At 44.5% G+C, this 57,671-nt stretch carries 45 protein-coding genes, 5 tRNA genes, 1 other RNA gene, 1 pseudogene and 1 riboswitch (1 of these 53 running past the window's edge); of the genes and pseudogenes, 21 read left to right on the top strand and 31 right to left on the bottom strand.

What is annotated here, in order from left to right:
• Together AB4238_RS01435 and AB4238_RS01430 are read left to right on the top strand one after the other, a co-directional pair.
• A protein-coding gene (locus tag AB4238_RS01435; RefSeq protein WP_372030729.1) for a histone deacetylase crosses the window boundary here: on the top strand, positions 1–127 show its 3' portion. Its footprint begins 788 nt before the window's first position; 127 of the gene's 915 nt are visible here — the last part of the coding sequence; the start codon falls outside the window, past its left edge; its stop codon occupies positions 125–127.
• 48 nt (positions 128–175) lie between these two features.
• Entirely contained in the window at positions 176–442 is a 267-nt protein-coding gene (locus tag AB4238_RS01430) for a late competence development ComFB family protein (protein WP_372030728.1), read from the top strand.
• A gap of 168 nt (positions 443–610) precedes the next feature.
• On the opposite strand, the gene ffs is transcribed toward AB4238_RS01430, so the two are convergent.
• Both ffs and AB4238_RS01420 read right to left on the bottom strand, forming a co-directional pair.
• Positions 611–707: signal recognition particle sRNA small type (ffs, locus tag AB4238_RS01425), an RNA gene on the bottom strand.
• A 183-nt stretch (positions 708–890) separates the two neighbouring features.
• Positions 891–1,202 (bottom strand): ComEA family DNA-binding protein, encoded by a 312-nt coding sequence (locus AB4238_RS01420; protein ID WP_372030727.1) that lies wholly within the window; start codon positions 1,200–1,202, stop codon positions 891–893.
• A 386-nt stretch (positions 1,203–1,588) separates the two neighbouring features.
• On the opposite strand from AB4238_RS01420, the gene AB4238_RS01415 reads away from it, so the two are divergent.
• On the top strand, positions 1,589–2,983 hold the full coding sequence (locus AB4238_RS01415) for a DASS family sodium-coupled anion symporter (RefSeq protein WP_372030726.1): 1,395 nt from the start codon (positions 1,589–1,591) through the stop codon (positions 2,981–2,983).
• A gap of 106 nt (positions 2,984–3,089) precedes the next feature.
• On the opposite strand, the gene AB4238_RS01410 is transcribed toward AB4238_RS01415, so the two are convergent.
• From AB4238_RS01410 to pspA, 6 genes are all read right to left on the bottom strand, one after another.
• Entirely contained in the window at positions 3,090–4,268 is a 1,179-nt protein-coding gene (locus AB4238_RS01410; RefSeq protein WP_372030725.1) for a PLP-dependent aspartate aminotransferase family protein, read from the bottom strand.
• Between the two features lie 314 nt (positions 4,269–4,582).
• A complete protein-coding gene (locus AB4238_RS01405) occupies positions 4,583–5,683 on the bottom strand; it encodes a TIGR01620 family protein (protein ID WP_372030724.1) in 1,101 nt (366 codons plus the stop codon).
• Positions 5,680–7,125 carry a YcjX family protein gene (locus tag AB4238_RS01400; RefSeq protein ID WP_372030723.1) on the bottom strand — a complete coding sequence of 482 codons (1,446 nt, stop codon included), beginning with the start codon at positions 7,123–7,125 and terminating at the stop codon, positions 5,680–5,682. The genes AB4238_RS01405 and AB4238_RS01400 overlap by 4 nt, the downstream gene beginning before the upstream one ends.
• Positions 7,126–7,192: 67 nt before the next feature.
• The gene (gene pspC, locus AB4238_RS01395; RefSeq protein WP_371990628.1) at positions 7,193–7,588 is read right to left on the bottom strand and encodes an envelope stress response membrane protein PspC; all 396 of its coding nucleotides are present in this window, start codon (positions 7,586–7,588) and stop codon (positions 7,193–7,195) included.
• A 66-nt stretch (positions 7,589–7,654) separates the two neighbouring features.
• Positions 7,655–7,888, bottom strand: coding sequence for an envelope stress response membrane protein PspB (gene pspB / locus AB4238_RS01390; RefSeq protein WP_372030722.1), 234 nt, complete (start codon positions 7,886–7,888; stop codon positions 7,655–7,657).
• Between the two features lie 17 nt (positions 7,889–7,905).
• The gene (gene pspA, locus AB4238_RS01385) at positions 7,906–8,589 is read right to left on the bottom strand and encodes a phage shock protein PspA (RefSeq protein ID WP_372030721.1); all 684 of its coding nucleotides are present in this window, start codon (positions 8,587–8,589) and stop codon (positions 7,906–7,908) included.
• Positions 8,590–8,766: 177 nt separating this feature from the next.
• Between pspA and pspF the strand changes: the two genes are divergently transcribed.
• The 7 genes from pspF (at position 8,767) to fabV (ending at position 16,664) form a co-directional block, all read left to right on the top strand.
• Positions 8,767–9,831 carry a phage shock protein operon transcriptional activator gene (pspF, locus tag AB4238_RS01380; protein ID WP_372030720.1) on the top strand — a complete coding sequence of 355 codons (1,065 nt, stop codon included), beginning with the start codon at positions 8,767–8,769 and terminating at the stop codon, positions 9,829–9,831.
• 66 nt (positions 9,832–9,897) lie between these two features.
• Complete coding sequence (locus AB4238_RS01375; protein WP_372030719.1) at positions 9,898–11,526, top strand: ABC transporter substrate-binding protein; 1,629 nt, start codon at positions 9,898–9,900, stop codon at positions 11,524–11,526.
• Positions 11,526–12,557 carry an ABC transporter permease gene (locus AB4238_RS01370; protein ID WP_372030718.1) on the top strand — a complete coding sequence of 344 codons (1,032 nt, stop codon included), beginning with the start codon at positions 11,526–11,528 and terminating at the stop codon, positions 12,555–12,557. Before AB4238_RS01375 ends, AB4238_RS01370 begins: the two co-directional genes overlap by 1 nt.
• A complete protein-coding gene (locus AB4238_RS01365; protein WP_020913308.1) occupies positions 12,544–13,434 on the top strand; it encodes an ABC transporter permease subunit in 891 nt (296 codons plus the stop codon). Before AB4238_RS01370 ends, AB4238_RS01365 begins: the two co-directional genes overlap by 14 nt.
• Positions 13,435–13,438: 4 nt before the next feature.
• The gene (locus AB4238_RS01360; RefSeq protein WP_372030717.1) at positions 13,439–14,446 is read left to right on the top strand and encodes an oligopeptide/dipeptide ABC transporter ATP-binding protein; all 1,008 of its coding nucleotides are present in this window, start codon (positions 13,439–13,441) and stop codon (positions 14,444–14,446) included.
• Positions 14,427–15,212 (top strand): ATP-binding cassette domain-containing protein, encoded by a 786-nt coding sequence (locus tag AB4238_RS01355; RefSeq protein ID WP_372030716.1) that lies wholly within the window; start codon positions 14,427–14,429, stop codon positions 15,210–15,212. The genes AB4238_RS01360 and AB4238_RS01355 overlap by 20 nt, the downstream gene beginning before the upstream one ends.
• A gap of 249 nt (positions 15,213–15,461) precedes the next feature.
• A complete protein-coding gene (gene fabV / locus AB4238_RS01350) occupies positions 15,462–16,664 on the top strand; it encodes an enoyl-ACP reductase FabV (protein ID WP_372030715.1) in 1,203 nt (400 codons plus the stop codon).
• A gap of 592 nt (positions 16,665–17,256) precedes the next feature.
• Here the strand turns inward: fabV and AB4238_RS01345 are convergent.
• From AB4238_RS01345 to AB4238_RS01295, 11 genes are all read right to left on the bottom strand, one after another.
• On the bottom strand, positions 17,257–19,116 hold the full coding sequence (locus AB4238_RS01345; RefSeq protein ID WP_372030714.1) for a SurA N-terminal domain-containing protein: 1,860 nt from the start codon (positions 19,114–19,116) through the stop codon (positions 17,257–17,259).
• A gap of 212 nt (positions 19,117–19,328) precedes the next feature.
• Positions 19,329–19,616, bottom strand: a complete 288-nt coding sequence (gene hupB / locus AB4238_RS01340) for a nucleoid-associated protein HU-beta (protein WP_220736800.1) — start codon at positions 19,614–19,616, stop codon at positions 19,329–19,331.
• 241 nt (positions 19,617–19,857) lie between these two features.
• Positions 19,858–22,215 carry an endopeptidase La gene (lon, locus tag AB4238_RS01335; RefSeq protein WP_372030713.1) on the bottom strand — a complete coding sequence of 786 codons (2,358 nt, stop codon included), beginning with the start codon at positions 22,213–22,215 and terminating at the stop codon, positions 19,858–19,860.
• A gap of 148 nt (positions 22,216–22,363) precedes the next feature.
• Positions 22,364–23,635, bottom strand: a complete 1,272-nt coding sequence (gene clpX / locus AB4238_RS01330) for an ATP-dependent protease ATP-binding subunit ClpX (RefSeq protein ID WP_020913314.1) — start codon at positions 23,633–23,635, stop codon at positions 22,364–22,366.
• Positions 23,636–23,719: 84 nt separating this feature from the next.
• On the bottom strand, positions 23,720–24,331 hold the full coding sequence (gene clpP / locus AB4238_RS01325; protein WP_220736740.1) for an ATP-dependent Clp endopeptidase proteolytic subunit ClpP: 612 nt from the start codon (positions 24,329–24,331) through the stop codon (positions 23,720–23,722).
• A gap of 89 nt (positions 24,332–24,420) precedes the next feature.
• A complete protein-coding gene (tig, locus tag AB4238_RS01320; RefSeq protein ID WP_371990610.1) occupies positions 24,421–25,725 on the bottom strand; it encodes a trigger factor in 1,305 nt (434 codons plus the stop codon).
• Between the two features lie 255 nt (positions 25,726–25,980).
• Positions 25,981–26,056, bottom strand: a tRNA-His gene (locus AB4238_RS01315).
• 8 nt (positions 26,057–26,064) lie between these two features.
• Positions 26,065–26,141: transfer RNA gene (locus AB4238_RS01310), tRNA-Arg, on the bottom strand.
• Between the two features lie 64 nt (positions 26,142–26,205).
• A tRNA-Pro gene (locus tag AB4238_RS01305) sits at positions 26,206–26,282 on the bottom strand.
• A gap of 117 nt (positions 26,283–26,399) precedes the next feature.
• Positions 26,400–26,475: transfer RNA gene (locus tag AB4238_RS01300), tRNA-His, on the bottom strand.
• A gap of 40 nt (positions 26,476–26,515) precedes the next feature.
• Positions 26,516–26,592 (bottom strand) — tRNA-Arg (locus AB4238_RS01295).
• A gap of 217 nt (positions 26,593–26,809) precedes the next feature.
• On the opposite strand from AB4238_RS01295, the gene AB4238_RS01290 reads away from it, so the two are divergent.
• On the top strand, positions 26,810–29,431 hold the full coding sequence (locus AB4238_RS01290; protein WP_372030712.1) for a diguanylate cyclase domain-containing protein: 2,622 nt from the start codon (positions 26,810–26,812) through the stop codon (positions 29,429–29,431).
• Positions 29,432–29,465: 34 nt separating this feature from the next.
• Here AB4238_RS01290 and rep read toward each other — a convergent pair whose 3' ends face one another.
• A complete protein-coding gene (rep, locus tag AB4238_RS01285; RefSeq protein ID WP_372030711.1) occupies positions 29,466–31,478 on the bottom strand; it encodes a DNA helicase Rep in 2,013 nt (670 codons plus the stop codon).
• A gap of 306 nt (positions 31,479–31,784) precedes the next feature.
• Here rep and AB4238_RS01280 point away from each other — a divergent pair, with 306 nt between their 5' ends.
• The 4 genes from AB4238_RS01280 (at position 31,785) to ubiK (ending at position 36,947) form a co-directional block, all read left to right on the top strand.
• Positions 31,785–32,288: a TetR/AcrR family transcriptional regulator gene (locus tag AB4238_RS01280; protein ID WP_372030710.1), complete on the top strand. Its 504-nt coding sequence runs from the start codon at positions 31,785–31,787 to the stop codon at positions 32,286–32,288.
• 15 nt (positions 32,289–32,303) lie between these two features.
• Entirely contained in the window at positions 32,304–33,422 is a 1,119-nt protein-coding gene (locus AB4238_RS01275) for an efflux RND transporter periplasmic adaptor subunit (RefSeq protein ID WP_372030709.1), read from the top strand.
• A 14-nt stretch (positions 33,423–33,436) separates the two neighbouring features.
• Positions 33,437–36,517, top strand: a complete 3,081-nt coding sequence (locus tag AB4238_RS01270; RefSeq protein WP_372030708.1) for a multidrug efflux RND transporter permease subunit — start codon at positions 33,437–33,439, stop codon at positions 36,515–36,517.
• 175 nt (positions 36,518–36,692) lie between these two features.
• Positions 36,693–36,947 carry a ubiquinone biosynthesis accessory factor UbiK gene (ubiK, locus tag AB4238_RS01265; RefSeq protein WP_372030707.1) on the top strand — a complete coding sequence of 85 codons (255 nt, stop codon included), beginning with the start codon at positions 36,693–36,695 and terminating at the stop codon, positions 36,945–36,947.
• A 58-nt stretch (positions 36,948–37,005) separates the two neighbouring features.
• Here the strand turns inward: ubiK and AB4238_RS01260 are convergent, their stop codons facing one another.
• Positions 37,006–37,968 (bottom strand): DUF417 family protein, encoded by a 963-nt coding sequence (locus AB4238_RS01260; protein WP_372030706.1) that lies wholly within the window; start codon positions 37,966–37,968, stop codon positions 37,006–37,008.
• 96 nt (positions 37,969–38,064) lie between these two features.
• On the opposite strand from AB4238_RS01260, the gene AB4238_RS01255 reads away from it, so the two are divergent.
• The 4 genes from AB4238_RS01255 (at position 38,065) to lepB (ending at position 42,647) form a co-directional block, all read left to right on the top strand.
• Positions 38,065–38,850: a phosphatase PAP2 family protein gene (locus AB4238_RS01255; protein ID WP_372030705.1), complete on the top strand. Its 786-nt coding sequence runs from the start codon at positions 38,065–38,067 to the stop codon at positions 38,848–38,850.
• A gap of 78 nt (positions 38,851–38,928) precedes the next feature.
• Entirely contained in the window at positions 38,929–39,414 is a 486-nt protein-coding gene (locus tag AB4238_RS01250) for an Lrp/AsnC family transcriptional regulator (protein ID WP_371994718.1), read from the top strand.
• 285 nt (positions 39,415–39,699) lie between these two features.
• Positions 39,700–41,058, top strand: coding sequence for a sodium-dependent transporter (locus tag AB4238_RS01245; protein WP_372030704.1), 1,359 nt, complete (start codon positions 39,700–39,702; stop codon positions 41,056–41,058).
• Between the two features lie 764 nt (positions 41,059–41,822).
• Entirely contained in the window at positions 41,823–42,647 is an 825-nt protein-coding gene (gene lepB / locus AB4238_RS01240; protein WP_372030703.1) for a signal peptidase I, read from the top strand.
• 100 nt (positions 42,648–42,747) lie between these two features.
• On the opposite strand, the gene AB4238_RS01235 is transcribed toward lepB, so the two are convergent.
• The 7 genes from AB4238_RS01235 to ilvC form a co-directional block, all read right to left on the bottom strand.
• Entirely contained in the window at positions 42,748–43,890 is a 1,143-nt protein-coding gene (locus tag AB4238_RS01235) for an alanine--glyoxylate aminotransferase family protein (RefSeq protein ID WP_372030702.1), read from the bottom strand.
• 333 nt (positions 43,891–44,223) lie between these two features.
• Positions 44,224–45,774, bottom strand: a complete 1,551-nt coding sequence (gene ilvA / locus AB4238_RS01230; protein ID WP_372030701.1) for a threonine ammonia-lyase, biosynthetic — start codon at positions 45,772–45,774, stop codon at positions 44,224–44,226.
• Between the two features lie 14 nt (positions 45,775–45,788).
• The gene (ilvD, locus tag AB4238_RS01225; protein ID WP_372030700.1) at positions 45,789–47,636 is read right to left on the bottom strand and encodes a dihydroxy-acid dehydratase; all 1,848 of its coding nucleotides are present in this window, start codon (positions 47,634–47,636) and stop codon (positions 45,789–45,791) included.
• A 225-nt stretch (positions 47,637–47,861) separates the two neighbouring features.
• Complete coding sequence (locus AB4238_RS01220; protein ID WP_372030699.1) at positions 47,862–48,791, bottom strand: branched-chain amino acid transaminase; 930 nt, start codon at positions 48,789–48,791, stop codon at positions 47,862–47,864.
• A 4-nt stretch (positions 48,792–48,795) separates the two neighbouring features.
• Complete coding sequence (gene ilvM / locus AB4238_RS01215; RefSeq protein WP_220738556.1) at positions 48,796–49,062, bottom strand: acetolactate synthase 2 small subunit; 267 nt, start codon at positions 49,060–49,062, stop codon at positions 48,796–48,798.
• Positions 49,059–50,732, bottom strand: coding sequence for an acetolactate synthase 2 catalytic subunit (gene ilvG, locus AB4238_RS01210; protein ID WP_372030698.1), 1,674 nt, complete (start codon positions 50,730–50,732; stop codon positions 49,059–49,061). The genes ilvM and ilvG overlap by 4 nt, the downstream gene beginning before the upstream one ends.
• A 546-nt stretch (positions 50,733–51,278) precedes the next feature.
• On the bottom strand, positions 51,279–52,760 hold the full coding sequence (gene ilvC, locus AB4238_RS01205; protein WP_372030697.1) for a ketol-acid reductoisomerase: 1,482 nt from the start codon (positions 52,758–52,760) through the stop codon (positions 51,279–51,281).
• Between the two features lie 202 nt (positions 52,761–52,962).
• On the opposite strand from ilvC, the gene ilvY reads away from it, so the two are divergent.
• Positions 52,963–53,835 (top strand): HTH-type transcriptional activator IlvY, encoded by an 873-nt coding sequence (gene ilvY, locus AB4238_RS01200; RefSeq protein WP_372030696.1) that lies wholly within the window; start codon positions 52,963–52,965, stop codon positions 53,833–53,835.
• Here the strand turns inward: ilvY and AB4238_RS01195 are convergent.
• The 3 genes from AB4238_RS01195 to AB4238_RS01185 form a co-directional block, all read right to left on the bottom strand.
• Positions 53,828–54,784, bottom strand: a complete 957-nt coding sequence (locus AB4238_RS01195; protein WP_372030695.1) for a LysR family transcriptional regulator — start codon at positions 54,782–54,784, stop codon at positions 53,828–53,830. The two genes, ilvY and AB4238_RS01195, sit on opposite strands and share 8 nt — an antisense overlap.
• A gap of 90 nt (positions 54,785–54,874) precedes the next feature.
• Positions 54,875–55,669, bottom strand: a complete 795-nt coding sequence (locus AB4238_RS01190) for a DUF4824 family protein (protein WP_372030694.1) — start codon at positions 55,667–55,669, stop codon at positions 54,875–54,877.
• The gene (locus AB4238_RS01185; protein ID WP_372030693.1) at positions 55,666–56,745 is read right to left on the bottom strand and encodes a DUF2157 domain-containing protein; all 1,080 of its coding nucleotides are present in this window, start codon (positions 56,743–56,745) and stop codon (positions 55,666–55,668) included. Before AB4238_RS01185 ends, AB4238_RS01190 begins: the two co-directional genes overlap by 4 nt.
• Before the next feature lie 182 nt (positions 56,746–56,927).
• Positions 56,928–56,992, top strand: a riboswitch (Fluoride riboswitch).
• Positions 56,993–57,108: 116 nt separating this feature from the next.
• Here AB4238_RS01185 and AB4238_RS01180 point away from each other — a divergent pair.
• Positions 57,109–57,627: pseudogene (locus tag AB4238_RS01180) on the top strand (iron-sulfur cluster assembly scaffold protein); the annotation flags it as partial.
• Positions 57,628–57,671 lie beyond the last annotated feature (44 nt).

The following is a 57,671-nucleotide window of genomic DNA, read 5'->3' as shown; positions in this document are numbered from 1 at the left end:
ATATTCAGCCAAAATACCCATTGCTTGTGTGATTGGAGGGGGATACAGTAATGAACAAGACCTACTGAATATTCGACACAGCCAACTATTTTTAGCCGCTAATTCAGTTTTAGCCAATAACATCTAAAAATAGCGCTATAGATTGGAGGATCAGAGATAACTCCGGGAGAAGTATATGCAATTAGACATAAGAAATTACTACGAAGTTCTGTTACTTGAGATGCTTTCAGACGAAGGATTGTTAGATGAATTACCTGCGGATTATCTTGCGGATCTATGCTGCATTACACTGAATAAATTACCAACTCGATATATTCGACACTTGGTTGATACCTACTTTTTTGAAGATTATGCAGAGTTAACAAAAATGAAGTCAGAAATTCATAAAGCGTTAGAAGAATCTAGAGCATTTTTAAAGGCAAACCAGAAAAAAGAGGCGTAGATAACAAAGGGAAGCTTCAATCGTGTAGAGGTTTCCCTAGTCCCTAGCGTCAGGCAATAGAGCTCAAAGTAACATGAAACACTGCTATTACGGCATTGAACGCCAATCATCTAATTTTTGAGAATACACTAAGATTTTTAACAAGAGACGAGTAGAGTTTTGGAGGTTTCCCTAGAGCCACACCCCGGCACATGAGTCACTTGCTGCGGTTGCTCCCTTCCAGGCCTGGCCGAGTTCACAAGTTATCATTGCGGGGGGACCCTAGGGTCACCACTGATTTCGTTGAAAGCAGTTGCTCTCAAGAACGGCAGCATTATCTACCATGAATCGAATCCAAGCAAGTCCTTATCGAGTTTCAGCAGCTAATTTTGGTTCAATCGCTGCTTCTATAGACAAAAGCCCTCAATAGAAGGCTTATTTACACTTATATAGTCGGAAAATAATATCGCTACAGACTCAAAATGGCCTTATTTTGCTCTATCAGCTTATTGCCTATACCTTTTACGTTGGATAGATCATTGATAGAGCCAAACTTACCGTGTGTCTTTCGGTAGTCGACGATAGCTTTCGCTTTTGAATCACCAACACCTTTCAGCGTCGATAACTGGGCAGCACTAGCTGAGTTGATACTAATAACCTGAGCACTCTTTTGGATAGATGTTTTACTACTATCAGCGGCGACCTTTTCAACGGCTGCTTGTGCTGATGAAAACGACATAAGGCAGGTAAATAATATAGCGGGTATTAATTTCTTATTCATTGACTGTATCCTTGTATGTTCCATTAGTGAGTAACCTCAATCCGTCTCCTTGGCTACGTTGCAAAATGTAGATCACCGCCACGAAATACGCCATTAACCGACCAACATCTCACGCAAAAGTTTTACGCATCGGTCAAGATCACAAAACAGCCTTACAGATAAACTTTCAATAACTCTAAATAAGTATTCAAATCTATTCGGTTTGACGGGAAAATCTGTAAGTTGCAAACACGTGATACAGCCTTAGCTCAAACTTAACCACTAAACGTGCTTCGCATCACCTCAACGGAGCTTCAGTTTTGTCAGATAATAACAACATGAGCCATTTTGAAGTTAATCACGACTGCACTAGAGTGTTTCAACCGACAATAATAATGGACTGACAAATGTCTTTAGACTCTACCGAAGCACCTAATCAGATCAGTAACAGCATTACAGCTCAGCAGAAAAAGTTAATAATACTGGCCGCAGATATCGCATTGCTTTTCTTGATGTATAATTTTCTCCCCTTTGAACAGGGAGTTAATACTGGACTCGCTTTGCTGACTTTTGCCGCCATATTGTGGCTAACAGAAGCAATACACATCAGTATTACCGCTATTATGATCCCTATACTCGCGGTGCTCTTTGGTGTGTTTGAAACCCAAGCTGCCATGAGTCACTTTGCCAACCCCATCATCTATCTGTTCTTTGGCGGGTTTGTATTGGCAGCAGCCTTGAATCATCAAGGAATAGACCGTCTAATTGCGCAAAAGGTACTAACGGCGTCTAAAGGCCGGTTATCGGTAGCTTGTGTCATGCTATTTGGGATCACAGCACTACTGTCGATGTGGATAAGTAATACTGCTACCACTGCGATGATGTTGCCACTTGCACTTGGGATCTTGCATCAGATAGACATAACCAAGCATAAGAGTACCTATCTGTTCTTACTTCTCGGTATTGCTTATTCTGCAAATATTGGTGGTATTGGTACATTAGTGGGTAGCCCACCTAATGCGATTGCTGCCGCTCAAGTCGGTTTATCTTTTAGCGATTGGCTAGAGTTCGGCTTAATCACTGTCGCGATCATGCTGCCACTGATGTTAGTGGGTCTTTACTTATATTTAAAACCCGACCTGTCAATGGTTTGTGAAGTAAAAGCCGAAAAGCAATCACTGACTTTCCAGGGAAAATTAACACTACTTATTTTTATCACCACAGTCTGTTGTTGGATATTTAGTAAGCCGCTCTCACAGGCATTAGGCGGTATCTCTAAATTTGATACGGTTGTAGCGCTTAGTGCTGTTGTGACTCTTGCGGGACTTGGGTTGGTACAATGGAAAAAAATTGAGTCAACGACCGATTGGGGCGTGTTAATTCTATTTGGTGGCGGCCTCACTTTAAGTGCTGTACTTAAAGCAACTGGAACGAGTGTATTTTTAGCCCATTGGGTTACCGATATATTTGGCAATGCTCACATGGCACTATTCATTTTTGCTGTAATCGCATTTGTTGTCATGCTGACCGAGTTTGCCAGCAATACCGCCAGTGCTGCACTTTTAGTTCCAGTGTTTGCCGCCATTGCAGAAGCACTTGGGTTATCACCTGTGATGTTGTCAGTTCTCATCGGTATTGCTGCTTCTTGTGCATTTATGCTGCCCGTTGCCACACCGCCAAACGCCATCGTTTATGGTTCAGGCTACATTAAACAATCCGAGATGATGCGTGCCGGCGTTATAATTAACTTCATTAGTATGTTTGCGCTTTATATTATTGCGCACACTTTCTGGAATATTTAAGACGACTTCACTCAAACAAAGGATGGAGTATAGTCAATCCATAACATAAATTAAGCCACTGTAAGTAAACACTTACAGTGGCTTAGTCGCTTTAAGTGATAGCAAATTACAATGCAGCTAACCCCTTATCTAGCGCGGTGATGATATCTTCGACGGCTTCCAACCCGATTGAAATTCGCAATAGATTGTCAGTTATTCCTGCTTTCTCTCGCTCTTCGGGGCTATATGGTGAGTGTGTCATCGACGCAGGATGTTGGATCAGTGACTCAGCATCTCCTAAACTCACGGCGATAGAAAACAGATCCAACTGATTGATAAATCTGATTGATGCTTGCAGATCTGCCTTCAACTCAAAGGCTATTACCCCACCAGCTCGTTTCATTTGATGGCCAATGAGTACATTACCACTGTGACTTTTTAGCCCTGGGTAGTAAACCTTGGAAACTTGGCTATGCCCCTCTAAAAACTCTGCCACACGTTCAGCGCTATCACAGTGGCGCTGTAATCTGACATCGAGAGTTTTAAGGCCACGTAGGATGAGCCAAGCATCGTGAGGAGAAATAACCCCACCAATGTCTTTAAGCACCTCATACTTAATCACGTCCATCTGCTCACGGCTTGCACACACTACTCCCGCAATCACATCGCCATGTCCATTGAGGTACTTAGTAGCACTATGGATCACAATATCAATACCGTGTTTTATTGGTTGTTGCAGCAACGGGGTCATAAACGTGTTATCAACCACACTAACCAGCTTATGTGCTTTTGCTATACGGGCAATGGCATCAAGATTGAACACCTTTAGATGGGGATTAACTGGGGTTTCACAAAATATGACTTTAGTATTGGGTTTAATCGCCGCTTCTATTTCATCTAGTCGACTAAAATCAACCAAAGTTACCTCAATGCCAAACTTAGCAAGTTGAGAGTTCATTAATGCAAATGTACAGCCATAGACCGCATTTGATGCGATCAGGTGATCGCCTTTCTGTAAATTTGCTAATAAGGCAGCTGAAACTGCCGCCATTCCCGATGCGGTCGCCGCAGCACAATCACTGCCCTCGAGTGCTGCGATTCTACGTTCTAGCTCAGCGGTAGTCGGATTACCTAAGCGAGTATAAATAAAGCCAGGTTCCTCCCCGGCAAATCTAGCCCCACCCTGCTCTGCACTGTCAAACACAAAAGTTGCACTTTGGCATAACGGTGTCACTAGGGCACCATGTTCATTAGGTATATGCCCAGCATGAATAACTTGTGTTGCTTGCTGCCACTTGTCTTGCATTTCAATCTCCCACTCAATGCTTGTTGAGCAGATGCGATAAATTAATAGTTGTTGTTTGCATCTGTCTGGATGCCAACCAAATCAATAGATATCAAATAGAACGGCATAGTTGGCTACGAAGTCGCTCATTCCTTCAAGCCATTAATAACAGCTGAAATGAGCTAAAATTACACGCGTTTTGAATAATTACCTTGGACTAGTCCAAGGTAATTAAAAACTATTGAGTGAAGATTAATATCTTATGGCTTGTAAAATATATGTTACGTGAGGATGTCAGGTGCCTATTGATAAGCGCTACTGTCCGTTAAAGTTCGCTATCGTTGTTTAACTTCTTGCTTCTCTTTCTTTGCCGTTTTACTCAGCACCACAGAGGTCAACTCTTTTAAATCTAATAACAGCTCTTTATGGATCCCTTTTAACTTAGGTTTTGTCTGTTCATTAAATTCAAGTGGTCGGCATAACGCCATAGCTTGATAGCCTAAACGCGCCGTCAACAATCCACCACCCAGTCCCTGTCCTATACGTGCAGACAACTTGCCAGACATTTCAACGGACAAGAGTTGAGTGCCTAAATCGGTGGCTATTTCACTGGTCCCCGCATAGATAATATTACCAATAATGCCACGAATGAGCTTTATACGACTCCAATAACCCAGTTCAATGCCGTAACAGTTAGCAAGCTGATTAATCATGCTTTGGTTACGCCAAAGGATAATAGCCATATCGAGCACGGATAAAGGGCTAGCCGCCAGCAATAATGCAGACTCCTGCGCAAAACGTCGTACTATTTTTTTAGCCTGTAGATCTCTGTCAACCAACACGCATGCTTCAAATAACACCAGCTTCTCTGCATCGTTGTGCTCTACACTCACTTGCTGCAGATAACGTTCGCTGTGACCGTTACTGGGAAGTTGAGCCAATAACTTGTCAATAAATAGATCGGCTTCTCCCATCTGCATACTATTAAGCAGTCGCATGCCTGTAGCCTGAGTCTCTTCAACCTTTTTAAGCCTTTTTAGTTTGCGCCATTCAGTAACGCTGACTTTTGTCGCCCAAGCTACCACCAGTGCAGCCACTACAGCATACAAAGTAAACAACCATGAGCTTTGAATAAATGCAGCATATAAACCAAGGCCAGTTTCAACAATAGCGATAGTTAAAACGCCAAGGAGGCAGGCTCTGCCTAACCAGCCACGCTTGCTTTTTTTACTTGAAGCAAGGCCATCATTAAGCTGCTCAACACTATCAAAGTGCTCATCTACTTTAGTTTCTAGCGCCTGTTCAGACAGCGTGTCCATTTCGACAAATTCTTCATTGGCCGAAAAGCTAGATGCTGGCGCAATGTCCAATACCGTCTCTTCCTCTACGGATTCAAATCGCTGTTGTTTTTTGATTGAAATATTATCTGTATTCACTTTAATTTATCACCAACTAAATACTGCAATACATGATCGAGCCGTATATGCTCAAAGTCGGCCTTACTCCCCTGTTTTTCGGTAACTTTTCGCGGCGCAAAACTGACAAAGTCAAAGCCTTGTTGCTGCCAAAATTCGGCAGCTGGCAGCGATTTAGGCACTTCGCCAGGAAACAGCGTAACGACTTCACGATTATCAAGGTCGAGCCCTTTTACAACCTCTAGGTCACGGCCATTTTGCTTAACCATACCGTGGGTAGTCGACTTAATTGCGCTAATTGCCATTGTTTCGACTTCACAGCCCTCAAACTTGGCATGTTGCTGACTTTGTTGCACCAACTGACTGAGCAAAGATAAAACATTACCTTGTTGATCACGGGTAACATGATCAATTTTGCTGGCTGCGAACAATAATTTATCGATTTTGGGAGAAAACAGACGCTTTAATAAGCTAGATTGGCCAAATTGAAAGCTTTCCATCACAGCTTGCAGCGCATTGGCCATATCATCAAACTGTTGCTTGCCACGATTTAGAGGGGTAAAACAGTCAACTAATACTAACTGCCTATCAAATTTTGCAAAATAGTCATGGTAAAAAGGCTTCACAACCCGGGAGACGTATTCGCCATATCGTTGTTTTAACGTATGGTAAAAGCTGTTTGACTCCGTTTTTTCAAGTATAGAGAACTGCTCCGCGCTGATATTTATTAATGGGAAAAGCGCTAGCACAGGAGTGCCATCTAGTTCTCCAGGCAGCAGCAACCGCCCTGGTTGAGCATAATAAAAACCGTGTTGTTCAACGCAATCGAGCAATAACTTTTGGTAACTATCAGTAATTTTCTGAAGCTTTGCTTCGTCAGCAACGGCCGATAGTTCGATACTGTTGAGGGCTTCAACAAAGTCGCCAAAATAGCTTGAACACTCAAATATTGATACCCGCTCAAGCTGCGACTCAGACCACTGTTGAAAGCTCTGCTTTAACATTGGCAAATCAAGCAACCACTCACCAGGATAATCAACAATATCCAGATACAGTGTGGCTGTATCTGTTAGCTTTGACAGTAACCCTTTCGCAGGGCGATATCGGATTGCGAGTCTAAGTTCGCTGATATTACGAGTTGACTGAGGCCATGACGATGGCTCATTGGTAATCGCGCTAACCGCGGCTTCATAGTTAAAACTCGCAATGGTAAGATCAGGTTGTAGCTCACGTTTAACACCATATAGGCGACTATCGCGCGCGACCCGCCATAAAGGTAACTGACTATTCCCCTCTGCGATACCACTGTGCATTAGTTGATTAACCAGCCCAGTGATAAAAGCCGTCTTACCTGCGCCAGCAAGACCCGTTACCGCTAAGCGTAAATGTTTGTCGGTTGTTCGCAAGGCTACCGCTTGGGTATTTTTACCGAGTTTTTTGAGAGAGCGTTTGATACTTGCCATAGGCAGATAGAGAACCTGTTGAGGGTAGTTCTAGGGCAGTATACGGTATATGCTGCCCTGCTTCGAACTATAGGTTGTTGATTTCGTTTTTAAGATCGTAATTATCAGATGTTACGTGGCGCTCTAGTCCCTGTAATCTAAGCTCCAGCGCTCTAAATTGACTGTTCACATCTCTTAACGCCATTTTAGCTGGCTCACCTGATTGCCAAACTTTCTTTTTAACTTCTATCTCTTTATGGCTTGAGCTGTTCTTATCTGTGCCGGGCTTAATATCTAAAATCATCCAAAGCAGCACATAGATAATCAAAACAATGCCAGAACCACCAAGTAAAAAGATAGACGCTGCGAGCACTCTGACTAACCATGTTTCAAAATTGAAGTAATCTGCAATCCCTGCACACACTCCGGCGATTTTACCTGATTGAGGAATTCGATATAAAGTTCTGCTTGTGCCTTCACTCATGTCTAACTCCCCCTTTATTTAATACTGACTGTTAACTTAGATCCCTCAGTGGAAAGATATAATGATTTACTCATCGCGTCCCCTCCACTGTGGTGCCTCGGTGTCTAAAATTGCCTCAAGCGTTTCAATTCGTTGTGACATCTTGTCGGCTTTGGCAATTAACTCATTTAACTGCGCAAACTCTTCATCAGTAAGCCCCTGACTCACTTGTCTTTTACTGCGATAGTGCAGTATTAACCAAATCGGAGCCACTACAATCATAAAAATAATAATTGGGGCGATCAAAATATCCATGTCCATAACTCACCTCTGCTCCGTTATTTAGCTTTTGTTTTGCTCTTGTTAGCCTTCATTTTAGCTTTCATAGCCTCAAGCTCATCGTTGACAAAATCTTCTGCTTCCAATGCTGCAAACTCATCGCTGAGGGTTTTCTTGTTACCTAGATCATAAGCATCAACCTGTGACTCTAACCCTTCGACGCGACGCTCATACTGTTCAAACTTACTCATCGCGTTGTCTATCTTACTTGAATCTAACTGCTTTTTAACTTCAAGACGTGAAGATGCAGTTTGCTTACGCATGATGATAGTCTTTTGACGTGCTTTAGCATCGACAAGCTTCTCTTGTAATAAGCCAACTTCATCTTTCAAGCGAAGAATGTGCTCTTCAACAACAACCAATTCAGCAGCTAAAGTTTCAGCAAGCTCGTTGGCTTTTTGCTTTTCAATTAAGGCTGCTTTAGCAAGGTCTTCGCGATCTTTCGACAATGCCAGTTCAGCTTTACTTTCCCAATCTTGTACTTGTTGTTGTACTTTAGCGATTCGACGGATGATCTCTTTCTTTTCAGCCAGAACTTTCGCTGATGTTGAACGTACTTCAACTAGAGTATCTTCCATCTCTTGGATGATCAGACGAACCATTTTTTCAGGATCTTCAGCTTTATCGAGTAATGCGCTGATGTTTGAATTTATGATGTCTGCAAAGCGTGAAAAAATTCCCATAATATTTTCCTTAAATTAACGTTGGTTTCGATAATTACTATTCAGCATTCGTGCCAACTTTTCATTTTCATTATAATACAACAAGTTAACCAAAATATTAACTTTTCCTTTCATTTACAAACAGAGCATCATATTATTATTTTCACCAATTATTAGCGTGAAAGACTAAAACTTACTGTGAGTAATCAATTTCAGCAAGATAATCTTATTGGACAATCTAATGCATTGTTAGAAGTCCTGGAACATATTTCTCAAGTTGCTCCTCTGTCTAAGCCAGTGCTAATCATTGGTGAGCGAGGCACAGGCAAAGAACTTATCGCAGAGCGTTTACATTATCTATCAAAGCGCTGGGACGAAAGCTTCATCAAATTGAACTGTTCATCATTGAGTGAGAATTTACTCGAAAGCGAGCTATTTGGCCATGACGCAGGTGCTTTTACTGGCGCAAATAAGAAGCATGAAGGACGATTTGAGCGTGCAAACGGTGGCACACTTTTCTTAGATGAACTGGCCAATACCTCTGGGCTAATCCAAGAAAAGCTTTTGAGAGTGATAGAGTATGGCGAGTTTGAGCGTGTTGGCGGTAATAAAACGGTCAAAACTGATGTTAGATTAATTTGTGCAGCCAATGAAGATCTGCCCTCTTTAGCTGAAGCCGGCGAGTTTAGACCCGATCTGTTAGATAGACTAGCCTTCGACGTAATCACTTTGCCACCACTACGCCACCGTACTGAAGATATTATGGCACTCGCTGAGTACTTTGCTGTTGGTATGGCAAGACAACTTAAATTAGAACTGTTTGAAGGGTTTAGCCCACCAGCAGTGCAGCAATTAATGGAGTATCGCTGGCCGGGTAATATCCGAGAGTTAAAAAACGTTGTTGAGCGCAGCGTATACCGCAATGCAGATACTGGCAAAGCCATTAATGAGATTATTTTGGATCCGTTTGCCTCTCCTTATAGACCAACAACTAGGGTCAAAACCAAAGAGAGACAACAGATTGCTGATACACCAGCGGTTAGTACAACCCCTGAGCCGAGCACGAGTAGCAGTAGCAACATTGGTGAGCAGCTGCACTTCCCTATCGACTTTAAAACCTATTGTGAAGATAATGAAGTAAGTATACTCAAGCAAGCATTAGAAGCGGGTCAGTTTAACCAGAAAAAAACTGCAGAATTACTGGGTTTGAGCTATCACCAGCTTCGGGGGATCTTAAAGAAATACAACTTACTGGATAAATAATTGCTGTCACGCTGTAGGCACTGTTAAAATGTCTGTTAACGTTCAGTTTAAAATAATGATTGCTTAATGAAACAGCAGCTCAAGCGAATAGGTCTAGTAACCTGTTTATCTGCGATAAACATGCTACTTGTTGCCTGTGGTCCGCAAAAGATCCCCACAGGCCTTGTCTATTGCTCCGAAGGCAATCCAGAAAGCTTTAATCCGCAAACGGTGACATCGGGAACCACTATCGATGCCACCTCGCAACAGCTATATGACACACTCGTCGATTACGACCCAGTGACCAGTTCTATTGTTCCAGCGCTTGCCACTTCATGGTATAGCAGTGATGATGGCTTAAGCTATCGATTTAAACTGCGAAGCGGCGTTCAATTCCATCAAACTGATTACTTTACACCGACCCGTCATTTAAACGCCGATGATATTCTATTTTCATTTAATCGCATTATTGATAGTGAAAACCCTTATCACGAGGTTGCCTCCAACGGTTACCCATTTTTTCAGAGCATCGGGCTAAGCCAAACAATCAGTAACATAGAAAAAGTCGCCGATGACGAAATCATTTTTCATTTACGCCATAGTGACGCCTCTTTTTTATCAAACCTGGCAACGGGGTTTTCGATAATCCTATCGAAAGAGTACGCTGATAATTTACTCGCGAATGATAAAGCTGAAAACCTCGATAGATACCCAATCGGTACCGGTCCATTTAAGCTAACTTCATACGTAAAAAACGAATATATTCGCTACCATAGAAATGATCAATTTTGGCGAAAGCTCCCTGAATTTGAACACTTAGTTTTTGATATAACACCAAGAAGCACCGCGCGATTAACCAAACTCATCACCGGCGATTGTAATGTATCTGCGCTGCCTAAAGCCGGTGAGCTACCCGTTATCAAACAACATCCAAATTTAGAGTTAGATACCCAGCTTGGATTTAACGTCGCATTTTGGGCATTTAACACTCAGAAAGCCCCTTTTAATGATGTTAGAGTTAGGCAAGCACTTGCATACGCCGTAGATACTCAGAATATTTTAAGAGCTGTATATCAAGAAACGGCTATAGAGGCGACAGGTATGCTGCCCCCTCAATCATGGGCTTACCGCTACAATAAAAGTAGCTATGACTATGACCCACAAAAAGCTAAAGCATTGCTAAAGCAAGCAGGCATAAACAGATTAAATATCGATGTGTGGGCGATGCCGGTTGCCAGGATCTATAATCCAAATGCATTAAAAACAGCGGAACTAATCCAAGCCGATCTGGCAAACATAGGCGTAACAGTCAACATTGTCACCTATGACTGGAGTGTTTTTAACCAAAAACTCAGCCGCAGAGACTATGATTCAGTGCTCATCGGCTGGAATGCTGATAATAGCGACCCAGACAACTTTTTCTCTCCTATGCTCAGTTGTGATGCACAGCGCTCTTCCAGCAATAGGGCTCAATGGTGTAACGCAAAGATGGATGATATTTTAGCTAAAGCCAAGGCCACGACAAATATAGGCGAGCGAAAAGCGCTTTATCAACAAGCAGAAAAGCTCTTTCGTGAACAACTGCCTATGCTGCCTTTTGCTCACGCGACCCAACTGACATTTAAGCAAAAAAATATCAAACAAACCCAGCTCACTCCATTTGGTGGGATCTCATTCGAAAACACCATGAAAATAGTCCCAGAGGATGAACACTAATGGGCCGGTATCTCTTAAGAAGACTTAACCTATTTTTAGCTACGTCTCTAGTATTAATCGCTGTATTGTTTATCACCACAAGTTACTTTCCAGTGGATCAACAGTACGCATTAACAGGGATAGAATCGCCAACATTACAGCAGCAAGCTTTAAGTCGCAGTGAATTTAAACTCGACAGTAATGGCTTCAATCAGTTCCTGGCTTATACAGAGCAGCGCCTGAGCGGTAACCTCGGGCTGTCAGTCACCTCTCAAAAACCTGTCATTGACGAATTAACCCAAGTCTTGCCTGCATCATTTGAGCTGGCTATTGTTGCTGGATTATTGGCCATACTTCTAGGGGTCCCACTTGGCGTTTTGGCGTCATTAAGTAAAAATAAGATCACCCAGCACAGTATTATGGCTATTACACTGACAGGATATTCAATCCCGGTATTTTGGCTAGGGCTTACACTGTCACTGTGGTTTGGAGTCGAACTCGGCTGGTTACCTATTTCAGGCCGTATAAATCTTTTATATGAGATAGAGCCGATAACTGGCTTTATGTTAATCGATACACTCTTATCGCAATCGGTCTATCGTATATCGGCGTTCCTTGATGCACTGCAACATATCGTCTTGCCCGCTATCACACTAGCGGTATTACCCTTTACAGTGGTGGTAAGGATCACCCGTGCCGCCATGTTGCATATTATGAATGAACCCTACATCCGCGCTGCTGAAGCTCGCGGCTTGCATACGGGAACAATTGTATTGCGCCATGCACTTCCTAACGCGTTAATCCCTGTACTAAAGAATATGGGGTTGATGTTGGGTACGTTTGCTAGTTACGCAATGATTGTAGAAGTTATATTTTCATGGCCAGGAGTCGGTAGTTGGCTTGTCTCAGGAATTTATCAACGCGACTACACGGTGATCCAAGGCGGTGTTTTGGGTGTGGCATTGATTATTATCTTTTTCAGTATCCTAATAGAGGTACTCCATAACGCCATTAACCCTATCAGCAGGAAAGAAATTTATGCCGCGAATTAGCATCTATCAGGAAGATGACATTCCTTCTCCTATGCGAAAGCTTTGGCAAGCATTTGCTGATAACCCATTTGCTCTCATGGGGTTGTGGGCAGTTACTTGTTTATTGTTTTTGGCTATTTTTGGCCCTTGGATAGCGCCATTTTCACCTGAACAACAAGATCCATTAGCGCTGCTGCTGCCCCCATCATGGGATGCCAGTGGCACAGTAGAGCACTTTCTTGGCACTGATGACTTAGGTCGAGATATTTTTAGTCGACTACTTCATGGCGCACACTTAACATTTGGCATGGCATTAGCCATCGTTATGGCCTCTCTCGCGGTCGGATTCGTGATTGGCTCCATATCTGGCATGATGAAAGGACTGAAGTCTTCGATATTAAGCCACCTACTAGATGCATTGTTATCAATCCCATCGTTGTTAATGGCTATTTTAGTGGTCGCCGTTATGGGGCCAGGGCTAAGTAACGTTTTTTGGGCAGTCGGTATCGCATTAACGCCGCAATTTGTTCGCGCAATTCACCAAGCGGTGCATGAAGAACTACAAAAAGACTACGTTACTGCAGCTAAACTTGATGGTGCGAACTCTATCCAAATATTTTGGTACGTCATAATGCCAAATGTATGGGAAACTCTCATTATTCAAACCACCTTAGCCATTTCTGCCGCTATTTTGGATATTGCAGCGCTTGGTTTTCTCAACCTCGGCGCCCAGGCACCGAGTCCAGAATGGGGCGCGATGGTGTCCCAAGGGCTGGATAACCTTCTAACCGCTCCTTGGACTGTGACAATTCCAGGGGTTGCGATTCTTTGCAGTGTGCTTGCCATTAACTTAGTTGGTGACGGATTAAGGTCGGCGTTATCGCCAATAAGAAACTAATAATATGCCACTTCTCGATATTAGAAATCTCACCATTGAACTTGATACCCCTCATGGACGCGTCAAAGCGCTAGAGCGAGTATCGCTGACCATTAACCCTGGCGAGCTGCACGGTTTGGTCGGAGAGTCTGGTTCTGGACGTAGCTTATTGGCACGAGCCATTTTAGGTGTGCCAGGCCACAATTGGACAATTACGGCTGACCGCATGATGTGGGACGGGCAGAACCTAATGGAGATGTCCACGAAACAAAGGCGTAACTTAATGGGCAGTGAGATTGCAATGATCTTTCAGGACCCAACCAGCAGTCTTGACCCCGCCATCTCCGTAGGCAGCCAAATCATTGAAGCTATGCCGATCGATAAGCACTTACCATTTTGGAAGCGCGGTAAAGTTCGCCGAAAAACAGCTGAAAAATGGTTGCATAAAGTCGGTATTAAGCACACAGATAAGGTCATGGATAGCTACGCTTGGGAACTGTCTGAAGGCGAATGCCAAAAAGTGATGATCGCGATGGCCGTGGCTAACCAGCCGAGGTTACTCATCGCAGACGAACCAACTGACTCAATGGAACTGAGTACCCAAGCACAAATCTTTCGGCTATTGAGTAAGCTCAACCAGCTACAGAATGTATCTATTTTATTAATTAGCCACGAGCTTGAAACTTTGTCAGGTTGGTGTGATCAACTTACTGTTCTATATTGTGGCCAGGTGATGGAGTCAGGCCCTACAGCAGAATTATTGGCGCAGCCTTTTCACCCATATACCGAAGCCCTAATTGAAAATGCACCCGATTATTCTGGTGAGCTAGCCCATAAATCAATGATGCAAACATTGCCGGGCTCGGCACCCGCTTTACAACACTTGCCAATAGGATGTCGATTAGGTCCACGTTGCCCTCAAGCACAGAAAAAATGTGTAAGCCAGCCTAGCCTGTGCCATAAAAAAGATCGCTATTTCGCTTGCCATTTCCCATACCATAATGAGCCTTGTAATGACGACACCTCTTCTTAAAGTTACCAACCTGAGCAAAAGTTACTATGCAGGTTATAAGCGTTTCAAGCGTCAATATAACCAGGCATTGTCTCCCGTCTCATTCGAACTAAAAACCGGTGAAACACTGGCTATAGTAGGTGAAGCCGGCTCTGGAAAAAGTACCATTGCAAGGATATTGGTTGGCGCCGAAATAAGAAGTGGCGGTGATATTTATTTTGAAGGCGAATCGCTTGATAAACATAATTTAAAGCAACGCTGCCGGATGATCCGGATGATTTTCCAAGATCCAAACACCTCGTTAAATCCAAGACTAACCATTGGTGACTTACTCGACGAACCACTGAAGTTCAATACAGACCTCGCTGAAAGCGAAAGACGAGCAATTGTGGTCGACAAACTTAGAAAAGTTGGCTTACTTTCAGAGCATGTCGACTTTTATCCGCATATGATCTCTGAGGGGCAAAAGCAACGAGTCGCCGTTGCTCGCGCATTAATGCTTGACCCTAAAATCATCATTGCAGATGAAGCGCTCACCGCGCTAGATCTCTCTGTCCGAGCACAGATATTAAACCTGCTACTAGAATTGCAAAAAGAGATGGGACTTTCCTACATCTTTGTGTCACACAATATGAACATTATCCGTCATGTCAGTGATAAAATAATGGTGTTAAAAAAGGGCGAACTCATCGAAAAAGCCACCACAGAGCAGCTATTTAATGCGCCACAGCACGAATACACTCAACGGCTAATTCAGGAACAAAGCCTGTTCACACGTAAGAAATAATGCCGTCAGATTTAAGCGCTGCAGATAACGTTTATACAGTGTGCGATAACACGTCAAATACAACTTCATGCACTTAGCTGATATCCATGGATGCTTTAAGACCTTAGCACCTGCGGACATTCGCCTAATTGATACGATGACTTTAACTGCTCCAACCACTGATAAAATCACACAAATTAACGAAAATTAAGTGTCATTTGGTGTGGGTTTATTTATCCTAGATACAATTTTTTCAGAGAAATAGAAAATATGATTATCAAACCTAGAATCCGTGGCTTTATATGTACAACGACTCACCCTGTTGGTTGTGAAGCTAATGTACTTGAACAGATCAACATTACCAAAGCCAAAGGCAAAATTGCTAATGGTCCAAAAAAGGTATTAGTTGTTGGTTCTTCAAGTGGTTACGGTCTTTCTTCGCGGATCACTGCAGCGTTCGGTAGTGACGCGGCCACCTTAGGTGTATTTTTTGAAAAACCAAGCTCAGAGAAGAAACCAGGTACCGCAGGTTGGTATAACTCTGCTGCATTCGATAAGTTTGCCAAAGCCGAAGGCCTATACTCGAAGAGCATTAACTGTGATGCCTTTAGCCATGAAGCGAAACAAAAAGCCATTGAACTGATCAAAGAAGACTTAGGCCAAGTCGATATGGTGGTTTACTCGCTAGCTTCTCCTGTACGAAAACTTCCTGATAGCGGTGAGCTTATTCGCTCATCTTTAAAGCCAATCGGTGAACCTTATAAAGCGACAGCAGTAGACACCAATAAAGATATCATTATTGAAGCAAGCGTTGAGCCTGCTACAGAGCAAGAGATTAATGATACCGTTACAGTCATGGGCGGTGAAGATTGGGAATTATGGATGCAAGCACTCGCAGAAGCGGGCGTATTGGCTGATGGTTGTAAAACCGTTGCCTATAGCTATATTGGTACCGAACTTACATGGCCAATCTATTGGCATGGCGCACTAGGTAAAGCAAAAATGGACCTAGACCGTGCAGCACACGCATTAGATGATAAATTATCAGCAACTGGTGGCAGTGCAAACGTAGCAGTACTGAAGAGTGTTGTTACCCAAGCCAGCTCAGCAATCCCAGTAATGCCATTATATATAGCGATGGTATTTAAAAAGATGCGTGCAGAAGGCCTTCACGAAGGTTGTATTGAACAAATTAACCGCATGTTCAGCGAGCGTTTATACAAAGCCGATGGTAGTGCAGCAGAAGTCGATGACAGCAATCGCCTTCGTTTAGATGACTGGGAACTTCGAGAAGAGATCCAGCAACATTGTCGTGATATGTGGCCGCAAGTGACTTCAGAAAATCTAGCGGAATTGACTGATTACCGTGAATATAAAGAAGAGTTCTTGAAACTGTTCGGTTTCGGTATTGAAGGTATTGATTACGAGCAAGATGTAAAGCCTAATGTTGAGTTTGATGTGATTTCTATCTAAATCTTAAATCATATGAAATTGTCGAAACGTCGCTAAATGCGGCGTTTTTTTATGGCTAATACCACTGTTTTTACAAAGCATACTAACAAGCCGTCATTGATAATTATCACGAATACCCTCTCATTGTATAATCTAGCCATTAAAACTGTTGTAAGGCCATTATACAGCCGCCATCGGCTTATCTGGGCTTACCCTCGTTCCTCAAAATTGCAGCACTCTAAAACCTATCAGTATAAAGATTTCACCGCTCAGCGAGAGTTTAGCGCCTTTTTGGCTTGCAGCTTCTGTGTTGAATAAACTCAGAAGGGAATAACCATTTCATTACCAATACGCTTTGAATTGAAAAGGTTGAGGGGCTCTGTACGGGTCAAATACTTAATGAAATTGGTATTAGTTCGCCAAGAATCACTCTGAGTAGACCAACTTTTATATTGATTGGTATTCAATCTAAGAATTAATACTGATTAACACCACAGAAGCACATCTCCTTGCTAACTGCCGTTGAATCAATAAGTGCCCTACACGGGTCAAATTTTAGACACAAAAAAGCCGGCTATTGCCGGCTTTAAATATTGATGAAGTCGCTTATTGCTTATTCAACAACTGGGTAAAGTACTTCGCCCTTAGCTTTTAAGCCAGCAATCACTGCACGGTAATCGTTTTCAGTGTATTGCGAGTTCAAACGCTGTTTTAATGCATCAATAAGGTTTGCATCGACGCCTTCAGCTGCGTTTACCTTATTAAGAACAACGACAGCGTAACCAGTAGCAAGCGCAACTGTATCTACTGTTGCTGTATCTGCAGGCTGTGCCATTGCAAATGCTTTACTAACAACAGCGCCATCAATGTCTTGCTCAAAGCGTGCTAACTTGTCTTTAACCAAGTAACCTGCTGTTATACCGTCAGCTTTAAATGCAGCCATTGCATCTTGTGCTTGTTGACGTGCATTTTCATTGGCTTGCTCTTGCTTCAAGCGCCCAGCAATGCCATCTCTAACTTCTGCAAGCTCCATTGAGCCAGCCGCTTTATGCGAGTTAACACGAATAACAACAACATGGTTTGCTTCAACTTCAAGCACATCACTGTTCATGCCATCAAGTAATACATTCGAAGAGAATGCTTCTTTTAGGATGGCAGGCTTTGAAAACAAAGCTGGTGCGTTATTTCGAGTGAATTCAGGCGTTGTTTCAACTTCAACACCTAGCTCTCTCGCCGCTTCAGACAATGTATCAGGTACTTCGTAGCTTGTATCAGCAAGTACTTGCTGAAGTTCGTAGAACTTATCGACAGCTTGTCGCTCTTGCAGCTGTGCAATGATTTTCTCTTTTACGTCAGCAAAAGGAGCTTCTGCACCGGCTTGAATATCTACCGCTTTGATAATGTGGTAACCAAAGTTGGTCTTAACCACGTTTGAGTAGCTGCCTTTATCTAAGGCAAAAAGTGCTGCATCAAACTCTGGTTCCATGACGCCAGCTTCAAACCAATCAAGTTGTCCACCCTGCTCGCCACTAAATGTATCTTGCGACTCAGCTTTAGCAAGCTCTGCGAAATCTTCAGCATTTTGTAGTTTTTGGTAAATGGCTTCAGCTTTCTGTTCAGCATTATCATCGTCTAGACCAATAAGGATATGTGCAGCTAAACGCTTCTCAGGCTGTAAATATTGAACTTTGTTCTCATCATAGTACGCTTTAGCTTCCGCTTCGGTCACTGTGATATCCGCTGCTAACTGCTTAGCATCGAGTTCAATATAGTTAAGGCTTACTATCTCAGGTCTTACAAATTGACCAAGATTCGAGTTGTAATAAGTCTGGATCTGCTCATCAGTGACGCTCGCCGCAGCAAGGAACGGAGTAGAATCGATAACTAAATAATTAATATCGCGAGTTTGACCTTGGATATTAGCCAAATATTCAGCTTCACCTGGTAACACAAACTCAGAACCAACTAGAGTTGCCACTAACTGACGACGTGTCATATCAGTACGCATCATGTCTCTGAATGAATTGGCTTGATAGCCTAACTGGCGCAAAATAGCTTGATAACGGTCGTTATCAAATTTACCGTCAGTTTGGAACGCCGGTTCCTGCATAATCGCTGTGCGGATCTGTTCATCAGATACACGAAGTCCAAGCTCAACAGCATTTTGATCAAGTAACTTTTCAGCCACAAGACGCTCTAATACACTTTGCTTAACGCTTTGCATATAATTGTCGTCGGCAGATAAAGTCGAGAACATGTCACCAAGCTGTTGCTCAAGACGACCACGTTCATTCTCATATGCTTGTTCTAACGCTGAGTTGCTGATCTCTTCACCATTTACGGTAGCAGCTGCAACCTCAGTTGAAGAACCTAAATAACTACTCACGCCCGTAAATGCAAATGAAAGTATCACTAAGACTAAAATGCTCTTTGCAATTACGCCTTGCGACCCTTCACGAATCTTTTCTAACATCAGACTTCTCGCTGGTTGCGATTAATAAAATAAAAAGGCGCATCACTTCTTGGATGCGCCTTTTTGTAATTTAATAGTAAAGAGACATATACCTCTTTACTCTTTTGACCATCACTAAGTAAATACTTAGCCATTGTCTTTTTGCTCGTAAAAAGCACTATCAAGTAGTGCTTTATACAATAACCTTACAAAAGCTGCAGTTAACGAATTTCTTAGTTAACAGCGTCTTTAAGCGCTTTACCAGCTTTAAATGCTGGAATGTTTGCTGCAGCGATCTTGATCTCTTTACCCGTTTGAGGGTTACGACCAGTGCGCTCTGCACGTTGACGCACTTCGAAAGTACCGAAACCAACAAGAGCAATCTTATCGCCTTCTTTTAGGCCGTCAGTAACAGCGCCAATGAAAGAATCTAATGCACGGCCAGCAGCGGCTTTAGAAATGTCAGCACCAGAAGCGATTTTCTCGATTAGTTCAGATTTGTTCATGTCATCCCCTTGAATGTAATTTTTGTACCGCACCCAAATCCTTGTCTAGAGCGGTCTGCGGAGGCTTTTTATAACAAGCTTGGAACCAAAGTTCAAGCCTTATAGGAAAACCAAATAAATATTTTAGGATACTGCTCAAAACCAGTCACTCCAAGGGCTGGAGCGACTGACTCTCCACTGACTTAGGCTACCACAGCTAAGGGCTTTGGTAAGCCCCTTTTTACACTTTTTTTGTGCAATACTGCAATTTATTGCGTTAGCCCACGTTTTCCACTACTTCAAAGCCTTCAACTGGGCGTTCTAACGCGTGTTTCAGGACTTCTTCAACCCATTTCACTGGGTAAATTTTTAAGTCAGCGATAACATTTGCAGGAATTTCTTCCAAATCTCGTTCATTTTCTTTTGGAATTAGAACGACTTTAGTTCCACCGCGATGTGCAGCAAGTAATTTTTCCTTTAAACCACCGATCGGTAACACTTCTCCACGAAGCGTAATTTCACCAGTCATAGCAACATCTGCTCGAACAGGGTTGCCCGTTAAACTAGATACTAGTGCCGTGCACATTGCAGCGCCGGCTGAAGGACCATCTTTTGGCGTTGCTCCTTCAGGAACATGCACATGAATATCGCGCTTTTCATAAAAATCGGGATTAATGCCCATCTGCTCAGCACGAGCACGAACAACCGTCATTGCCGCTTGAATCGACTCTTGCATGACATCACCCAAAGAACCGGTATAAGACAGTTTGCCTTTACCTGGTACAGACGTTGCCTCAATCGTAAGCAAATCGCCACCGACCTCAGTCCATGCCAGACCAGTTACTTGGCCAATCTGGTTGTTTGACTCTGCTTTACCATAGTCACAACGCTGCACACCCAAGAACGACTTGAGGTTGTCTTGATTCACCTCAACATGCTTAATACTCTTATCAAGCAAGATCTGTTTAACGACTTTACGACAGATTTTCGAAAGTTCACGTTCAAGTGCACGCACACCCGCTTCACGAGTGTAGTAGCGAATAATGCCAATGATGGCACTATCGTCAACTGTCACCTCTTTCGTTTTTAGGCCGTTACGTTCAATCTGTTTTGGCAACAAATGTTGCTTGGCAATATTCAGTTTTTCATCTTCGGTATAACCCGACAAACGAATCACTTCCATACGGTCTAAAAGAGGCCCTGGTATGTTCATTGAATTCGATGTAGCAACAAACATTACATCAGACAGGTCATAATCGACCTCCATGTAATGGTCACTGAACGTTGCATTTTGCTCAGGATCAAGAACTTCCAATAATGCCGATGCTGGATCGCCACGCATGTCGCTACTCATCTTGTCGATTTCATCAAGCAAGAACAGTGGATTTTTCACACCCACTTTTGACATCTTCTGAATCACTTTACCTGGCATTGAACCGATATAAGTACGGCGATGACCACGAATTTCAGCTTCATCTCTAACACCACCAAGAGCAACTCGCACGTACTTACGCCCTGTTGCTTTGGCGATAGATTGCCCTAAAGAAGTCTTACCAACACCAGGAGGTCCAACTAAACAAAGAATTGGTCCTTTAAGCTGCTTAACTCGGCTTTGAACTGCTAGGTATTCTAAAATACGCTCTTTGACTTTCTCTAAACCAAAGTGGTCTGTATCAAGTACATCCTGCGCCTTGGCTAAATCGCGTTTGATCTTAGAACGCTTATGCCATGGGACGGATACCATCCACTCAACGTAACTTCTCACCACTGTCGCTTCAGCTGACATTGGAGACATCATCTTTAACTTGTTGAGTTCAGCTTTCGCTTTTTCCTGAGCTTCCTCAGGCATCTTGGCTTCTTCTATCTTTTTCGCCAAGCTTTCAAACTCATCATGAGACTCGTCAATATCACCGAGTTCTTTTTGAATAGCTTTCATTTGCTCATTCAAATAGTATTCGCGTTGACTTTTTTCCATCTGCTTTTTAACACGACCACGAATACGTTTCTCAACCTGTAATAAGTCGATTTCGGATTCCATCATCGCCATCAAATATTCGATGCGCTCACCCACATTAACCATCTCAAGCACAGATTGCTTATCTTCTAGCTTAAGTGGCATATGTGCAGCCATGGTATCGGCGAGCCGTGCTGCCTCATCGATGCCAGACAGTGAGGTTAAGACTTCAGGTGGGATCTTTTTGTTTAACTTGATGTAGCCTTCAAACTGGCCCACAGCAGAGCGAACAAGCACCTCTTCCTCTTTTTCTGTAAGAGGCTCTGACTCTAAATAGTGAGCCGTGGCTTGGAAGATATCATCCTGCTCTGAATAGTTATCGATGCGCGCACGTTGCCCCCCTTCGACCAACACTTTTACGGTGCCGTCAGGGAGTTTTAAAAGTTGCAGGATTGAAGCTACTGTTCCAACGTCGAAAATATCGTCGCTGCTTGGGTCATCGAGCTCAGCATCACGCTGAGCGACCAGAATAATTTGTTTACCTTGATCCATTGCTTTTTCTAAGCAACGAATGGACTTTTCTCGTCCTACGAATAACGGAATTACCATATGAGGATAAACCACCACATCTCTCAGTGGTAGTACGGGTAGTTCGATTCGCGTATCACGCTCTTGAGTCATAGCTCGATTCCGTTTTATATGAATACTTAAGAGTATATTGGGATGATTCGATAGGTTTCAATGGCGAATAACAATTAAATAATAAACTGCACAAAAAAGGAGCCATAAAGGCTCCTTTTCGATACGCTGATGCTATTTAAGCAATGACTTATTCAGCCGTTGCTGTTTGAGCTTCATTTGTCGCGTAGATAAGTATTGGTGTTGATTCGCCTTTCACGACCGACTCATCGACAACCACTTTAACCACATCATCTGTTGACGGTAAGTCATACATGATATCGAGTAAAATGCCTTCAACGATAGAGCGTAAACCACGAGCACCGGTTTTACGGGTCTGTGCTTTAAGAGCAATCGCTTTAAGTGCATCTTCTCTAAACTCTAACTCAACATCTTCCATTTCAAACAAAGCAGCAAACTGCTTTGTTATGGCATTTTTAGGCTCAGAAAGAATTTGAATAAGTGCTGCATCATCAAGTTCAGCTAACGTAGCTAGAACAGGAAGACGACCAATAAACTCTGGAATTAGACCAAACTTCACCAGATCTTCAGGCTCTACTTGCAATAACGTGTCTGAGATTGTCGCTTTGTCAGCTTCGCCTTTAACTTCAGCGCCAAAACCAATACCAGTGCCCACATGAGAACGTTGTTCAATCACTTTCTCTAGGCCTGCAAATGCACCACCACAGACGAACAGGATTTTAGAGGTATCAACCTGTAAGAACTCCTGCTGCGGATGCTTACGGCCACCTTGAGGTGGAACCGCAGCAACGGTACCTTCAATGAGTTTAAGCAAAGCTTGCTGAACACCTTCACCAGAAACATCACGCGTGATAGATGGGTTGTCAGACTTACGACTGATTTTATCAATTTCATCGATATAGACGATTCCGCGCTGGGCTTTCTCTACATCATAGTCGCACTTTTGCAGTAGCTTCTGAATGATGTTCTCTACATCTTCACCCACATAACCCGCTTCAGTAAGCGTTGTTGCATCAGCCATAGTGAACGGTACATTCAAGAAACGCGCTAGCGTTTCTGCAAGTAGTGTTTTACCACTACCAGTTGGGCCAATCAGCAAGATATTACTCTTACCTAGCTCAACCCCATCTTTAGGACTGGCATTTTTAAGGCGTTTGTAATGGTTATATACCGCTACTGACAACACCTTCTTTGCTTTGTCTTGGCCAATAACATAATCGTCCAAGTGCGCTCGTAATTCATGCGGTGTTGGCAACTTGTCTTGATCTTGCTTAGGAGAGATCTCTTTAATCTCTTCCCTAATAATGTCGTTACAGAGTTCTACACATTCATCGCAAACATATACAGAAGGTCCAGCAATAAGTTTTCTTACTTCATGCTGGCTCTTTCCACAAAAAGAGCAGTACAGCAGCTTGCCGCCGTCACCTTTGTTCTCGCTCATTACCTTACCTCTGTTTGCAGCCTAAAGACTGCAGGATTCTTTATTTCACTTCTTTACTCAGCATAGCTCAGCAGAAAGTAAAAATCAGCCTCGTTTTGCTAAAACTGAATCAACTAGACCGTATTCAGCTGCTTCGTCAGCACTCATAAAGTTATCACGGTCAGTATCACGCTCAATAACTTCAAGTGGCTGACCCGTATGTTCGGCTAGCATAGTGTTCAACTTGTTCTTTATGCCTAAGATCTCTTGTGCATGAATAGCAATGTCTGATGCCTGGCCTTGGAACCCGCCTAATGGCTGATGGATCATAACACGTGAATTAGGTAAACAATGACGTTTTCCTTCTGCTCCACCTGCTAGTAAGAATGCGCCCATGCTTGCTGCTTGACCGATACATACCGTACTTACGTTTGGCTTGATGAACTGCATCGTGTCGTAAATAGCCATACCCGCTGTAACAGAACCGCCTGGCGAGTTGATATAAAGGTAGATATCCTTATCTGGGCTTTCTGACTCCAAAAACAGTAACTGAGCCACGATAAGGTTCGCCATATGCTCTTCAACTTGACCGACTAAAAAGATCACTCGCTCTTTTAAAAGACGAGAATAGATATCGTATGAGCGTTCACCTTTAGCTGTTTGTTCAACAACCATAGGCACAAGTGCATTAAGTACTGATTCTGGTGCTTTGTGCATGATTAACTTCCCTAAATAAAAATGGCTCGCATGAGGAACCTCATACGAGCCATTATAAATGGCTAATAGCCATTTAAGTCAAGCGATCGTTATGCGCGACCGGTAGCCTTGTTCATAAATTCTTCAAAATTGACTTCTTTTTCAGTCAAAGTTGCAGTTTTAAGTAACTCTTCTACTGCTTGCTCTTCAAGTGCAACGTTACGCATGTTTTGCATAAGCTCTTCGTTACCATTGTAGTAAGCAACAACTTCACTTGGATCTTCGTATGCAGATGCCATTGAAGCGATTAAACCTTGAACACGCTCGTCTTCAGCTTTAAGTTCGCTAGTCTTGATAACTTCACCAAGTAGTAAACCAACTTTAACGCGACGCTCAGCTTGCTCAGTGAACAAGTCAGCTGGTAGTTCAGGCATGCTTGCAGCTTGATCACCAAAACGTTGCATAGCTTGCTTACGCAATACTTCTACTTCGCCTTCGATCAATGCTTTTGGTAGTTCCAAAGCATTTTGCTCAACTAAACCGTTAAGAACTTGCTCTTTAACATTCGCTTTAAGCGCTTGCTCAAGTTCACGACCCATGTTCTTGCTGATTTCAGCACGTAACGCGTCGATTCCGCCTTCGTTAACACCAAATAGTGTTGCGAACTCGTCATTAACTTCAGGAAGGTCAGCACCTTGAACTTCAGTCAAAGTAATAACAAACTTAGCTGCTTTACCTTTCAAGTTCTCTGCGTGGTAATCTTCAGGGAAAGTAACTTCGATTTCGAACTCTTCACCTGCTTTATGCCCTTCAACACCAGATTCGAAACCTGGGATCATACGGCCGCTGCCTAGTTGTAGTTCGAAGTCATCAGCTTTTCCGCCTTCAAACTCTTCACCGTCAACTGAACCAACGAAGTTGATTTTAGCTTTATCGCCTTCAGCAGCTGCACGCTCAACAACTTCAAAAGAAGCATGTTGGTTACGTAGCGTTTCAATCATTGCGTCAACATCAGCTTCTGTTACTTCTGCTTTAGGTTGCTCAACAGCAATTGACTCTAGACCTTTAAGTTCTACTTCTGGGTAGATTTCAAAAGTAGCAACAAACTCAAAGCTTTCGCCTTCAGTTGTTCCTGGAGCGAAAGTTGGTGCACCCGCTGGGTTTAACTTTTCAGCAATAATAGCTTCAACAAAGTTACGCTGCATCACTTCACCAGTGATGTCTTGACGAATAGCTTTACCATAACGCTTATTAATAACGCTTACAGGTACTTTTCCTGGACGGAAACCTGGGATACGAGCACGCTTAGCTTCACTTTTTAATGCTTCTTTAACTGTATTTTCGATCTGCTCAGCAGGTACCGAAATAGTTAGGCGACGCTCTAGGCCTTGTGTGGTTTCTACAGAAACTTGCATTTTTTTACCTCGAAATATGTCTATCGTCCTTTGTAATAGTCGAAATTTCAACTATTAAGGTATTCGTTTCTTGACTCGTAAATTTAACCAAAATGCCCATAAACGCTGACGTTCGGCACTGGTCACTCTTAGTTGATAATGATCAAGACGCGACATTATAGCTATCGAATGCGCTGGAGTCGAGCCTCAAAGCATGATTTACAGACGTAAAAAAAGCGACCTAGGGTCGCTTTTTGAACTTCTTTACAGAATGAGTGGGGTGACTGATGGGGCTCGAACCCACGACAACCGGAATCACAATCCGGGGCTCTACCAACTGAGCTACAATCACCACAAAAATGGTACGCCCGGCAGGATTCGAACCTGCGGCCACCCGCTTAGAAGGCGGGTGCTCTATCCAACTGAGCTACGGGCGCTCGGCAATGAAATAAATTCATTTCCTGAACTGGGCAACTAACGTTCCACGTTAGCTTAAAAATGTGGTCGGTGATAGAGGATTCGAACCTCTGACCCTCTGGTCCCAAACCAGATGCGCTACCGGGCTGCGCTAATCACCGAGTCAATATAGATGTTTAAAGAGGATCACCCTCTGGTCCGCTTCTTATCACAACCCTGATACACTACCAAGATGCGCTAATCACCGAGCTTTTTACTTTAAAACTTCACAAGGAAAATGGGGTGACTGATGGGGCTCGAACCCACGACAACCGGAATCACAATCCGGGGCTCTACCAACTGAGCTACAATCACCACTGCTTATTTCCTACTAACAAAACTTTCGTTTCCAATCTGGTGCACCCAGAAGGATTCGAACCCTCGGCCTCACCCTCCGGAGGGGTGCGCTCTATCCAGCTGAGCTATGGGTGCCTGCCTTGTTAGCGCCGCATATAATATGGATAAATAGCCCCCCCGTCTACAGTTGATTTGCTTTTTTTTACCTGTTTGCTCAAGATTTGAGTGATTAGTGTGCTTTTAAAGCACCGCTGTACAAAATAAAGCCTTGGATATAAAGATTTTTCATGTTATTTATATTGATTAGCTCAATTCCTGATCAGAATAAAAAAATAGCGCTTGGCGGAAATGCATGTTTAGGGAAGAAACATCGCAGTCGACAGAAACTGTGAAATTAAATAAAAGGATTGCACGCTTAAAAGTATTGGCTCAAAAATACAAGCGCGCAGAAGTCACCCAAAATGCTCTGTTAGAGATTTCTAACTTCGCAGCAAGCGTCAGCACACCTGAAGAGTTCTATTCATCTCTGCACCAATCTCTCAAGAAGCTAATTCCTGCTGACAATTTTTTCATCGCAACGCTTAATCCAACGACAGAAAGAATTGAAGTTCCTTTTTTCGAAGATGAAAAAGATCTCCACCCTGAAGATTGCTATCCAGAAGAAGATCTATCCGACATGCTCTATAGTGGCTTAACCGGATATGTACTCAAAACAGAGCAGGCGTTAATTTGTAATAACGACACCTACACAGAGTTGGTAGCATCTAACGAGATAATTCCGCGGGGCAGCGATTGTCATCAATGGGTTGGTGTGCCAATTAAAAGCGCCGAGAGCACCACTGGCGTGCTTGTGGTACAAAGTTATCATACCGATACCTATTACAGTGATATGGAATTAGAGCTAATGACATTTATTAGCCACCACATATCAGCGGTGATTGAACGTCTGCAATATCAAGAACAACTCGAACTTGCCATCGAGACTCGCACTAAAGAGTTGAGTATTGCGTATAACAAGCTAAAACTTGAAGTTTATGAGAGGCGAAGAGCCGAACGATTACAGAAATCTCTATTTGAGATAGCCGATCTTGCAACTTCAAACATTGATAGCCTTGAGTTTTACGAAGAGCTTCATCGTGTTATTAGCCATTTAATTCCAATTAATAATTGCTTTATTTCATTACTTAATGACGAACGGGATTCACTGAGTTTCCCCTACTTTGTTTCGCAGTTTGATCTACCATCACCTAAACCCCGAGCGATTAGCGACGGCTTAACCGAATATATTTTACTTAATCAAAAGCCGAGACTTTTAGAGCGCAGTGATATCGATGCCCTTATTCAGTCTGGTGAGCTCTACTGTGAAGCACCTGAGTTAAACGACACTCAGGAGATAAATCAGTGGATAGGCTTACCGCTATTCATTCACGGTGAAGTTAGAGGTTCGCTAACTATTTACAGCTATAGTTATATCCAAAACTATCAAGAAAAAGACCTCGAACTACTGACGTTTGTATCGCAACATATTGCGACTGCTATAGAGAAAAAATTGTCAGCTGAATCATTACAAATTAGCTACGAACAACTTGAAGAAAAGATTAATGAGCGAACTCAAGCGTTAGCATGTGTCAACGGTGATCTTGAAAAAGAGATAAACCAACGTAAGCGTATCGAGCGTCAATTAGTCCACGATGCCAAACATGATAACCTCACAGGTTTACCAAATCGTGCCATGTTTATGGAGCGATTATCGCAATCAATTAAGCATGTTCGCCGCCATACTCTCGACAAGTTCGCCGTACTGTTTATCGATATGGATAGGTTTAAACTACTTAACGACACCTTAGGCCACCTAGAGGGCGACCGCTTTCTTATCGAAACAGCAAAACGCCTTAAACTCTGTATTCGCAACAATGACATGCTAGCCCGATTAGGCGGCGATGAGTTTGTGATCTTACTCGATTCTGTTGGTAACCAAAAAGATGCTGAAGATGTTGCCGAGCGGGTACTACTTGAGTTGTCGCGGCCCTATGCATTGGCCAATCAGCAACTCAACTCCAGCGCAAGTATAGGTCTCGCCATGAGCGGGCAGAACAATTCAGATACCAGTGAATCCATTTTGCGCAATGCTGACAACGCAATGTATCAAGCAAAATCGAAAGGCAAAGGTTGCTACGTGCTCTTTGATCAAGGCAGTAATAAACTGCATGTACAAGAGCTTGAGCTAGAAAACGAGCTTAAGGTTGCGTTAGAGAACGGTGATCTACAGTTGAGTTACCTGCCCATTATGGAGCTAGATTCAGAGAGAGTCATTGCATTTGAACCTAGGCTTTTTTGGCACCACCCAACCCTAGGCAAAGTGAAGCAAATACAGCTCAATAACATTGCAGAGCACTGCAATCTGCTCATTGAGCTTGATAACTATATGCTGGCAATGATTAACGACGGCTTTCATTCGCTAGAGCAGCGCTTTGGGGTGGACTTCCACATACAAGTCTCCATATCTAGCCAGCATTTGAACCATAAACATGCACTCAGAGCGCTAAAGAATAAGGTAAAGCAGTGTAGCTTTGATCTAACCAAGCTCACCCTATTCTTCAACGAAAAAGAGTTTGTGCAAAACGCCAATAATCACATTAATGCTTTTGAACAGCTCAATGGCCTCAACGTGCAGTTGGGTATAGATGGTTACGGCAGTGCCCATAGTGCGATAAGCAGCTTAACCTTCTTACCCATTCAGTCGTTAAAGCTAGACTCTAGTTACGCCACTCATCTTGAGAGCGAACAACATCTAAAACTAATAAAAGCATATTACAGTGCAGCTAGAGCATTGGAGCTGGAAATATTTGCAGTAGGGGTTGCAACGAAAGCACATTGCCAACTGCTATCAGATATAGGATTTGAAAAGGGACAAGGAATCGCACTTGGAAAAGTGTTTGAACTCGATAGTAGCAGCAATCAAGTTTGCGCATAACGCAGCAGCTTAAGCTGCTGCGAAACAACAGAAACTACTTCTTAAACATATCTCTCAGGTTAGCAATATTGGCCTTACCTGACTGCTGACGTTGCTCTGCACTTTGGGCTGGCTTTCTATTTTCCCAAATCAGATCATCTTGCGGCAATTCCATTAAGAAGCGGCTTGGTTCACAACGAATAGTCTCACCAAACTGACGTCGTTCACGACAGATAACAAACCACAGCTCTTTTTGTGCACGGGTAATCCCTACGTAAGCTAAGCGACGTTCTTCATCAACATTATCTTCATCAATGCTACTTTGGTGTGGCAAAATACGTTCTTCAGCCCCCACCATAAACACGTAAGGGAACTCCAATCCTTTTGATGCATGCAATGTCATCAACTGCACTTGATCGCCACCTTCGTCTTCACTATTACGTTCCATCATGTCACGCAGCGTTAGCCGAGCTACCACTTCTGGTAGCGTCATCCCTTCATCCAGCTCATCACCTTCAAGCATCTCTGTTACCCAACGATAAAGCTCAGAGATATTCTTCATCCGCATCTCTGCGGCTTTAGCACTGGTGCTAGTCTCGTATAGGTAATCTTCGTAATTGATATTACGGATCAACTGCTTGACAGCTTCTACTGGATCGCCACGCTCAGCGCAATCACCCGTCTCCACCACAAAGCGGCCAAATTTATATAAAGACGCCATAGCTGCTGGCGGCAGTTCATGGTTAAGATCTGCTTCAAAAATCGCAGCAAACATTGAAATCTGTTTCTTATTAGAGAAGTTACCTAAGCGCTCTAATGTGGCAGGACCAATACCTCGCTTCGGCAAGTTTACAATCCGCAAGAAGGCATTATCGTCGTCAGGGTTCACCACCAAACGTAGATAGGCCATGATATCTTTGATCTCAGCTCGGCCAAAAAATGAGGTGCCGCCGCTGAGCTTGTAAGGAATGCGGTTAGTCATCAACGCCCGCTCAAGTAAACGAGACTGATGGTTACCCCGATACAAAATGGCATAGTCGCCATATTGTGTCCGACCGACAAACTTATGCCGAATCATCTCCGCGACTACCCGTTCAGCTTCCTGCTCCTCATTGGCAGCGATAAGCACTCGAATAGGTTCACCATAAGCCAGTTCACTAAACAGGGCTTTTTCATATACGTGCGGATTATTAGCGATCAAGATATTAGCTGCACGCAAAATACGCTGACTAGAGCGATAGTTCTGCTCTAGCTTAATCAGTTTCAATTTAGGGAAATCTTTACCGAGTAACACCAGGTTCTGTGGTTTAGCGCCACGCCATGAGTAGATAGACTGATCATCATCACCTACCACTGTAAAGCGCGCTCTCTCTCCCACTAGTAGCTTAACCATCTCATACTGACTGGTATTGGTATCTTGGTATTCATCCACCAGCATATATTGAATGCGAGTCTGCCAACGGGTTCTCACCTCTTCATTCTGCCTAAGCAGTAAAGTGGGCAGCAGAATAAGATCGTCAAAATCCAACGCGTTGTATGCTTTCATATGCTGAGCATAACGATGATATAGCACTGCAAACAGTTGTTGCTGCTCATCCTTAGCAATCTTTGATGCTTGCGCAGGGATCACCAAATCACCTTTCCAATTAGAAATGGTGGTGGCTAGCAATCGCAGCAGGTCCTTGTCTTCATCAAGCTCATCTAGAGTCAATTCTTTAAGCAGAGCCAAGGTATCTTGATCATCAAACAGGGAAAAACCAGGCTTTAAGCCCACCACTTTATGCTCGCGCTTAATAATCTCTAATCCAAGAGTGTGAAAGGTCGAGATCCACAGCCCACGCGCCTCTTTGCGCCCCATAGACTGCGACACACGCTCTTTCATCTCACGTGCTGCTTTATTGGTAAACGTCACCGCAGCAATATTACGCGCCTTATAGCCACACTTTTCCACCAGATAAGCGATCTTATTAATAATCACTCTGGTTTTGCCACTACCTGCGCCAGCAAGCACTAAACAAGGACCACTAACATAGTGGACCGCGTCATTTTGTCCGGGATTGAGCTTCATCTGTACTTAACAACCAAGATATTAAAAGGAAGGCACTAAAGAACGAATGATAGCAGAAAGCGACTCTTTAAAAAAAGTTATCAGACTATTCCTCCAACGATAGACTATATTTAAAAACAAACCTCAGCCGTGCCAATGTAAAGAGTCGCCTCGCCCACCATTAATTCTTGCTTATACACAAATTGAACATTAAAATAATGAATGAACGTTCATTCATTACTCTATGGTTTTATGTCAAACAAACGCGATTTAATTTTAAGGGCCTCTGAGAAGATTATCGCCTCTAGCGGGATCCAGGGTCTTTCCATGCAACAAGTTGCTACTGAAGCAGGCGTTGCAGCAGGCACTATCTATCGTTACTTCAAAGACAAAAATGAACTCATTTTAGAGCTTAGAAAAGATGTCTTAGCTCAAGTAGCAGCGCATTTACTTGCTGACCACCAGCAAGGGACATTAGAGCAACGCTTTAAGCGGATCTGGCTCAGGATGCACCACTTTGGCAAACAGCGTTCACCGACCAATTTAAGCTATGAGCAATATGCTCATCTACCTGAGAGCAATACCGAAGAGATCCGCGCTCTTGAGTTCACTCTGTTTGCGCCGCTGCATCAACTGTTTGAAGAGGGCAAAGCCGCTGGTGTTATGCAGCCCTTGAACTCCCGCGCCCTCTATGCACTATCTATGGAGCCTGCAATGACGCTTGCTCGCACCATACGCCGCGGACTCATTCAGTATGAAAATCATGAGATCGAACTCGTTTGCGATCTATGCTGGAAATCAATTTTACTCCCAACCCAATCTACTCACTAAAGGAGCTGTCAGGACATGAAAAAATGGACCCTGGTAATGTTAGTTATTGCTGTGCTGGCATTTGGATCTGTCATCGGATTCAATCTATTTGTTAAAGGCAAGATTGCCGATGCTATCGCCAATATGCCGGAAGCCATTGCTCCGGTAACCGCGATTACTGTAGCCCCCGACTCATGGCAGCCAACAATCAATGCCATTGGTTTTGTTGAACCTAATCAAGGTGTCACTATTTCTAACGAATTAGCAGGTGTTGTTTCTGCAATTAAATTTGAAAATGGTAGCGCTGTCGAAACAGGCCAGATGCTAATTGAACTGGATTCAAAGGTAGAAAAAGCCAACCTTAAGAGCAAGCAGGTGCAGCTCCCCGCGGCATCAGAAGACTTTAAACGCTTAACAAAACTCTATAAGCAAAACTCAGTTTCCAAGCAGGATTTAGACAACAGTGAATCAAAGTACCTCGCGTTAGTAGCCGATAGCGAAAGTTTAAGCGCAACCATTGGCCGCCGCGAAATCAAAGCACCTTTTGCTGGTTTAGTGGGTATTCGAAATGTGAACTTAGGTGAGTATCTGCAAACGGGTACCGAGATTGTGCGCCTTGAAGATATCAGCACCATGAAGATCCGTTTTACCATCCCCCAAACACAGCTGCCGCGTATTGCTAAAGGCCAGCCAGTACATGTGTATGTTGATGCCTACCCGACAGAGCCATTTGAAGGGGTGATTTCAGCCATTGAACCTGCTGTTTTCTACCAAAGTGGTTTGATCCAAGTACAGGCACAAATTCCTAATACTGATTCAAAGTTACGTAGCGGCATGTTTGCCAAAGTTGATATTCAACTGCCTGAGCTTACAAAGCAGATAGTACTGCCACAGACAGCCATTAGCTTTACCCTCTATGGTAACTCGGTTTATGTGATTGAAGACAAAGTTGAAGATGGCGAAAAAATTAAGCGAGTAAAGCAGATCAACGTCAATGTGCTTGAACGTGGCATAAACAATGCGCTAATCACAGGCGACATTAAAGCAGGTGACATGATAGTGACTTCAGGCCAAGTGCGCTTGAGTAACGGTAGCAAGGTGAGTATTAGCGACAATGATGCGCTAACGCCTCCCGCCACACTGCCACAGCTATAAGCGGAGATAGAGCTATGCGCTTTACTGATATTTTTATCCGCAGGCCCGTGCTGGCTGCATCCATTAGCTTTCTAATTCTGCTACTAGGCTTCTACTCGCTTAACAGTATGCAGGTACGAGAGTATCCAGAGATGACCAACACCGTTGTAACGGTTACCACCAGTTACTACGGCGCTGACTCTAACTTGATCCAAGGCTTTATCACCCAACCACTTGAGCAGGCATTAGCCCAAGCGGACAACGTTGACTTTATGACCTCAGACAGCTTTCTGGGTAGCTCAAAAATCACCGTCTACATGAAGCTCAATACCGACCCCAACGGCGCCTTGGCAGATATCTTAGCCAAGGTAAACTCAGTGCGCTCTCAGCTGCCAAAAGAGGCAGAGGACCCAACCGTTGATATGTCGACGGGTTCACAAACCTCAGTGCTGTATATCTCGTTCTTTAGCGACCAGATCAACTCAAGCCAAATTACCGACTACCTTGAGCGCGTGGTTAAACCTGAGTTATTTACCATTGACGGTGTCGCTAAAGTAAATCTCTATGGCGGTATTAAATACGCCATGCGGATCTGGTTAGATCCGGCGCGTATGGGTGCTTTTAACTTATCTTCCACCGATGTGATGAACGTACTGCAAGCCAACAACTATCAATCGGCAGTGGGCCAAGCAAATAATACCTTTACCCTGTTTAACGGCACCGCGGATACTCAAGTCGCTACCGTGGCTGAGTTGGAAAAACTGGTTGTTGGTAGTAAAGATGGTTTAGTCATTCGCCTCGGTGATATTGCCGATGTCAGCTTAGAAAAAAGTCATGACGTTTACCGCGCCTTAGCCGATGGTCAAGAAGCCGTAGTCGTTGCCCTAGATGTCACGCCAACGGCTAACCCACTAGTGGTGGCTGCAGATGCTCGCAATATGATGCCTGACATCACTCGTAACTTGCCGGTGTCGATGAAAGCGCGCGTCTTGTACGATTCATCGCTAGCGATTGACGAGTCTATCAATGAAGTTATAAAAACCATTGGTGAAGCAGCGCTAATTGTAATAGTGGTGATCACACTATTTTTAGGCTCACTTAGAGCGGTAATCATCCCGATTGTAACCATTCCGCTGTCATTAATAGGTGTAGCCGTCATCATGCAGATGTTTGGCTTTACCCTTAACCTAATGACGCTATTGGCAATGGTACTAGCCATTGGTCTTGTGGTGGATGACGCCATCGTAGTGGTAGAAAACGTCGACCGGCATATCAAACTTGGCGAAACGCCCTTCAGAGCAGCCATTATCGGTACTCGAGAAATTGCAGTGCCAGTGATCTCAATGACCATTACCCTCGCTGCGGTATACGCGCCGATAGCACTAATGGGCGGGATAACAGGTTCGCTATTTAAAGAGTTTGCCTTAACGCTTGCCGGAGCCGTATTTATCTCAGGGATAGTAGCACTAACATTATCGCCTATGATGTGCTCTAAAATCTTGAAAGCCCACTCACAACCAAATCGATTTGAGCGTGGCGTTGAGCGTTTCCTTGATGGCTTAACCACTCGCTACAACCGCATGTTAACCGCAGTGCTGAACCATCGCCCTGTAATCGTGGCGTTTGCTGTGATTGTGTTTGTTTCATTGCCGGTAATGTTTAGCTTTATTCCGTCAGAGCTTGCCCCCAATGAAGATAAGAGTGTTGTGATGATGATGGGCACCGCGCCATCAAGCGCTAACCTCGATTATATTCAATCGAATATGTCTTTGGTGACTGACATGATCAGCGCCCAACCAGAGGCTGCAGCGTCACTTGCCTTTGTGGGCGTTCCTAACGCAAACCAAGCCTTTGGTATTGCACCTTTAGTGCCTTGGAGCGAGCGTGATAAGAGCCAAAAGGAGATGCAAAAACTACTTGGTGAACAAGTCAAATCTGTTCCAGGTATGGCTGTTACTACATTCCAAATGCCAGAGCTTCCAGGCGCGTCTAGCGGACTACCTATCCAGTTTGTAATAACCAGCTCAGCTTCGTTTGAGAGCCTATTTCAAATTGGTAGTGGTGTACTTGAAAAAGTGCAGCAAAGCCCGCTATTTGTCTACTCAGAGATAAACCTTAAATTTGACTCTGGCACCATGAAGATCCATATCAAGCGTGACTTAGCCGGTACTTATGGCGTCACTATGCAAGATATTGGCATGACACTAACGACCATGATGAGTGATGGTTACGTCAACCGTATCAACCTTGATGGTCGCTCGTATGAAGTGATCCCGCAGGTAGATCGTAAATACCGTGCTAACCCTGAGTCACTCGATGGTTACTATGTTACTGCTGCAGATGGCCGCTCTATTCCGCTATCCAGCTTGGTCGACATCGAGATGATCTCAGAGCCGCGCTCGCTGCCACACTTTAACCAGATGAATGCGATAACAGTGGGCGGTGTTGCCACTCCTGGTGTCGCCATTGGTGATGCAATTGCCTTCTTGCAGAACATTGGCGATAACGAACTGCCTAAAGGTTACAGCTATGATTTCTTAGGCGAAGCACGTCAATATGTCACCGAAGGTTCAGCGCTATACGCTACCTTCGCACTGGCATTGGCAATTATCTTCTTAGTGCTAGCCAGCCAGTTCGAAAGCCTTAGAGATCCATTAGTGATATTAGTCTCGGTGCCTCTAGCGATAAGCGGCGCATTAATCGCGCTAGGCTGGACCCATGTAATGGGGTTGTCGTCGATGAACATCTACACTCAGGTCGGCTTGATCACCTTGGTGGGTCTAATCACTAAACACGGGATCTTAATGTGTGAAGTGGCTAAAGAGGAGCAACTACATAACGGCCTTAGTAAAGTAGATGCCATTAAGCATGCGGCAACCATTCGTTTGCGCCCTATCTTGATGACCACCGCGGCAATGATCGCCGGCCTGATACCACTGCTGTTTGCAGTAGGCGCAGGTGCGGTAGCGCGTTTTAATATTGGACTTGTGATTGTATCTGGCCTTGCCATTGGTACCATTTTTACGCTGTTCGTATTGCCTGTTATCTACACTTACCTTGCCGAGAGACATGAACCTCTACCGGTATTTGATGAGGAATTGCAACCTCATACATAGTGTATTGCCAGCACAATCAAGACCCACGCTTATTTAGCTTAAAAACTAAGTCTGCGTGGGTCTTTTGTTTTAAGGGGTAGTCACCCGTCAACTTGGCAGCGATTATTTTGGCAATCGCTATCCCCTAAGGTACAATCAACACATACTGAAACAGGCACCCTAGCGGATATTAAAGATGATCAACCCAAAGAAAATCGAAGATGTAGCAAAGCAGCTTAGCGAAAACCTACCTACAGGCCTTAAGCAGTTTGCGGGTGAGTTTGAAGAGCGTAGCAAGCAAGTACTGCAAAATCAGTTACAGAAGCTAGATGTTGTTTCTCGCGAAGAGTTTGAAGTACAGCAACATGTATTGATCAAAACCCGCGAAAAGCTAGAAGCACTGCAAGCTCAAGTCGATGCACTTGAAGCAAAGCTTAACTCTGAAAACTAGTTTTTACACAATAAAAAAGCACCTTAACTGGTGCTTTTTTATTGGCTCATTGACCAGCCTACGTCTTGATTGCATCATGCTTGGCAAACAAGATGACACAACAAGCCAGTAGTGCTAAATCTTTAACAATGAACTGACCACTGCCCGTGAGTACTGGAAAACCCAAGCTGGTTTCATAGCCTGGCAAAGTGATAACAAAAGTCTGTGTTGCCGCAAACGTCAGTGCAGCGATACTCAAACCAAAAACATAAGCTTTACCAGACCAAGGTGCGAGTAAAATACCTATTACTGCCAACAGTTCAACCGCTCCGATAAAGTAAGAGCCATGCAGTACGCTAAACAGTGAATAGATCCAGCTAAATAGCGGACTAGTACTCATCAATCCTTCAATACCATCAGCCTCTATTTGAGTGAACTTCATGCCACCAATCCACACCATGACCAGCAAAATCCCCGCCAAAGCTAACTTAACTGCAAGCTTATTAACCCTTGTATTGCCGGCATAGTGGGAAGCGATAAATAGCGATACAGCAACTATCCCTAAGTACTTTATCAGCCCTTGCCCAGCGCCAATAGCCGGAAAACCTCCTAAAGCATCAATCCAAACAGGGTGGGTGAACATCATCAACAACGGCACCGTTGCCAAGCCCGCATAAACATAGATGATAATCTGGCTCCAACGATAACTTGGCACAATAAGCGCAGCTAAAGTAACAAGCTGCATAACGCCTAATACAGCAGACAACCAAGGAAGATCAGGTAAGTTAACAGCCTGCAGTTGTTTAGCAAAATAACTAACATCGTCAGCAGTGAAGCGAGTTACCGCGGTAAGTAGCAAAAAACTACCCAATAACCAACGCGATATAAATACGCTGTTGGCAACAACTATGGATTTAAGCGACGTAAACATTAAGCGGTTCCTATTCTCATTCAATACTGGTTTCAGCAATAGACCTGCACTTTGCCAAAAGCCTTTCAAACATTTTGCACCCCAGTTAAAGAAGATTAATTTACACTTCATGCTGTTGGGCTAGCATAGTGCGCTATCAAGGATTAATCTTGCCGTGCTCAAACCTACATGACTGCACCGCCACCATCTTGCTTATCGAGGCTGCTATTGAACCATTTACACCGTGACACTAAAGCCAGTACCAAACTCATGTTGATTGGCTGGGGCGTATTACTGGTTATCCCCGCGTGCTTATATGCGTTTTCAGTAACCATGTTCCCTCGTATTGAACTTGATGCAGCTTTCGCACAACTACTTTACTGGATAACCAGCACAGGTACTGCACCGTACGGGATAGCCACCGGTATTGTTATTCTTATCGCTTGTTACCAATCACTAAAAAGAGCCGAATTCTTAAAGCTAGTCATGGCCGTTTCCATCGCTATGGCAACCACTTTAAGCTTGAATCATTTCCTCAAGCCATACTTTGCCGAACCTAGACCCAATGCCGCACTGATGGCACAGGAGTCACTGCTTAATACCAATGAATTTTATCAACATAACAAAGCCGATAAGCGTGAGTTATTAACTCAATCCATTAAACAGCTCGAACTTAGCCGCAGTGATATCAACCTAAGTCCTGAAATTGAGGGACATTGGCAGCACGAAGTGGGTTACGCCTTCCCTTCTGGTCACACACTTTTCGCCGTCACGCTAGCGCTCGTTGTTAGCTTTTATCTGCTGTTGGCTGGGCAAACTTTATTGCCATTGGTGCTATTGAGTTGGGCCATCAGCATGGGCTTAAGTCGCATGTGGTTAGGCATGCACTGGTCACAAGATGTACTTGCGTCCACAGTCATTGGTGGCCTTATCGCTTTTGCGAGTATTGCCGTCATGCAACAAGTGACATTAAGTAGCCACTGGCTGCGGAAACTATCGACAAACAATAGGTGAAATAGCACAACACCTTGAACTTCAATAGAATTTAGGTATCCTCCCTAGGACATTACTTAAATCCTAAGAGAGATCCCAATGGCTGAGCTTCAACTGGACAAGATTGATCTGCATATTCTTAAGCTGGTGCAGCAACATGGAAAATTGTCTAACCAAGAGCTAGCTGAAAAAGTGGGTCTCTCCCCTTCGCCGTGTTCTCGCAGGGTAAAAGCACTAGAAGAAGCGGGCTACATAGCGGGTTATGCTACCTTGCTAAGTCCGGCACATTTTGACTTAGCATTAACTGCATATATCCACGTTCGCCTTGAAAAACACTCCAGCGAAACACTGGAAAACTTCGAAGCAACGGTCGCTTCATACGATGAAGTACAAGAGTGTTGTTTACTAACCGGTAGCGATGCAGATTACCAACTTAAAGTGCTAGTAAAGGATATGCCAGCCTTTAAAGTGTTCCTACTCGACAAGCTGACCACCAATGAAAAAATCGCCGGTGTACACTCAAGCTTTGTGCTAAAACAGGTTAAAAACCAAACTCAAATTCCATTACCTCAGTCTGCAGATTAATAAGTCTCAGTTAACAGCATTCTCCTCTGTTGCGACTATAATCTGTGGATTCGGTCGCACTTTGCTAACTAATTCAAAAATGATTAAATTGCGTAGCGCTGATGCCAAACATTTTTCAGCGCACAATAGTCTCGAAAAAATTGACAAGAGAAACTATAAATCTTAATTGAATGCCTTTTAAAGCGCTTTATTATCGTTACTTAAGTATTTACCGAATAGTTTTTGCGTTGACCTATTGAGTTAAAGCTCTATTATGCGCGCTCTTTCAATGGTTCGAGATTAGGTATGAGTACAGTAAAACAGGGGCACTTCAGTTCTAGAATTGGCTTCATCATGGCTGCAGCAGGCAGCGCAGTTGGTGTGGGTAATATCTGGGGATTTCCAACCCAAGCAGCCACTCACGGTGGCGGCGCATTTCTACTGGTATACCTTTTCCTGATCCTACTACTCGGCTACCCTATGCTATTAGCAGAATTGATGATTGGTCGTCATGGGCAAACAAACCCCGCAGATGCTATGGCTAAAGTTGCCACTAGTCCAATGGCTAAAAAAATCGGTAAAAGCATCGGCTTTATCTCGATCGTCACCGCCACTTTAATCTGTACCTTCTACAGTATTTTGTCAGGCTGGTTCGTCAGTTTCGCGCTAGCCCCCGTGGCGCAAGTTAGCGGTCAGAGTGATATTGCCGCTTGGCTAATGGATTTCTCACTATCGCGCAATCTTGTATTTACGCTTATCTTTATCGCTATGGTAATCCTAGTGATCCGCCAAGGCGTACAGCAAGGTATTGAGCGCTGGTCAAAACGCCTTATGCCCATGCTACTAATCATCTTAGTCGCTGGCGTGGGTTATATTTTAACTCAGCCAGGAGCTATGCAAGGTCTTGAAGTACTACTGGTTCCTGATTTTAGCCGTATCTTTGAGGCTGAAGTATTAGTTGGTGCGCTAGGGCAAACCTTCTTCTCGCTCACTATCGGAACCGGTGCCATGATGGTTTACGGCGCTTATTTGAGTCAAAAAGAAGATCTAGGCAAACTCACTGCTTATGTCACCTTAACCGATACTAGCGTGGCCTTTCTTGCTGCGTTAATGGTGATCCCTGCCATGTATGTAGCCCAACATAACGGCGTGCAGATTTTTGCCGAAGATGGCAGCCTACTAAATTCAGATACCTTAGTGTTTACTGTATTGCCTGAGCTATTCAAAACCCTAGGTGGCGTGAGCCAGTATCTATTAGCCATTATCTTCTTTATGTTGATGACCATTGCGGGACTCACTTCAGCTATTTCTATTGTTGAAGTGCCCACCAGTTATATTGTCGAGAAGAGCAACTTGAACCGTGATAAAGCGACCTTGCTGGTCGGCGCGGTGATTGCCATTTTATCTATGGTAGTGGTGTTTAACTTCAGCGCGCTATTTGGCTTTATGATCACCATGACCACAGAGCGGGCGCAGCCGCTGATAGCCTTAGGTATCGCGATATTCACTGGCTGGGTGTGGAATCGCAATAAGTTAATCAGCACCATTGCAGCCCAAGATGGCGTTAAAGCTGATAGCTGGTTTTGGAAACTATGGCCTGTATATGTGAAGTTTGTCTGTCCACTGCTGATCATCGTGATCATCATGCAGTTGTTTAGCAAATAACGATTGCGCTAGAGGTTATGATTAAGGTGGAGCCTACGGCAAGTAACAGCCGTGGTGCTTCGCACATTATCTTGTAAAGAGTCGATCCAAGGAGTGGAACACCGAACACTCTTGATTACAAAAAAATCCCCTCTACATACGTTTGTTCAAAGGTAACTTAAAAGCATCAACTCATTAAACGCCGTAACGGCTCAAGAGCATCTGTACGGCTGTATCGAGGTCCTCTATAAGAGTTATATCGTCTGGAAAAGGCGCATATTGACTTACAAGAAAAAAGATAATGCTCATTCATAATGGCAGCTTCGATCTGACTTTTTCACAGTTGGTATTACCCACCCTACCAAATCGCTCAGCTTGCCTGTAATACAGGTGTTGAGATAGCTCCCCAAAGATGGGTGAGCTTATCGCAATCAATGAGAACCATAAAACAACTCATTTGTGGGCATTAGGATAATACCTTAGAACTATACTGAGCTTATTCTGATGAATACATATTGAATTAGAGCTTTAAACTAGAGAGGCGCATCTATACATGCCAGACTGAACCCTTGATATTTTCAATTTATTTAAGGGGTTGCTATGCAAAAATCAAAATTACTTGATTCGATTACAACACGAAAACTTAAGCTCGAGGAAGCCAAAATGATTACTGGAGCAGGTACTCCAGGTCGTGACGGCACTAGAACAGCCTAAAATAGCATGAACCTCAATAAGCAGCCTTTTGAGCTGCTTATTTTAAAACATCGCTAAAATGGAATGAACTTTTGATTTCAAAAACAAGAACTGCGGCACTTTTACTCTCTCCTTTACCTGGGGTTGCTAGCGTACTTTTAGGTTACCGAAAACTAGGGTTTAGCCTCTATATAGCGGCATTTATTTTGCTCCCATCGTTGCGATTTTTAGGCCTAGCCGATACCCCACAAGGATTAATCGCTTGGTTTTTCTCGCTTCATTTACTGATAGCTGTCGGTATCGTCATTGCTTTTCTCCCTAGATACACGAAAGGCAATCAAGCCATAAAAGTCCCTGCCTTAATGGTGTTATCTTACCTTATTGTGAGTTATTACAGCGTGATACATTTCTCGCAGTTCAGCGGATATGCCAAAGCCAAGATTAGTCATAATTCTAGTATTACTCACATTAACGACGGTGAGTTTGTTTTACAGAATATCTATTTTGACCGGAATAAGCTTACAAATGGCGATATAGTCTCTTTTGAAATTAATGGCGAATATTTAGAAAAGCGCATTCATGGCATAGCCGGAGATAACGTCACCGAATGTATGAATTTAGTGTTTATTAATGGAGTCGCCAATACTTGGGTTCAAAATGACGTCAGTAATCAGTGGCAAACACATTACCAAACAGACTATGCGCAAGACTGCCAATACTCTGAAAGCTTTAAAGTGCCAAATGGCTACCTGTATGTATTAGGCGATCAATCGAGAAACAGTAAAGATAGTCGTATTTACGGTCTGGTTAGTACAGCACAAGTTATGGGGAAGCTGTTGTATGTATTGCCAGAAAGAATCTCAGACTTCAGCAGTGAGCAGCCGTTACTTTCGGTAAGTTTCAGTAGCAATTCCTGAATAGCTGCTGAAGCAGGAAGTTAAAGCAATAAAAGAAGCGAAATAATTAAGGCTGCTTAGTTGTACGCAGCCTTAATCTTAAGGCTTAAGCTATCAAGTCTCACACCTTAACCAACACTTCATCTAACGCTTTTATACACAACGCAACATTTTCACGGCGGGCGGCATAGCCCATCAAGCCGATTCGCCAAGCCTTGCCAGCAAGTGCTCCAAGTCCTGCACCAATCTCTAGATTATAGTTTTCGAGCAGCTGCTTACGTACTTTGGCATCATCGATACCTTCTGGAATATAGACCGCGTTTAACTGCGGTAATCTATCCGCTTCAGCCACTACAAATTTGAGCCCTAGACGCTGCAGCCCATGACGCAACACTTGATGCATATCCGCATGACGTTGCCATGCATGCTCTAACCCTTCAAGCGACAACAAACGCAGCGATTCATGCAGCGCATACAATGCGTTTACTGGCGCAGTGTGGTGATAGCTACGTTTACCGCCGCTCTCGCCCGTCCAGTAACCCATCACCAGCGTTTGATCGAGGAACCAACTCTGCACAGGTGTCTTACGCGCTTTCATCTTCTCGACTGCTTTCGGTGAGAACGACACTGGCGATAAACCTGGCACACAAGACAGGCATTTCTGACTACCGGAATAGATGGCATCAATGCCCCACTCATCTACTCTTAGCTCTACGCCACCTAGCGAGGTAACAGCATCAACAATCGATATACAGTCGTGCTGTTTAGCCAATGCACACAGCGCTTTGGCATCTGATAGCGCACCGGTTGAGGTCTCGGCATGCACAAAGGCAAGGAACTTCGCATCAGGGTTTTCAGCTAATGCACTGGCAACTGCATCAACATCGACCGCTTCACCCCACTCGTTATCGACCATTACCGCAACGCCGCCGCAACGTTCGACGTTCTGGCGCATACGTTCACCGAATACACCATTGCGGCAAACTATCACTTTTTCGCCCGGCTCTACCAGATTCACAAAACAGGTTTCCATGCCGGCGCTGCCTGGTGCAGACACCGCTAAAGTCATCTCATTTTTGGTTTGAAATGCATATTGGATCAGGGATTTTAACTCATCCATCATGCCAACAAATAATGGGTCTAGATGACCAATAGTTGGTTTTGCTTGGGCTGCGAGTACCTCAGGATAAACGTCTGAAGGCCCCGGCCCCATCAGCACTCTGCGCGGTGGATTAAATGGTTCGATATAGGGTGCTATTAACATTACATTTCCTTAGAAACAAATACTGTCTGCGGTTAAGCCTGAACTACCGATTGATTTTGTCGAAACAAAAGTCCGTTGATGGCAACAGTCTTACACCAAAAAATATTATTGTTATTTGGTATAAGACCTTATTACAAAAAAGGCTGTAAAACTATAGCTAAACAGTCTTATACCGAACTGTATAAGAAGTTGATCTACTCGGAGTATTTCCTGACGAGCCCATTGAAGCCGAATGAATAAAATTGATTGGTTCTAGCCCAAGCGCTATACAAATAAAAAAAGGGCGCTAATGCGCCCTTTCGTTGGTTCTAATCCTCGTAACCTAACCACTTCTCAATCACGATTATCTAGAAAAAGCTTATAAGCTGGGCTCTTGGTTTCTTCTTGATAGATAAAGCCAAGCTCAGTCAAAAACTGCTGAAAAGCAAGATTGTCGCGCTCAGGTACTTCAAAACCAGCTAACACTCTGCCGTATGCTGCACCATGATTGCGGTAATGAAATAAGCTGATATTCCACTTGCTCTGCAAGGTGGTTAAAAATTTAAACAGAGCGCCAGGATGCTCTGGGAACTCAAAGCTAAACAAGCGCTCCTCTAATGGCTCAGGCGGATGGCCGCCGACCATATAACGCACGTGCAATTTTGCCGTTTCGTCTTGAGATAAATCTTGTACTCCGAAGCCTTCAGACTCGAGGTTGGCAACGATCTCATCAACTTCAGTTTGCCCCTCAGATAAACGAATACCCGCAAATACCACCGCTTTATCGCGACTACTAAAGCGATAGTTGAACTCCGTCATCGCTCGCTTACCAAGCAACTCGCAAAAACGTAGGAAGATCCCCGGACGCTCTGGCACTTTAACCGCTAAAATAGCTTCTTTTTGCTCGCCAAGTTCACAGCGCTCTGACACATAGCGCAAACCATGAAAGTTAACGTTAGCACCGCTTAGAATCGCGGCAACCTTCTCGCCGTTACCATTATTGCCCACGTACTTTTTAAGGCCCGCCAGCGACAATGCCCCCGAAGGTTCGGCAATGGCGCGAGTATCCTCAAAAATATCTTTAACTGCTGCGCAAATTTCATCAGAGGTAACCGTAATCACATCATCAACATATTCACGTGCGAGCCTAAACGGCTCAGCGCCAATCTGCTTAACCGCCACACCGTCAGCAAATAAACCCACTTGAGGCAGTACTACACGCTCTCCAGCATCGAGTGCCGCCTTTAAACAGGCTGAGTCTTCTGGCTCTACACCGATGATCTTAACTTGCGGCATCACAGCTTTATAATAAGCAGCAATCCCCGCGATTAAACCACCGCCGCCAACAGGCACAAATACCACCTCAAGATCGCGCTGTTGCTGCACCATCTCTTGTGCCACAGTGCCTTGGCCAGCAATCACCGCTTCGTCATCAAACGGCGCCACATACACGCGCCCTTCAGTCTTAGATAGATTTTGTGCGTAAGCATTGGCTTGGTCAAACGCTTGGCCATGCAATACCACTTCGCCGCCTAAGCGTTTAACCGCATCGACTTTAATATCGGGAGTGGTTTCTGGCATCACAATAACCGCGCTAATACCACGAGCCGCAGCAGACATCGCGACCCCTTGCGCATGGTTACCCGCAGAGGCGCACACCACGCCACATTCGCACTCCTCTTTCGTTAGCTCGGCAATCTTGTTGTAAGCACCGCGTAGCTTAAAAGAGTGCACTGGCTGCAGATCTTCACGCTTTAAAAATACCTGACAACCTAAACGTGCCGACAGCTTATTAAGGCTAGCAAGCGGGGTTACCTTCGCCACATCATAAACAGAAGACAGTAAGATCTTCTGTAAATAATAGTGGGCCAGATCCAGTTGTGATTGTGATGCTAACGCCAACATAAACTACCTCTCGATTAGCCCAGTTTACTGGTATCGCGCACTGCACCTTTATCGGCACTGGTGGCAAGTAATGCATAAGCTTTAAGTGCCATCGACACCTGTCTAACACGTCCAAGTGGCTTCCAAGCATCTTTGCCGAGTGCTTCCATCGCGGTGCGACGCGCAGCCAACTCAACATCACTAATAGCCAACTTGATTGAACGTGCAGGAATGTCTATCTCAATTCTGTCACCGGTATTAACCAAGGCGATAGTGCCGCCCGCTGCTGCTTCTGGCGAAACGTGACCAATCGATAAACCTGAGGTACCACCAGAGAAACGACCATCGGTAATCAGCGCACATTTAGTGCCTAAACCACGCGATTTAAGGTAGCTAGTTGGGTACAGCATCTCTTGCATACCAGGGCCGCCTTTCGGGCCTTCGTAACGAATAACCACTACGTCACCTTCCACCACTTCGCCACCTAAAATACCAGCAACGGCATCATCTTGACTCTCATACACCCGAGCATTACCGATAAAGGTATGGTTTTCCACTTCAACCCCAGCCGTTTTTACAATGCAACCATTAGCAGCGACGTTGCCAGATAATACGGCTAGGCCACCTTCTTGGCTGAAAGCAAATTCGCGGGTACGGATACATCCCGCTTCACGGTCGACATCAACGCTATCCCAGCGGCAACTTTGGCTAAAGGCTTTGGTGGTTGGAATGCCTGCAGGGCCAGCTGAGAAGAACTTGTGTACCGCTTCATCTTTGCTTTGGGCAATATCGTATTTAGCCAACACTTCAGCCAAGTTTTTACCCGCTACGTGGTAAGCATCATTATGTAATAGACCAGCTCTATCAAGCTCGCCCAAAATACCCATCACGCCACCAGCACGGTGTACATCTTCCATATGGTATTTTGGCGTCGAAGGTGCAACTTTACACAGATGCGGCACAAGACGAGACAAACGGTCAATATCGTCCATGCTGAAATCAACTTCAGCTTCAATTGCCGCTGCAAGCAGATGCAATACCGTATTACTTGAGCCGCCCATGGCTATATCAAGGGTCATAGCATTTTCAAACGCATTAAAGTTAGCGATGTTACGCGGTAGTGCTGACTCATCATCGTCACGGTAGTAACGCGTTGCCAAGTCCATAATACGGCGACCCGCTTCTAAGAATAACTCGCGGCGATCTGCATGAGTCGCCAACATAGAGCCATTACCTGGTAGTGATAAACCAAGGGCTTCAGTTAAACAGTTCATTGAGTTTGCGGTGAACATACCTGAGCATGATCCACACGTTGGGCAAGCACTACGTTCAATCTGTTCACTGTCGGCATCTGATACTCGATCATCAGCGCCTGCTACCATGGCATCCACTAAGTCGAGTTTAATGATGTTGTCAGAAAGCTTGGTTTTGCCCGCTTCCATCGGTCCGCCAGAGACAAAAATCACTGGAATGTTCAGTCTTAAAGCAGCCATCAGCATGCCAGGAGTGATCTTGTCACAGTTAGAGATACATACCAGCGCATCGGCGCAGTGCGCATTAACCATGTACTCAACACTGTCAGCAATTAGCTCACGTGATGGCAGGCTGTAGAGCATACCGCCGTGCCCCATGGCGATACCGTCATCAACCGCAATGGTATTAAACTCTTTGGCGATACCGCCCGCTTCTTCAATTGCGCCCGCCACGAGTGAGCCCATATCTTTAAGATGCACATGGCCCGGTACAAACTGGGTAAACGAGTTAGAGATAGCAATAATTGGCTTACCAAAGTCATTATCTTTAACACCGGTAGCACGCCAAAGCGCACGCGCTCCCGCCATGTTACGACCTTCGGTACTGGTTGCTGAACGTAATTTTGGCATTGCTTTAATCCTTGTTTAGAGAAGGTTCTAGGTGCAAAACACCTGATTGTTACCTTCTATTTTTCAATTCATTGGCCTGAGATATCGTTCTCAGTTTTTATGTTTGACGTTAATCTTTTTCAGCTTTCATGTAGGTCGGTATTTATGCCGACAAACTATCGAGCAACCCCTTTTGTCGACGGGCTGAAGCCCGACCTACAAAACAAAATTTATTGCACGAAGCGGTTAGCTTTTTAAAGGCTCCAGCCAACCCCATTTATCTTCGGTCTCGCCATTGAATAGGCCAAAGAAACTCTGCTGAATTTGCTTGGTGATCTCACCTCGTTTACCGCAACCGACATCGATTCTATCAACGCTGCGCACTGGTACGAGCTCGGCCGCTGTACCAGTCATAAATATTTCGTCAGCCAAGTAAAGGAACTCGCGAGACATGTTCTCCTCTACGACTTCATAACCTTTATCACGCGCCAAGGTGATAATCGTATCGCGAGTTAATCCCATCAGAATAGCCGCTGTGGCCGGTGGTGTGTAGATCTTATTTTTCTTGATCACAAAAATATTGGCGCCAGCCGCTTCACTGACTAAACCATTGGTATCAAGTGCAATACCTTCATCAAAACCATTTCGCTTGGCTTCGGTAGAAACCTGTAGCGATGACAAGTAGTTTCCACCCGCCTTAGCACCAGTTGGAATGGTATTTGGCGCTAAACGATTCCATGATGTAACCGCAACATCAACACCCGCGTCCATGCTATCTTCACCTAGATAAGCACCCCATGGGAAGCCCGCAACCATGACATCGCACTGAGCATCTTTAGGAGGCGTAATGCCCATTCCAACATCACCGTAAAACGCCAGCGGTCGAATATAAGCACTGCTTAACCCGTTAGCCAATACCGCATCGCGACATGCTTGCATCACTTCATCAAAGCTATATGGGATGGGCATACGGTAGATTTTGGCGGAATCAAATAAACGCTGCACATGTTCAGTTAAACGAAAACCTGCAGGTCCATTTGGCGTGTCGTAAACGCGGATCCCTTCAAATACTGATGTACCGTAATGCAGCGCATGAGACATGACATGAACCTTAGCATCACCCCAAGGCATCATTTCACCATTGAACCAGATTAACTCAGCTGTTTTAGCGGCCATATTCTTATCCCTTTGCAGATTCGGTTGTCATGTTTGTTTGACCAGCCAACACTTGGCAGTCAAGTACATCAATTAGTTTGTTTATTTGATTAGTGAGTAACTCAATGGCTCGGTCACTCTGCAGCGACATATCGATGCTGCAGGTATTATTGTCATTGAGCTGCATCGCTAAATTGGTAATGTTAAAACCACGATGGCGGACGACACGTAACACGCGCTCTAGCACTTCTGGTCGCTGCTGCACATTGATTGCGATTGCGTAATTGCTCATGTTTGCTTCTCCATCTCATCCATCATGTCTTGATTTGACGCACCGGGTGGTACTAACGGCCATACGTTGTGTGCATCATCTATCGATACATGCAACAAGAACGGCCCCTCACTGTTGAGCATTTCGTCTAAGCCAGCTTCGACTTCGCTGGCTTGGGTAATGTTTCGACCTGGAATATCAAAGGCGGATGCCATTTTGACAAAATCAGGGTTATCCGACAGATCCGTTTCACTGTAACGCTCTTCAAAGAATAGCTGCTGCCACTGCTTAACCATGCCAAGCTTTTGGTTGTCCACCAGCAGTATTTTAACTGGCAAGCGCTTACGTTTAATGGTGGTAAGTTCCTGCACATTCATCATGAAAGAACCGTCACCCGACACCGCAACCACTGCCGCATTAGGACGAGCAACTTTAGCGCCAATCGCCGCAGGTAAACCAAAGCCCATAGTGCCAAGTCCGGCACTTGAAAGGTGATCTTCTGGGCGTCTAAAGTACATGTGCTGAGCAACCCACATTTGGTGCTGACCCACATCGCAGGCAACGACGCTATCTTCAGGTAATTTCTGTGCCAAACGGTTCAGCATCGCAGGCGCATAAATAAGCTCACCTGGACGGTCGTAACGCCATTGATGCTGTACTTTTAATGCGGCGACTTCTGCTTGCCAATCCGCTATCTGCATTGGTTGGCTTAGTGCAGGTAGGATCTGGCGTAAATCGCCTGCAATTGCTACCTCTGGCATTCTCAATTTACCTAGCTCAGCGGCATCAATGTCTAAGTGCAATACTTTGGCGTTTTCAGCAAATGACGCTAAACGCCCTGTCACCCGATCATCAAAACGCGCGCCAACAACAATCAATAAATCGCATTGCTGCACTGCTAAATTAGCCGCCTTTGAGCCATGCATCCCGAGCATCCCCAAGTAACCTGGAGTCTCATAGCTGATAGCGCCAAGCCCTTTTAATGTCGCAACAGATGGAATGCCAGTTGCCGCAATAAATTGTCTCAATGGCTCAACAGCACTGGCCATACCTACGCCGCCCCCCACATACAGCATAGGCTGTTTAGATTGCTCCAGCAGTGCTTTTGCTGCGTCGATTTGGCTTGGAGTATGCTCTGGTTCAGGCAGTGCTGCTTGCAATGGTGTCTTGTACTCCATCAAAGCGATTTGAATATCTTTTGGGATATCAACCAATACTGGACCAGGTCGACCCGAAGCTGCAATTTCAAAGGCCTGATATAACGTCGGAACTAGCTCTTCAACACTCGTGACCATAAAGCTGTGTTTGGTGCAAGACAGTGACATACCGAGTACATCTATCTCTTGAAACGCATCAGTGCCGATAACGGCAGTTGATACCTGACCTGTGATTGCAACAACAGGCACTGAATCGAGCAATGCATCGGCAAGTGAGGTGATAAGGTTGGTCGCTCCAGGGCCCGAAGTGGCAAAGCAAACTCCCGTTTTGCCACTTGCTCTGGCGTAGCCTACTGCTGCAAATGCAGCACCTTGTTCGTGGCGGCTTAACAGGTGCTCTACCGGGCTACCATAGAGGGCATCGTAAATAGGCATAATAGCGCCACCAGGATAACCAAACACTGTGGTCACACCATGTGCGGCTATCGCTTTTATTACTGCGTCGGCGCCCCGTATCATCTGCCCTTGTTCCATCTGCTCTTGCTCCACTACTCAATATTTCGATAACTCGGTGATAGCTTAATGGCGACCCGCAATCATTTTGGTCGGCCCTTAAACGAAAAAACCCCCGTTCCTTTCGGAGCGGGGGTTGTTTGCAATCTTAAACCTAATTAGGTGTGTCGATTTAGCATGCGCGGCCCCCGCTGTGATCTAATAATCACGACGGTAATAATCACAATAATAATTTGGGCAGCTTGGTTAAACATACGCGACTTGTATTCCTAATAAGGTGTTTGCTTAAATTCGGTATTGGCCTTCATCAATCAGACCACCATTAAGATTTACCACAAAGCGAATAAAAAACACAATGAAAACTTTTGCATCATTAATCACATTCAAGCTTTAGCCTTAAAATTAGCGCTAGCAACTCGGTGTAATAATAATTGACTGCCGCCTCTCTTTATTGTCACTAAGGTGTTAATCGTTAATGTTTTATTGAAAACTTTATCTGTACTCTTAATGGAAGATATTTAAGCCTTGCCTGCAACGAATAAACGTCACAGGCAAGTCACAAATAAATTAGCCTTCTTCGACGATACGTTGCATTTCAGTCATGTAACCACGAAGCTCTGCACCGATAAACTCAACGGCTGTACCACGGATCTCTTCGTTAACTTCGATAAGACGCACGTTATCAACGCCATTGCCGCTATCTTTCAAGCCGCCACCAAGGAACTCAGACGACATGTTGGCAACATAGTCACGTAACATTGGCACTGCAGCGTGGTTGAATAGGTAACAACCGTACTCAGCAGTGTCCGAGATAACCACGTTCATTTCATACAAACGCTTACGGGCAATCGTGTTAGCAATCAGCGGCGTTTCATGTAAAGACTCGTAGTAAGCTGACTCTTCAACGATACCAGCAGCAACCATAGTGTCGAACGCTAGTTCAACACCAGCTTTGATCATGGCAACTAAGAAGATGCCTTTATCAAAGTATGTTTGCTCATCAATCTGCTCATCGGTTTGCGGCGCATTTTCGAAAGCAGTTTCGTTAGTTTCACTACGCCACTTAAGTAGGTTCGCATCATCGTTCGCCCAGTCTTCCATCATGGTTTTAGAGAACTCGCCACCGATGATATCGTCCATGTGCTTTTCGAATAGTGGGCGTAGAATTTCTTTCAATTCTTCAGCCATTTCAAACGCTTTAATTTTAGCTGGATTAGACAGTCTATCCATCATGTGGGTAATACCACCGTGCTTAAGCGCTTCGGTAGTGGTTTCCCAACCCTGTTGGATTAACTTGGCCGCATAGCCAGGCTCAACGCCGTCGGCAACCATCTTCTCGTAACCCAAGATAGCGCCAGTTTGCAGCATGCCACAAAGAATGGTTTGCTCACCCATCAGGTCAGACTTAACTTCAGCGATGAAAGATGAGTGCAATACACCTGCACGATCACCACCCGTTGCGCTAGCGTAAGCTTTAGCAATATCGAAACCTTCATCCTTAGGATCGTTTTCTGGGTGAACAGCAATCAGTGTTGGTACACCAAAGCCACGCTTGTACTCTTCGCGTACTTCAGTACCCGGGCACTTAGGTGCAACCATGATGACAGTGATATCTGGACGAACCTGCATACCCTCTTCAACAATGTTAAAGCCGTGCGAGTAAGACAATGTCGCACCTTGCTTCATCAATGGCATAACCGTGTTTACAGCGTTAGTGTGCTGCTTATCTGGTGTTAGGTTTAATACCAAATCAGCATCAGGAATTAGCTCTTCGATAGTGCCTACGCGGAAACCGTTGCCAGTTGCTTTCTGGTAAGATTCACGTTTCTCATTAATCGCTTGCTCACGTAGTGCAAAAGAGATGTTCAAGCCTGAGTCGCGCATGTTCAAACCTTGGTTTAAACCTTGTGCACCACAACCAAGGATGACAATATTCCAACCCTTGATATGATTACAGCCTTCACTGAACTCACTGCGATCCATAAAGCGGCATTGAGCCAGCTGTTCTAGTTGTTGACGCAAATTCAGAGAGTTAAAATAGTTAGCCATCTGATATACCACCTTGATTCTGGATATTTAAACGGGCTTGCTCAAGCGCGAGCTAAGCTGTGATTGAGATCACTATAGCGCAAGCTTTTCATTGCTTAAAATGATATATTCGGAACATGACGTTGCGTTTTGTGCAACATGGGTATTCGACGCCGGCCTAACAGTTACTCACTGTTAATGCTACTAACAGAGGATGAAAAATTTGGATATTCGCACCATCAAACTCTATTTACATCTGTCTGATAGTTTGCATTTTGCCCGCACCGCCCAAGCGATGCATGTGAGTCCGTCAACACTGAGCCGAGCCATGCAAAGGTTGGAAGAAGAAGTGGGTGCCCAGCTATTTCAGCGTGATAATCGCAGTGTCACTTTAACCAGTGCCGGCGTTGAATATCGCCACTTTGCCGAGCTGACACTCGACCATTGGGGCAAACTAAAAACCAAAATCGATCCTAAGCAAGACTTGCTCAGAGGGCGGCTTAATCTATATTGCTCGGTCACCGCAGCTTATAGTCATCTCCCCGGTTTGCTCGACCGCTTTAGGCGTGAACATCCATTAGTTGAAATAGCCCTAACCACAGGTGATGCCGCTAATGCGGTTAATGAAATTCGTAATAACCGCGCTGATATTGCGATTGCCGCGCTACCAGATCCCTTCCCTGAAAACCTGCATTTTGCCAAAATAGACGACGTGCCATTGTCGATTATCGCACCGACTTTTCGCTGCCAAGTACAAGAGTTGCTAACCGAATCTTACATCCCTTGGGACAGGCTACCCTTTATCGTGCCGGAGCATGGCCCCGGGCGTAAACGTATCGATTACTGGTTTAAAGCACTGGGTCTTACGCCTAATATCTATGCCCAAGTCTCTGGCCAAGAGGCGATAACCTCTATGGTGGCACTGGGTTGTGGCGTGAGCATTACCCCCGAAGTGGTGATTAATAACAGCCCAGTACGAGACCGCATTCAGTTGCTGGCCTCGCCAATTGCTATCCCGCCGTTTGAGCTAGGTTGTTGTTGTAGAGAAAAGCGGGTGCAAGAACCCGTGATCAGCGCATTTTTAGAAGCTATCTAGCTGAGAGCTTGTCATCATTGTTCGATTGAGCACGCACGCCATCAATCATTAGATTACGCAGCCAGCTATGGCTGGGATCTAAGTTAAAGTGTTTATGCCAAACCAGCACATAAGCGCCCGGTTCAACATGTACAGGCACATCCAGACAAACCAAGTCATGACCGGGTAGCATATGCATCACATACTTTTTCGGTGCACATAAGATCAAGTCACTGTGCTGACACAGATCTAAAGCGCTATTAAAGTCTGTCATATTGACTGCTATATCACGCTGAAGATGCTCCAGTCGTAATACATCATCCAGTAGCCAATGCTCCAAGCCACCAAAGGTCACTTGCAAGTGACGATACTTTAAAAAAGTATCGAGATCCCAAGGATCATTAAGTAGTGGATGCCCTTGCCGCACAAGACAAACAGGATAATCACGGATAAGCTCAGCGTAACCTAGCTCGTCGGGGAGGTTATTCATGTGCAGTAAAGAGCGTTTATCCCACTCACGGCAGATGATCCCCAGATCAATTTCGCAGCGCAGCAGCCTATCCATACTGTCAGTCGCCCAAGTTTGACTATTAATGCTCACCTGTGGCGCTTGATTGAGTAAAGTAGGTACAAAATGCGGAAATACTAATGAGTAGGATGTTTCAACCAAATGCATACGGAACCTACGCTGACTATCAGCAGGCTCAAAGCTATTAGGCCGAGTGAACTGGTCAAGGCGTTGCAATACTTCACGCAGCTCTGGCGCTAACTGCAGAGCCCTAGGTGTGGCTTTTAAGCCATAAGCGGTACGCTCAAACAGCTGATCATCAAAGGTCTCTCGCAGCTTACTTAACTGCTTACTCACTGCCGATTGGCTCAGGTGCAATCTCGATGCCGCCGCAGTAACACTTTGCTCCTCAAGCAGCACCTCTAACACTCGCAATAAATTGAAATCTAGCTGTTTCACCAATTACCTTCTCACCCACTAACACCGACTTGGCCTATGATAGTTTTTTTCAGAGGTTAGTGGGTCAGTTTTTGTAAATTAAACTAAGCATCATTAGTCTGCCGTCACAGCAACAATCCACGGCTCGAAACGGCTGCCCCAATTAACTTCAACCGAATAGCGCGGTGCAGTAATATCTCGATAGCCCAATCTCGATAAGCCTTTAAGCGGCTTGGTATCAGCCAGCGGTACCATAATGTGATTGACCAGCAATTGGTTCAAAGACAAACCATAACTATCGCTATTTTGATGGTAATAAGGCTTGGTAAGCCCTTTGACAAAGATCATATTGTCTTGATCCGCAAACTCCGTGGCAAGCGACTGATAATCAGCAGCGGCTTTAACAAAAAACAGCCTGCTATTGATTAACTTCTCTTTCTTCACCATCTCCAGAGCATCATTTTTTAGACGAGTATTGTCTTCATTTGGCTGTGTATTATAGCTGGCGAGCGCTTTCTGGTAACGCAGCTCAGCCTTAACAACTTCAGCGTCATGTAAGGCGCCATCAAACTCCAGAGCCCAATATAGCGGTTGCGACTGCACGCCATAATAGCCTTCATCGGGTAATTCAAACCCGAGGGCTAGCACTTGCTCTTTGCTTAAACGGCTCTCTTTAGCATTATAAGGCTGATAAGCCTCGTCCTCAGCCGAAGGGGAGCGCCATACAATCTGCAAAGACAACCCCGAGTTCTCTTGTTGCGCGCTACTGTTATAGGGAAGCTGCAACTCTCTTTCGGTTAAAGTGACTGCTGCAGTGACCTCATTCAGCCTGTTGTACGCTACACCTGCAAGTGCCACAAGATTGCTGCCAATCAGCAGCAATAACCCCATCAATAAGTATTTCTTCATGATGCGGCTCCTTGATTTAAGTTACTTGAACGAATGCGCTTAAACACCATCAGCGCTAGCAATGCAGACAAACCTAAAATGAAGAAGAATATGTATTTCGGCATCCACTGCCACCACCAATCAAAGAACTTGGTATAGAGGAACAAGATAAAGAACACGTTGCCAGTATTCGTGACCGCCCCCCATTGGCGCTTAACCCCGAGCCAAATAGCGGCAGCTGAAATGACAAAGCCACTGACTTGATAGACACCTTCAACGACTTCAGCGTCCCAATCTAAATAACTAATATCGCCCCAATTCGATAAGATCAGCATAGGCAAAAACAGCATCATCATCGCCGTCACTCTATAGATGGACTCAAAACCTGTGAACGCTCTATGCGAGATAAACTGCGGCAAGGCGAAGATGATTAAGCTGGGTACAAAGAAGTTTTCCGGCCGTTCACCAAAGCTTATCCAATACATGCCCGACCAACTACCCAGTTTCATGGCAATAAAGCCACTGAGACTAACAATACCGAAGAACAACAGTAAGCGCGCATTACAGGCGTAAGCTAATAAAAAGGCAAATGCAGACCAAACAGCAAACGCATTGGGTGACGGGGTAATATTAAAGATCTGCCCCAACATCGACAGATTAAGAACAAAACAGGCCAAGCTAACCAGTGCGGCGATCTTGGAGTAATAACTCCCCTGCTCGGTTTGCGCCAGCTTTAACGACAGCCAAAATAACAGTACTGGCGCCACCACTAAAATAGCGACCTGTACAGGCGTGTTAATGTAACCCCAGAACTGATAGAACAGAAAAAACAGGCTAGTGGCCATCGCCAGCGCACCTAGCATAGAGGCGATTTTCATCCCCAAAGACAGCTGCTTAGATTGGCTACTGATATCGACGTCGTAAACCTTGGCTAAACGTTGTAACAGCTGGTTATGGTAACCATCAAGCTGACTTTTTTGCTCAACGGATATTGCCATAACGTGGTCATGTTCTAACTGTTGCATCTCTTGCTGAAATGCATGGATCTGATCCACCCGTTGCTGCGCATTGGCTGCCGAAAGCGACTTCTCTTGCATAGTTGATTCTCCTTAATCACTGTTTATATTGCCGCAATGCAAGATAAACACAATAGGAAGTCATCATCTCGGGCTGCGATATCAACAGCAGCAGTAATAAAAAAGTGATTAACCAAAGTGGGATCAATATCACCCATTGGCGCGATAACCTCACCTATACTTTAGCGAAAGGTTGATTAGTCAACTTTGCAGGTGATGGGGTTCCACCGACTTAACCGCCAATTTGGCTGATGACTCCTACAGAATCGAAAACAGGTTAGCCTGAGATGACAACCAGCGTTGTCAGCGTATTTCTGTGGGACATGCCCAATCAGTCACTATCTCCGCTTTCTTGTTTTCCTAGCATTTATTTAGGAAAACACTATGCAATACTCTTCAGAAATTCAGTCTATGTGCCCTATCCAGCGGGGCGACTTACATCCGTCTGCTCCCATTCCTATTGAAGGGCGTATGCTCAACCCTAAAGACGTTATCGCTATTTCAGGCCTTAGCCATGGCGTGGGGGCCTGCGCACCGCAACAAGGCGCCGCTAAACTGACTTTAAACGTCAAGCAAGGGATTATCGAAGAAGCGCTAATTGAAACTATTGGCTGCTCAGGAATGACTCATTCAGCAGCGATGGCCGCCGAGATCATCACCGGAAAAACCATACTCGAAGCACTCAACACCGACTTAGTGTGCGACGCCATTAACGTGGCGATGCGTGAGATCTTCCTGCAGTTTGTTTATGGCCGCACTCAATCCGCGTTTTCAGAAGATGGGCTTGAGGTTGGTGCCGCACTTGAAGATTTAGGTAAAACTCAGCGCAGCCAAGTCGGCACGAGCTACTCCACTAACGCCAAAGGTGTGCGCTATATGGAGTTAGCAGAAGGTTATGTTACTTAAAATAATCATTAGAAATAATCATTAGCCAGCCATTGATAATC

The organism is Shewanella sp. 10N.286.45.A1 (genome assembly GCF_041470405.1).
Taxonomy (GTDB): Bacteria; Pseudomonadota; Gammaproteobacteria; order Enterobacterales; family Shewanellaceae; genus Shewanella.
This window is presented reverse-complemented; position numbering and strand designations above follow the sequence as displayed.

Coding starts and splice junctions, on each gene's coding strand:
- AB4238_RS01400 (WP_372030723.1), bottom strand. CDS start 7,125: ATGGCAAGTATCAAACGCTCTCTCAAAAAACTCGGTAAAAATACCCAA.
- AB4238_RS01365 (WP_020913308.1), top strand. CDS start 12,544: ATGCCGCGAATTAGCATCTATCAGGAAGATGACATTCCTTCTCCTATG.
- clpP (WP_220736740.1), bottom strand. CDS start 24,331: ATGCACAAAGCACCAGAATCAGTACTTAATGCACTTGTGCCTATGGTT.
- rep (WP_372030711.1), bottom strand. CDS start 31,478: ATGAAGCTCAATCCCGGACAAAATGACGCGGTCCACTATGTTAGTGGT.
- AB4238_RS01245 (WP_372030704.1), top strand. CDS start 39,700: ATGAGTACAGTAAAACAGGGGCACTTCAGTTCTAGAATTGGCTTCATC.
- AB4238_RS01360 (WP_372030717.1), top strand. CDS start 13,439: ATGCCACTTCTCGATATTAGAAATCTCACCATTGAACTTGATACCCCT.
- pspB (WP_372030722.1), bottom strand. CDS start 7,888: ATGGACATGGATATTTTGATCGCCCCAATTATTATTTTTATGATTGTA.
- AB4238_RS01220 (WP_372030699.1), bottom strand. CDS start 48,791: ATGGCCGCTAAAACAGCTGAGTTAATCTGGTTCAATGGTGAAATGATG.
- AB4238_RS01290 (WP_372030712.1), top strand. CDS start 26,810: ATGTTTAGGGAAGAAACATCGCAGTCGACAGAAACTGTGAAATTAAAT.
- AB4238_RS01190 (WP_372030694.1), bottom strand. CDS start 55,669: ATGAAGAAATACTTATTGATGGGGTTATTGCTGCTGATTGGCAGCAAT.
- lon (WP_372030713.1), bottom strand. CDS start 22,215: ATGACTCAAGAGCGTGATACGCGAATCGAACTACCCGTACTACCACTG.
- AB4238_RS01345 (WP_372030714.1), bottom strand. CDS start 19,116: ATGTTAGAAAAGATTCGTGAAGGGTCGCAAGGCGTAATTGCAAAGAGC.
- AB4238_RS01280 (WP_372030710.1), top strand. CDS start 31,785: ATGCAACAAGTTGCTACTGAAGCAGGCGTTGCAGCAGGCACTATCTAT.
- tig (WP_371990610.1), bottom strand. CDS start 25,725: ATGCAAGTTTCTGTAGAAACCACACAAGGCCTAGAGCGTCGCCTAACT.
- AB4238_RS01185 (WP_372030693.1), bottom strand. CDS start 56,745: ATGCAAGAGAAGTCGCTTTCGGCAGCCAATGCGCAGCAACGGGTGGAT.
- AB4238_RS01420 (WP_372030727.1), bottom strand. CDS start 1,202: ATGAATAAGAAATTAATACCCGCTATATTATTTACCTGCCTTATGTCG.
- AB4238_RS01260 (WP_372030706.1), bottom strand. CDS start 37,968: ATGAAGTGTAAATTAATCTTCTTTAACTGGGGTGCAAAATGTTTGAAA.
- AB4238_RS01370 (WP_372030718.1), top strand. CDS start 11,526: ATGGGCCGGTATCTCTTAAGAAGACTTAACCTATTTTTAGCTACGTCT.
- AB4238_RS01235 (WP_372030702.1), bottom strand. CDS start 43,890: ATGTTAATAGCACCCTATATCGAACCATTTAATCCACCGCGCAGAGTG.
- clpX (WP_020913314.1), bottom strand. CDS start 23,635: ATGAGCGAGAACAAAGGTGACGGCGGCAAGCTGCTGTACTGCTCTTTT.
- AB4238_RS01410 (WP_372030725.1), bottom strand. CDS start 4,268: ATGCAAGACAAGTGGCAGCAAGCAACACAAGTTATTCATGCTGGGCAT.
- ilvC (WP_372030697.1), bottom strand. CDS start 52,760: ATGGCTAACTATTTTAACTCTCTGAATTTGCGTCAACAACTAGAACAG.
- AB4238_RS01355 (WP_372030716.1), top strand. CDS start 14,427: ATGACGACACCTCTTCTTAAAGTTACCAACCTGAGCAAAAGTTACTAT.
- ilvD (WP_372030700.1), bottom strand. CDS start 47,636: ATGCCAAAATTACGTTCAGCAACCAGTACCGAAGGTCGTAACATGGCG.
- ilvA (WP_372030701.1), bottom strand. CDS start 45,774: ATGTTGGCGTTAGCATCACAATCACAACTGGATCTGGCCCACTATTAT.
- AB4238_RS01275 (WP_372030709.1), top strand. CDS start 32,304: ATGAAAAAATGGACCCTGGTAATGTTAGTTATTGCTGTGCTGGCATTT.
- pspC (WP_371990628.1), bottom strand. CDS start 7,588: ATGAGTGAAGGCACAAGCAGAACTTTATATCGAATTCCTCAATCAGGT.
- pspA (WP_372030721.1), bottom strand. CDS start 8,589: ATGGGAATTTTTTCACGCTTTGCAGACATCATAAATTCAAACATCAGC.
- ilvG (WP_372030698.1), bottom strand. CDS start 50,732: ATGGAACAAGGGCAGATGATACGGGGCGCCGACGCAGTAATAAAAGCG.
- AB4238_RS01250 (WP_371994718.1), top strand. CDS start 38,929: ATGGCTGAGCTTCAACTGGACAAGATTGATCTGCATATTCTTAAGCTG.
- fabV (WP_372030715.1), top strand. CDS start 15,462: ATGATTATCAAACCTAGAATCCGTGGCTTTATATGTACAACGACTCAC.
- AB4238_RS01415 (WP_372030726.1), top strand. CDS start 1,589: ATGTCTTTAGACTCTACCGAAGCACCTAATCAGATCAGTAACAGCATT.
- AB4238_RS01270 (WP_372030708.1), top strand. CDS start 33,437: ATGCGCTTTACTGATATTTTTATCCGCAGGCCCGTGCTGGCTGCATCC.
- AB4238_RS01430 (WP_372030728.1), top strand. CDS start 176: ATGCAATTAGACATAAGAAATTACTACGAAGTTCTGTTACTTGAGATG.
- ilvM (WP_220738556.1), bottom strand. CDS start 49,062: ATGAGCAATTACGCAATCGCAATCAATGTGCAGCAGCGACCAGAAGTG.
- ubiK (WP_372030707.1), top strand. CDS start 36,693: ATGATCAACCCAAAGAAAATCGAAGATGTAGCAAAGCAGCTTAGCGAA.
- AB4238_RS01375 (WP_372030719.1), top strand. CDS start 9,898: ATGAAACAGCAGCTCAAGCGAATAGGTCTAGTAACCTGTTTATCTGCG.